The 44260-nt window shown below is 55.0% G+C and carries 50 protein-coding genes and 1 riboswitch; of the genes, 37 read left to right on the forward strand and 13 right to left on the reverse strand.

All coding sequences use genetic code 11. From position 1 onward, the window contains the following. Window positions 1-932 (reverse strand): hypothetical protein (locus tag GXX34_01195; protein HHW06142.1); only part of this gene is annotated, 932 nt, incomplete at its 3' end. Window positions 933-1279: 347 nt separating this feature from the next. Next, window positions 1280-2248, reverse strand: coding sequence for a split soret cytochrome c precursor (locus tag GXX34_01200; GenBank protein HHW06143.1), 969 nt, complete (start codon window positions 2246-2248; stop codon window positions 1280-1282). A 476-nt stretch (window positions 2249-2724) separates the two neighbouring features. Between GXX34_01200 and GXX34_01205 the strand changes: the two genes are divergently transcribed. The 3 genes from GXX34_01205 (at window position 2725) to GXX34_01215 (ending at window position 5240) form a co-directional block, all read left to right on the forward strand. Next, window positions 2725-3132 carry a CBS domain-containing protein gene (locus GXX34_01205; GenBank protein ID HHW06144.1) on the forward strand — a complete coding sequence of 136 codons (408 nt, stop codon included), beginning with the start codon at window positions 2725-2727 and terminating at the stop codon, window positions 3130-3132. Window positions 3133-3149: 17 nt separating this feature from the next. Further along, window positions 3150-4649 (forward strand): threonine synthase, encoded by a 1500-nt coding sequence (locus GXX34_01210; protein ID HHW06145.1) that lies wholly within the window; start codon window positions 3150-3152, stop codon window positions 4647-4649. A gap of 153 nt (window positions 4650-4802) precedes the next feature. Continuing rightward, window positions 4803-5240: a hypothetical protein gene (locus GXX34_01215; GenBank protein ID HHW06146.1), complete on the forward strand. Its 438-nt coding sequence runs from the start codon at window positions 4803-4805 to the stop codon at window positions 5238-5240. A 34-nt stretch (window positions 5241-5274) separates the two neighbouring features. Here the strand turns inward: GXX34_01215 and GXX34_01220 are convergent, their stop codons facing one another. After that, complete coding sequence (locus GXX34_01220) at window positions 5275-5808, reverse strand: folate family ECF transporter S component (GenBank protein ID HHW06147.1); 534 nt, start codon at window positions 5806-5808, stop codon at window positions 5275-5277. A 386-nt stretch (window positions 5809-6194) separates the two neighbouring features. Here GXX34_01220 and GXX34_01225 point away from each other — a divergent pair, with 386 nt between their 5' ends. The 3 genes from GXX34_01225 to GXX34_01235 are packed head-to-tail and all read left to right on the forward strand — an operon-like array spanning window position 6195 to window position 9376. Then, on the forward strand, window positions 6195-7577 hold the full coding sequence (locus GXX34_01225; GenBank protein HHW06148.1) for an ATP-binding protein: 1383 nt from the start codon (window positions 6195-6197) through the stop codon (window positions 7575-7577). A 19-nt stretch (window positions 7578-7596) separates the two neighbouring features. Next, entirely contained in the window at window positions 7597-8241 is a 645-nt protein-coding gene (locus GXX34_01230; protein HHW06149.1) for an HAD family hydrolase, read from the forward strand. After that, window positions 8234-9376: a D-alanyl-D-alanine carboxypeptidase gene (locus tag GXX34_01235; protein ID HHW06150.1), complete on the forward strand. Its 1143-nt coding sequence runs from the start codon at window positions 8234-8236 to the stop codon at window positions 9374-9376. Before GXX34_01230 ends, GXX34_01235 begins: the two co-directional genes overlap by 8 nt. A gap of 104 nt (window positions 9377-9480) precedes the next feature. Here GXX34_01235 and GXX34_01240 read toward each other — a convergent pair whose 3' ends face one another. Genes GXX34_01240 through GXX34_01250 form a run of 3 tightly spaced genes read right to left on the reverse strand, consistent with a single transcriptional unit; the run spans window position 9481 to window position 11882 of the window. Then, the gene (locus GXX34_01240; GenBank protein HHW06151.1) at window positions 9481-10380 is read right to left on the reverse strand and encodes an amidohydrolase; all 900 of its coding nucleotides are present in this window, start codon (window positions 10378-10380) and stop codon (window positions 9481-9483) included. Then, window positions 10368-11279, reverse strand: a complete 912-nt coding sequence (locus GXX34_01245; protein ID HHW06152.1) for an amidohydrolase family protein — start codon at window positions 11277-11279, stop codon at window positions 10368-10370. Before GXX34_01245 ends, GXX34_01240 begins: the two co-directional genes overlap by 13 nt. Window positions 11280-11300: 21 nt before the next feature. After that, a complete protein-coding gene (locus GXX34_01250) occupies window positions 11301-11882 on the reverse strand; it encodes a DedA family protein (protein HHW06153.1) in 582 nt (193 codons plus the stop codon). A 220-nt stretch (window positions 11883-12102) separates the two neighbouring features. Here GXX34_01250 and dcuS point away from each other — a divergent pair, with 220 nt between their 5' ends. From dcuS to GXX34_01300, 10 genes are all read left to right on the forward strand, one after another. Further along, window positions 12103-13704, forward strand: coding sequence for a two-component system sensor histidine kinase DcuS (gene dcuS / locus GXX34_01255; protein HHW06154.1), 1602 nt, complete (start codon window positions 12103-12105; stop codon window positions 13702-13704). After that, window positions 13701-14369, forward strand: a complete 669-nt coding sequence (locus tag GXX34_01260) for a response regulator (GenBank protein HHW06155.1) — start codon at window positions 13701-13703, stop codon at window positions 14367-14369. Before dcuS ends, GXX34_01260 begins: the two co-directional genes overlap by 4 nt. A 16-nt stretch (window positions 14370-14385) precedes the next feature. Next, window positions 14386-15417: a TRAP transporter substrate-binding protein gene (locus GXX34_01265; GenBank protein HHW06156.1), complete on the forward strand. Its 1032-nt coding sequence runs from the start codon at window positions 14386-14388 to the stop codon at window positions 15415-15417. Between the two features lie 186 nt (window positions 15418-15603). After that, the gene (locus GXX34_01270; GenBank protein HHW06157.1) at window positions 15604-16635 is read left to right on the forward strand and encodes a zinc ABC transporter substrate-binding protein; all 1032 of its coding nucleotides are present in this window, start codon (window positions 15604-15606) and stop codon (window positions 16633-16635) included. Next, window positions 16635-17342 carry a metal ABC transporter ATP-binding protein gene (locus GXX34_01275; GenBank protein HHW06158.1) on the forward strand — a complete coding sequence of 236 codons (708 nt, stop codon included), beginning with the start codon at window positions 16635-16637 and terminating at the stop codon, window positions 17340-17342. The genes GXX34_01270 and GXX34_01275 overlap by 1 nt, the downstream gene beginning before the upstream one ends. A gap of 2 nt (window positions 17343-17344) precedes the next feature. Beyond that, a complete protein-coding gene (locus GXX34_01280; protein ID HHW06159.1) occupies window positions 17345-18199 on the forward strand; it encodes a metal ABC transporter permease in 855 nt (284 codons plus the stop codon). 44 nt (window positions 18200-18243) lie between these two features. Further along, window positions 18244-19638, forward strand: coding sequence for an AmmeMemoRadiSam system protein A (amrA, locus tag GXX34_01285; GenBank protein HHW06160.1), 1395 nt, complete (start codon window positions 18244-18246; stop codon window positions 19636-19638). 15 nt (window positions 19639-19653) lie between these two features. Then, a complete protein-coding gene (amrS, locus tag GXX34_01290; GenBank protein ID HHW06161.1) occupies window positions 19654-20658 on the forward strand; it encodes an AmmeMemoRadiSam system radical SAM enzyme in 1005 nt (334 codons plus the stop codon). 18 nt (window positions 20659-20676) lie between these two features. Continuing rightward, a complete protein-coding gene (locus GXX34_01295; GenBank protein HHW06162.1) occupies window positions 20677-21633 on the forward strand; it encodes an aminopeptidase in 957 nt (318 codons plus the stop codon). Between the two features lie 72 nt (window positions 21634-21705). Beyond that, complete coding sequence (locus GXX34_01300; protein ID HHW06163.1) at window positions 21706-22047, forward strand: hypothetical protein; 342 nt, start codon at window positions 21706-21708, stop codon at window positions 22045-22047. A gap of 40 nt (window positions 22048-22087) precedes the next feature. Here GXX34_01300 and GXX34_01305 read toward each other — a convergent pair whose 3' ends face one another. Further along, window positions 22088-22702 carry a DedA family protein gene (locus GXX34_01305; protein HHW06164.1) on the reverse strand — a complete coding sequence of 205 codons (615 nt, stop codon included), beginning with the start codon at window positions 22700-22702 and terminating at the stop codon, window positions 22088-22090. 353 nt (window positions 22703-23055) lie between these two features. On the opposite strand from GXX34_01305, the gene GXX34_01310 reads away from it, so the two are divergent. The 8 genes from GXX34_01310 (at window position 23056) to argF (ending at window position 31869) form a co-directional block, all read left to right on the forward strand. Next, window positions 23056-24123 carry a TRAP transporter substrate-binding protein gene (locus GXX34_01310; GenBank protein ID HHW06165.1) on the forward strand — a complete coding sequence of 356 codons (1068 nt, stop codon included), beginning with the start codon at window positions 23056-23058 and terminating at the stop codon, window positions 24121-24123. Between the two features lie 21 nt (window positions 24124-24144). After that, window positions 24145-24705, forward strand: a complete 561-nt coding sequence (locus GXX34_01315; protein ID HHW06166.1) for a TRAP transporter small permease — start codon at window positions 24145-24147, stop codon at window positions 24703-24705. After that, complete coding sequence (locus tag GXX34_01320; protein ID HHW06167.1) at window positions 24698-26008, forward strand: TRAP transporter large permease; 1311 nt, start codon at window positions 24698-24700, stop codon at window positions 26006-26008. The genes GXX34_01315 and GXX34_01320 overlap by 8 nt, the downstream gene beginning before the upstream one ends. Before the next feature lie 379 nt (window positions 26009-26387). Next, a complete protein-coding gene (locus tag GXX34_01325) occupies window positions 26388-27428 on the forward strand; it encodes an N-acetyl-gamma-glutamyl-phosphate reductase (GenBank protein ID HHW06168.1) in 1041 nt (346 codons plus the stop codon). A 17-nt stretch (window positions 27429-27445) separates the two neighbouring features. Continuing rightward, window positions 27446-28675, forward strand: coding sequence for a bifunctional glutamate N-acetyltransferase/amino-acid acetyltransferase ArgJ (gene argJ, locus GXX34_01330; protein ID HHW06169.1), 1230 nt, complete (start codon window positions 27446-27448; stop codon window positions 28673-28675). Window positions 28676-28689: 14 nt separating this feature from the next. Then, window positions 28690-29550: an acetylglutamate kinase gene (gene argB / locus GXX34_01335; GenBank protein HHW06170.1), complete on the forward strand. Its 861-nt coding sequence runs from the start codon at window positions 28690-28692 to the stop codon at window positions 29548-29550. Between the two features lie 156 nt (window positions 29551-29706). Continuing rightward, window positions 29707-30909: an acetylornithine transaminase gene (locus tag GXX34_01340; protein ID HHW06171.1), complete on the forward strand. Its 1203-nt coding sequence runs from the start codon at window positions 29707-29709 to the stop codon at window positions 30907-30909. A gap of 6 nt (window positions 30910-30915) precedes the next feature. Continuing rightward, on the forward strand, window positions 30916-31869 hold the full coding sequence (gene argF, locus GXX34_01345; GenBank protein ID HHW06172.1) for an ornithine carbamoyltransferase: 954 nt from the start codon (window positions 30916-30918) through the stop codon (window positions 31867-31869). A 143-nt stretch (window positions 31870-32012) separates the two neighbouring features. Here argF and GXX34_01350 read toward each other — a convergent pair whose 3' ends face one another. The 3 genes from GXX34_01350 to thiT form a co-directional block, all read right to left on the reverse strand. After that, complete coding sequence (locus GXX34_01350) at window positions 32013-32417, reverse strand: HicB family protein (protein HHW06173.1); 405 nt, start codon at window positions 32415-32417, stop codon at window positions 32013-32015. Between the two features lie 57 nt (window positions 32418-32474). After that, window positions 32475-32663, reverse strand: coding sequence for a type II toxin-antitoxin system HicA family toxin (locus GXX34_01355; GenBank protein ID HHW06174.1), 189 nt, complete (start codon window positions 32661-32663; stop codon window positions 32475-32477). 676 nt (window positions 32664-33339) lie between these two features. Then, window positions 33340-34023, reverse strand: coding sequence for an energy-coupled thiamine transporter ThiT (gene thiT / locus GXX34_01360; GenBank protein ID HHW06175.1), 684 nt, complete (start codon window positions 34021-34023; stop codon window positions 33340-33342). Window positions 34024-34078: 55 nt separating this feature from the next. After that, window positions 34079-34183, reverse strand: a riboswitch (TPP riboswitch). 208 nt (window positions 34184-34391) lie between these two features. On the opposite strand from thiT, the gene GXX34_01365 reads away from it, so the two are divergent. The 7 genes from GXX34_01365 (at window position 34392) to GXX34_01395 (ending at window position 37393) form a co-directional block, all read left to right on the forward strand. Further along, window positions 34392-34853 (forward strand): hypothetical protein, encoded by a 462-nt coding sequence (locus GXX34_01365; protein HHW06176.1) that lies wholly within the window; start codon window positions 34392-34394, stop codon window positions 34851-34853. Window positions 34854-35015: 162 nt separating this feature from the next. Then, complete coding sequence (locus GXX34_01370) at window positions 35016-35558, forward strand: isochorismatase family protein (protein HHW06177.1); 543 nt, start codon at window positions 35016-35018, stop codon at window positions 35556-35558. Between the two features lie 115 nt (window positions 35559-35673). Then, the gene (locus GXX34_01375) at window positions 35674-35892 is read left to right on the forward strand and encodes a hypothetical protein (GenBank protein ID HHW06178.1); all 219 of its coding nucleotides are present in this window, start codon (window positions 35674-35676) and stop codon (window positions 35890-35892) included. Next, window positions 35892-36194, forward strand: a complete 303-nt coding sequence (locus GXX34_01380; GenBank protein HHW06179.1) for a spore coat protein — start codon at window positions 35892-35894, stop codon at window positions 36192-36194. Before GXX34_01375 ends, GXX34_01380 begins: the two co-directional genes overlap by 1 nt. 102 nt (window positions 36195-36296) lie before the next feature. Continuing rightward, window positions 36297-36575, forward strand: a complete 279-nt coding sequence (locus tag GXX34_01385; protein ID HHW06180.1) for a hypothetical protein — start codon at window positions 36297-36299, stop codon at window positions 36573-36575. Window positions 36576-36591: 16 nt separating this feature from the next. Further along, the gene (locus GXX34_01390) at window positions 36592-36939 is read left to right on the forward strand and encodes a cupin domain-containing protein (protein ID HHW06181.1); all 348 of its coding nucleotides are present in this window, start codon (window positions 36592-36594) and stop codon (window positions 36937-36939) included. Between the two features lie 124 nt (window positions 36940-37063). Further along, window positions 37064-37393, forward strand: coding sequence for a hypothetical protein (locus tag GXX34_01395; GenBank protein ID HHW06182.1), 330 nt, complete (start codon window positions 37064-37066; stop codon window positions 37391-37393). 240 nt (window positions 37394-37633) lie between these two features. Here GXX34_01395 and GXX34_01400 read toward each other — a convergent pair whose 3' ends face one another. The 3 genes from GXX34_01400 to GXX34_01410 form a co-directional block, all read right to left on the reverse strand. Then, the gene (locus tag GXX34_01400) at window positions 37634-38302 is read right to left on the reverse strand and encodes an SOS response-associated peptidase (protein HHW06183.1); all 669 of its coding nucleotides are present in this window, start codon (window positions 38300-38302) and stop codon (window positions 37634-37636) included. A 5-nt stretch (window positions 38303-38307) separates the two neighbouring features. Further along, window positions 38308-38877, reverse strand: a complete 570-nt coding sequence (locus GXX34_01405; protein ID HHW06184.1) for a hypothetical protein — start codon at window positions 38875-38877, stop codon at window positions 38308-38310. A 111-nt stretch (window positions 38878-38988) separates the two neighbouring features. Next, a complete protein-coding gene (locus GXX34_01410; GenBank protein HHW06185.1) occupies window positions 38989-39195 on the reverse strand; it encodes a hypothetical protein in 207 nt (68 codons plus the stop codon). 272 nt (window positions 39196-39467) lie between these two features. On the opposite strand from GXX34_01410, the gene cysK reads away from it, so the two are divergent. From cysK to GXX34_01440, 6 genes are all read left to right on the forward strand, one after another. Beyond that, window positions 39468-40388, forward strand: coding sequence for a cysteine synthase A (gene cysK / locus GXX34_01415; GenBank protein ID HHW06186.1), 921 nt, complete (start codon window positions 39468-39470; stop codon window positions 40386-40388). Window positions 40389-40546: 158 nt separating this feature from the next. Further along, window positions 40547-40921 (forward strand): GntR family transcriptional regulator, encoded by a 375-nt coding sequence (locus tag GXX34_01420; protein HHW06187.1) that lies wholly within the window; start codon window positions 40547-40549, stop codon window positions 40919-40921. 2 nt (window positions 40922-40923) lie between these two features. Continuing rightward, a complete protein-coding gene (locus tag GXX34_01425; GenBank protein HHW06188.1) occupies window positions 40924-41802 on the forward strand; it encodes an ABC transporter ATP-binding protein in 879 nt (292 codons plus the stop codon). Continuing rightward, on the forward strand, window positions 41783-42436 hold the full coding sequence (locus GXX34_01430) for an ABC-2 transporter permease (protein HHW06189.1): 654 nt from the start codon (window positions 41783-41785) through the stop codon (window positions 42434-42436). Before GXX34_01425 ends, GXX34_01430 begins: the two co-directional genes overlap by 20 nt. Before the next feature lie 150 nt (window positions 42437-42586). Beyond that, window positions 42587-43861, forward strand: a complete 1275-nt coding sequence (locus GXX34_01435; protein HHW06190.1) for a hypothetical protein — start codon at window positions 42587-42589, stop codon at window positions 43859-43861. A gap of 149 nt (window positions 43862-44010) precedes the next feature. Beyond that, on the forward strand, window positions 44011-44260 hold a 250-nt coding region (locus GXX34_01440), incomplete at its 3' end, for an indolepyruvate ferredoxin oxidoreductase subunit alpha (protein ID HHW06191.1).

Below are 44260 nucleotides of genomic sequence, written 5' to 3' on the forward strand. Positions count from 1 at the left end.
CCTTGCTGGGAAGGACCGATATCGACACTGGAAGTGGTATGGCAAGCCGTACAATGCTTGGCTTCTTCGTAGGGTTCCCACTTGCCGGCGAAAGCGGCGCTGCCTTCCTTGACATAGCGGTTGAGGAGTTCCAAGGTATAAACGGCTACGTCGCCGGAAAGCTTGGCGCAGCGGTCCTTCTTCTCATCGCTGGAAGTGGAGACGCCGGCGGCCCGGGCCCACTTGCTCACCGACATGTGGCACAGGGGGGAACCCGCCACCGTGGTGACTTGTTTCGGGAACTTGCAGTAGCTTTCGTAGCGCTCGCTGGGAAACTCAAACTGGCAGTACCAGCTCAGCAGGTTATCCACCAGGGCGGGATAGTCTTTCCCCGCTACCATGTTGATGAGCATGGCGGCCGAGTTCAGGGAGCCGCAAATGGTACCCCAGCTCACCACTCCTCCGGAGCCCTGCAGCCACAGGTTGTCGGGCAGGGTGGTCCAGGGATAGCCCACCTTTTCCCGCAATAGATCCACGATGGCGTAGAAAGTAGCGTTGGCGCAGGCGCCCCGGGAGAAGTAAAACTCGTAGCCCCGTCTGGCCACTTCATCGGGATCCAGTTCCGCCCAGGGCCAGGGGAAGGGAGGAGGAGTACCGGGATCGCCGGCAGGTGCAGGGGCCGCGGCGCCGGTGTTGATATGTACCGTCCTGGTGGCCCCGTCCCAATCGACCTTGGCACCCAGTGCCTCCGAAACAAAGCGGATGGGTACTAAAGTGGTGCCGTCTTTGATCATGGCGCCGGCGGAATTGACCAGCTGGCCATTGACCATGATTTTGACGGCATCAGAAGCCCGCGCCAGCTGCAAACCGCCCAAGCCTAAAACGCTGGTAGCAGCGGCCGTTCCCGCGGCTACGGCCATGAATTTCCGGCGGGACAGTTTTTCTTTCTCCATACCTATGCAACCTCCTTGTTAATTATTCTTAATTAAAGCGTAACAATTGGAGCCGTTTACTCCCCGGTTGTTTCCTTCTTCACCTCCTCTTGGGAAAGTCTCTTTTTTCACAATCTTTATTAGCCCGCAACAACTAGCGATATTGAAATTTATAATTCGCCGCCGGTTTTCGGATTCCTTTAACAATAACGGAAAAATTCTTTCTAATATTATTAAATTTTCCAAAGATGCGCCGAGCTGGGCTGGAGAAACACAAAGCTGCCCGGGTTCTTTTAACCCGGGCAGCGTAAAAGGAGTGTGGAGACCGGAACCAAAAATTAGTGAAGTTTACGGCATTTTGACGCCGCCTATTTAGTGTGGTCGTCGTGGCAGGTGATGCAGTTCATCTTGCCCTGTTGGGTTTTGGGGGAAGCATTGTTAAGGGTGTGGCAGCCGGCGCAGTGGGCAAATTCCGCCTTCGGCTCCCAAACGGTGATAAAATCAAGCTTGCCTCCCCTGGCCCAGTACTCGTTGAGCATCTCTACCACTTTGGCGGCTGTATCCCCGGAAACCTTGGCACAGCGATCCATCTTTTCCGGGCTGGACGCAGAGACCCCGGCCTCGTTGGCCCACACGCTGACTGAAATATGGCACAAAGGAGACCTGGGGACAGTCGTGATTTGGTCGGGGTACTTGCAGTAAGCTTCGTGGGCTTTCGTCGGCAATTCGGTAGAAGAGTACCACTCGTACAGTGCGTTAATCATGGCATTGCCGTCTTGGGGGCCTGCCGCCAACCCCAGCACCATGCCGGCAGAGTTTAATGCACCGCAGAGGGTACCCCATCCGGCGGCGCCTCCCGCGCCGTACCGCCACATGTCATCGGACAGGGTAGTCCAGGGATAACCCACTTTTGTTTTTAATTGGCTGACGATGGCCAGATAAGCTGCGCTGGCACAACCGCCGTGGGAAAAATAAAACTCATAACCCAGTTTGGCCGTTTCAGCAGGGTCCAGTTCCACATATGTCCAGGGCAGGGCCGGCGGAACGCCCGGGGTAGCGGCGGTACCGGCCTCGGTGGTGATTCTCACCGTGTTGGTGGCTCCGTCCCAGTCCACTTTTGCACCCAAGGCTTCGGAAACAAACCGCACCGGTACCAGGGTAGTGCCGTCTTCGATTTTGGCTCCTTTGGAGTTCACCGGTACTCCGTTCACTAGGATGTTGACACTGGTGGCGGCCGAGGCTAATTTGAGGCCGCTGAGCCCAAAAACACTGCCGGCGGCTGCGGCTCCCGCGGCAAGAGCCATAAATTTCCGGCGGGAAAGGTTGTTATTCTGCACGTAAGGACACCTCCGTTTGATGATAAGTAATGTGAACACTATCCCTTAATCGGCCGCTTTTGGAGAGAGATTTCACCTCCAAGCGTGATGTTATGTAATTAAAAACAACCAGATAATATTTCCTCAAATATTCTATATAGCAGCAGGAATATCCTGCTGGTTTACAAAAAAAATCATAAAAACTTTCGTTATACATATAGTCGGCGAAATGATTGTTCTTGCAAAAAAGGCTGAATTGGCTGGAGCGAAAAGGAACAAATCCGCCGCCGGCAGGAGTCAGAGCAGGTGTAAGGGAATTAATACGAAGCGTAGAACCGGTGCCCGGCCGCCGGTTGGAAGTGGTTATGAAAGAGGTTGCCGGGTGTTATAATGAAATAGGTCTTTTTGCAAAGTTGTGTTATAGTGTATTGTAGGCTTGCTGGAGGATCATCGGAAAGGAGAGTTGCGTAGTGGTACGGGCAAACATTTCATTTTTTATGATTCCTAAGCAGGATGTGGTTTACCTGCCCTATGACGCTACCATGAGGCAAGCTCTGGAGAAAATGGAGTACCATCGTTATACCGCAGTCCCCCTCATCGATGAATGCGGTAAGTACGTGGGCACCTTAACCGAGGGAGACTTGCTGTGGAAAATAAAAAATACTTTTGACTTCACTTTTGAAAGTCTAAACCGGATTCCGCTGACGGAAGTACCCTTGAGGTGGCAGAATCATCCCGTGCGCATCAATGCCACCATCGGGGATTTAATTGAGCGAGCCATTGAACAGAATTTTGTGCCGGTGGTGGATGATGACGACGTGTTCATCGGCATCGTGCGCCGGCGGGAAATCATCGAATACTGTGCGAAGCTTCTCTCTTTGCAGCGGGAGGAGAAGACAGAGTAAAGTAAGGAGTGGAACCGATGTACATCAGCACCAGGGGAAATTACCCGGAAATATCGGCCTCGCAAGCCATCAAGGTGGGTATGGTACCCGCCGGGGGATTGTTTGTCCCCACAGCCATTCCCCGGCTTTCCCTTGAGGAAATAGGGAGTTTGGTGGGTACTTCTTATCAAGCACTGGCTGAGACGATCCTAGCCCGTTACCTGGATGATTACACAGGGAGTGAAATCCGGTCTTGCGTAGCCCAAGCGTACAATGAAAGCAGTTTCGGCGCCCCGGAAGTGACGCCCTTGCGCCGGCTGGAGGACGGGCTGCACATCCTGGAATTGTGGCACGGCCCTACGGCGGCCTTTAAGGATGTGGCACTGCAGCTGATGCCGCACTTGTTGTCGAGGGCGGTCCGGAAAGTAGGTTCCCAAGAGGAAACAGTCATTTTGGTGGCTACTTCCGGCGACACCGGCAAAGCCGCCCTGGAGGGTTTCAAAGACGTACCCGGGATCCGGATCATCGTTTTTTACCCCCATGAAGGGGTGAGCAAGATCCAGCAGCTGCAGATGACCACCACCGACGGCGCCAACACTTATGTGGTCGGGGTGAAAGGGAACTTCGACGATTGCCAGACCGGGGTAAAAAACATTTTCGGGGACAAGGCTTACGCCGGTTACCTGGCCGCGCAGGGTTTTGCATTGTCGTCTGCCAACTCCATCAACTGGGGCCGGCTGCTGCCCCAGGTGGTGTATTACTTTTCCGCTTATTTGCAGTTGGTAGCCCGGGGCGTGATCACCCTGGGAGACCGGATCAATTTTGTGGTGCCCACTGGCAACTTCGGCAACATCCTGGCGGGATGGTATGCTTCCGCCATGGGGCTGCCGGTGCACAAGTTGATTTGCGCTTCCAATGAGAACAAAGTACTGGCGGATTTCTTCGCCAGCGGGACTTACGATCGCCGGCGCGAATTCCGCCCGACCATCAGCCCCTCCATGGACATTTTGATTTCCAGCAATTTGGAGCGGTTTCTCTTTGAAATGAACGGGCGGGATGCCGCCGCCATTCAGAGGTGGATGGAGTCCCTGCAGGCGGAAGGATATTTCGCCGTGGATCCCCGGACGAAAGAGGCCATGGATGAGGTGATCTGGGGCGGTTATGCCACCGAGGCGGAAACCCTAGAGGCTATCCGTGAGGTTTACCGGGAATACGGTTATACCCTGGATCCCCATACCGCCGTCGGCATGAAAGTGTACCGGGACTACCGCCGGGCGACCGGGGATACCGGGGTGACGGTACTGGCGGCCACCGCCAGCCCCTTTAAATTCAATGCCAGTGTGCTCATGGCCATTGCCGGGGAGGAGAGCTTGCAGGGTCTGGACGAGTTTGCCATGCTGGAGGAACTGGCACGGCTTACCGGTATGCCGGTGCACCCGGGGTTGGCAGGATTGGACCGGAAAGAGGTGCGCCATCACCGGTTGGCAGCCAAGGATGAGTTTAGAGCCCGGATCGAAGAAATCCTGGGCCTGAAATAGGAGGCAGCCCCGTTGATGCTCTTAAAGAATGGTTGTCTTGGTCCGCGGCAGCTTTTTAGGTAAGCGGGAAACGGGGGAATACATTTTTTGCATAACCGGCGGTGTTGTTTCATAAAGATCACCAAGAGAAAGATTAATGTAGGGGGGACAAAAATGCCGCCGGTATTTGAAAAGTTTCAGTTCCGGGTGATCCCGCTGGTGGTGGGGGCCGTCTTTGTCGTGGCCGGTTATTTCATCGTGCCTTATGATGTAACTTCCTCGGCTGACTACGTGCCTACCCTGGCGGTGACCGCGGAACAAGTGGTGCAGCTGGAAGGTGTGTTGGGCAAAGTACTTATCGGTTCTTTGTTGATGATTCTCGGTTCCGTCCTGGCCCTGGCCTATTCGTATTTTGAAATCTATCATTCCGTCAAGGCCTGGGGCAGGCCCCACCGGATCCGCCATGCGGTTAAGGGCGCTTTGGCGGTGCTGGTGGCGGTGACCGCCTTCGAGGTGGGCGGCCCCAGTTTAATCTGGCTGGCCGTAGGCGCCGTGGTGGTGCTGTTGATCTTTGGTTCTTATCACCTGCTGGCGGGAAAAGGATTTAACTAAAACATAAAATAGGCACCGGTGACGGTGCCTATTGTTATGCTTGACGTTCTCTTAAGCTCAGGACGAAAGAGCGATTGACCACAGTATGGATGACCAGTGTGTAAATAACGATGAGGAGTAACCTGGCCAGGGTTCTGGCCGGAAGCAAAGCCACCATGGGTACTCCCATGGCCAAGGAGAGCCAGAAAGTGTTGAGGCAAATGGAGACCACTACCTCGGTCAGAGCGATAGCCCCCAGCAGCCGCAAGAAAGTCAGCTCTTTATCCACATTCCGCAGCAGCAAGCCGGGAAGGAGACCGGTTAACCCGGCGCTCAGGGTGAGACCGGGGATGTAGGCCCCGCCGAAAGTGTTGATCATGTAGCCCAGCAAATCTGCTGCGATGCCGGTAAGGAATCCGGCCAGGGGGCCGAAGAGAATGCCGGCCAGGATAATCGGGATTTCCCCGAAGCTGAGCCTTAGTGTCATGGCGCCGGCGACGGGCAGCATGACCGCCATGGTCCTGGTCAGGATAATGCTGACGGCAATCAACATGGCCAGTACCGGTAAGACTTTGATATTCAGCTTCACAAACGAACACCTCCTTTCCCTTTGGTAGGCAGACTTGCCACACCAAAGAGAAAAGAGGCGACCTCTTTCGCAATCTTTAATGTGGCAGCGGATGCGAGATCAACACCGCAGAGGCGGTACGCCTCTTTCGTCCGGGAGCAACTTCCCATCTCCCGGCACTTAACGCGTGATCCCTACTCTGCCTTTTCCAATATGAAATTTTCACGACAGTTCCATTCTACTCCTTTTTCTTGAAAAAGACAAGCATAATTTATCAGAATAAACAAAATTCGTAATTGAATGAGTTTTGCGGCAACAAGTTTATGGCCGGTGGTATTACTTTTTGCCCCGGAGTAAAAGTGGTATAATACCCTTATGTGAGACGAGAACCGGTGGGAGGGATGACAGTGACAGGTCACGGCGACATGTTGGTGCAGGCACGCCTCGCCCTGAAAAAGCTGACCCTGTTGCGGGATATTGGACAAAAAGACGGTATTTTCCCCGTGCTGGAGCAATTCTTGGGGGAATTGTCTGGTGCGCAGGGGGCCTGGGACAGGGCGTTAACATATTACCACGAGTTGGTGGGGAGGTTGTTGGAGCATTCTTTCCAAACTCCTTTTCCGCCGGTGGGTAGCCTTTGGCAGGATTATCTCCTGGACAGCCTGCTCCTGCTGGACAACCCCTTTACCCGGCAGGCGGCCCAAAGGGACTGGGAAGGGCTGCCGGAACCGGTGATTCAGGCAGCGGCCAGGGACCTGCTCCACTTGCAGTGTCTCTATAACCTGGACGCTGCCGTGCTGCGGCAGGCCATGGAGGCGGCTTCCTTTGCCGCCGGTGGCGGGGCCGAAGGATGGGATTTTTCCCTCTGGGAGCCCGGAGGGCAATCCTCCTCCGGTGATGCCGGGTTTGCCTTCCAGTTGAAGCAGTCCTTCCAGTCCGGGGTGGCTTGGGATAAGCTCTTGCAGCCTCTGGTGTTTTATTATCATACCGTCGGCACCGGTGCGTTTAGCTATTGTTATGCCTTTCGCTTCCAGGTGAACGAAGCGGGATGCCGGCTGAAACCGGTATTGGAGCCGGATCCCATCCGGCTGGCCAATTTGATCGGTTATGAAAACCAAAGGCAGCAGGTGGTCCGCAACACCGAACAGTTCGTCAGGGGGTTTCCGGCCAACAACCTGCTGTTATACGGCGACCGGGGTACGGGCAAGTCTTCCACCATTAAGGCTTTGGTGCATGAGTATGGTCCCCGGGGGCTCCGGGTGGTGGAAATGGCCAAGCAGGACTTGAACCGGCTGCCCGAGCTGTTGGATATGATCCGGTATCGCCCGCACAGGTTCATTATTTTCATTGATGACTTATCTTTCGAAGAGGGAGAAGTGGATTACAAGTTCTTAAAAGCGGTGCTGGAAGGCAGCTTGGAAGCCCGGCCCGGCAATGTGCTCATTTACGCCACTTCGAATCGGCGCCACCTCATCAGGGAACGGTTCAGTGACCGGGAATTTACCGGTGACGGGGAGGTCAGGGCCCAGGACACCCTGCAGGAAAAACTGTCTTTGGCGGATCGATTTGCCATGACCATTACCTTTACTTCCCCGGATCAGGAACAATACTTGGCCATTGTGGCCGGGTTGGCGGAGCAGGCAGGGCTGGGGATGGAGCCGGAACAACTGCGAGAAGCGGCTTTGAAATGGGCTCTGTGGCATAACGGCTTTTCCGGCCGCACGGCGCGGCAGTTTATCGATGATTTAAGAGGCAAATTGGGAATGGAGGAGAAGAACCATCGCCGGTAAAGGACTGTTAATCTTCGATTTGGATGATACGCTGGTACACTCTAAAATTGATTTTGACACTTTGGGGAAGTGGATGCGAAGGGAACTGGTGGACCGGGGTATTGCCCGGGATGGCCGGGAACTGGCGGCCATGTCCGTCTCCCAGCTGCTGCAGTTGGCCGACTTGTTCGACCGGGAGCACGGGACCGGTCACGGGGCAGAACTCTGGCGCAAAGTCGAGGAGGCGGAAATGGAAGGCATGGCCCGGGCCACGGTGGAGGACGGAGCCCCGGGAGTGTTAGCGGAACTGAAAGCCAGGGGTTTTGTTTTATGTATTCTGACTAACAATACCCGGTTGGTAGCCACCACGGTGCTGCGGAAGTTTTCCCTGGACCAATACATCGATACTCTCATGACCCGGGAAGAGGTGACCAGGCTGAAACCGGATCCGGAAGGGCTCCTGCGCCTCAAGGAAAAATACCGGGAACAGGTGGACCGGGTGTTTTTCGTTGGCGACAGCTGGATTGACGGGTTGGCGGCCAACCGGGCCGGGATACCTTTTATCGGTTTCAATTGTCTTGAGCCCCGGGATGTGGAGATGGTGGACAATGTTTCCAATTTGAGGGAATTGGTTAGGTTATTAAGAGAAATCAGTCCCCTTGAGGAAGGTGGTTGTGATGGCTAGAAAGACCCTGTATCTCTGCTTGGTTGCTGCCCTCATCTTATCCTTTTTTCCCGGCGTACCGGCGGCGGCCGCCGGGCCCCCTCCGCCGGAAGTTACGGCGCCGGTGGCCCTGCTGATGGATGTGACTTCCGGGGACATCATCTATGCCAAAGGAGAAAACGAACGCTGGGAACCGGCCAGTTTGACCAAGATCATGACCCTCTACTTGCTCAATGAGGCCCTGGCAGAGGGCAAGATCAGCTTGGAGGAGGAGGTGCTGATCTCGGAAAACGCCTGGCGCACCACCGGCTCGAAAATGTTTATTGAAGTGGATACCAGGGTGCCGGTGGAAGAGCTGATCAAAGGTATTACCATCGTGTCCGGCAATGATGCTTGCGTGGCCGTTGCGGAGCGGCTGAGCGGTTCCGTGAGTGCCTTTGCGGATCAGATGAACGCGAAAGCCAAGGAATTGGGGATGGAAAATACCCATTTCGTTAATCCCCACGGGTTGGGAGACCCGGATCATTATTCCACCGCTAAAGATTTGGCCACTTTGGCGCGGCATTACCTGCTGCGCTTCCCCGAAATGTTGCAGTATCACTCCACCCCCAGTTACACCTACAACAATATCAAGCAGCAAAACTATAACGGGCTGCTCAAGTACCCGGAAATTGACGGCCTCAAGACAGGCAGGCTGACCGGGACTTATAACTTGATCGCCACCGGGCAGAAAGACGGCTACCGCTTGCTGGCGGTGATTCTGGGCGCCGGCAGCGAAAAAGAAAGAGAAGCCGATGCATATGCCCTCTTAACCTACGGTTTCAACAACTATCAAGCCCTGAAAGTGGGCGATCAGGGACAAGAATACGGTACCGTCCGTGTCTACAAGGGCAAGAAGGGACGGGTGGCCGCGGTGCTGCCTGAAGATTTGCTGGTGACGGTCTTAAAGGGTGAAAACCCGGAAATCAAAGCCGATTTGCCCAAGTACCTGGAGGCCCCTCTCCAAGCCGGGGATCAGATCGGGGAACTGGTGGTGCAAACCCGGGACGGGGAGAAAAGGTACCCCCTGGTGGCAAAGGAGGAAGTCCCCAGAGGGAATTTCTTGAAAGTGTTTTTCCATTCCATCTGGCTTACTTTACGCGGGCTATTTAGCTAAATGAACAGGGACCCGGAGATGCAGCGGGTCCCTTTAGACTGTATGCAAAGGAACAGCCTGTCAACAAGCTGCAGGGACCCGGAAAAGCGCCCGGGTCCCTGTCCTTATGCTTGGGCTCTTAAGCCCGCTTGGGCCATTAGTTTTAGAGCGTTGTCCCGCAGGATCATCTGCTCCTCGGCCGGCGTGAGGCCCCCGTTGGTCTTGATGTCGTCCAGGAACATGGCGAAGTCTGCCTCCTTTTGCCGTTTGGGGTAGAGGAGCAGGGGAAAATCCGAGCCGTACAGGAGTTTCTCCGGTCCCACCAGGCGGCATACGGCACGGAAGACCCGGCTGCCGTACAAGAGGGGGCTGGCGGCCGTGTCGTAATACACGTTTTGCATGGCCGCCTTAATCTCCGGCCAGAGCTCATAGTAGGGAAGTCCGCCGCCCCAGTGGGCCAGGATGAGTTTCAAGTTGGGGAATTCCCTGGCCAGATCATAGAAGCCGGCTAAGGGGGTGGGGTCTTTGCCAGGGTAGATCCTGCCCACCGGCTCACCTACATGGATATTGACCAGCATCCCGCAGGCATCGGCTGCTTCCATGACCTGGCGGAATTGGGGATCCCGGAGTTCCCAGCCCTGAGCGCCGGGGCCCATTTCCCCCACGCCGATAAAGCCGGCCCGGTAGCATCTTTCCACTTCCCAAACCGCCCGCCAACCGGCCTTGGGGTTTACACTGGCGAAGGCTTCGAACCGGTCCGGGTATTTCTTGATGATCTCCATCATGTAATCGTTGTGGTACTGGCACAGGCCGTGATCCCGCCAGTACCAGCCCTGCATGACGATTTTTTCCACCCCGGCGGCATCGGCCAGGGCAACGGCTTCTTCCGCCGTGGCATAACGCTGCAGGGTGCATTTGGGGTCCGCCAGCAGGCCGAAATAGGTGTCCAGGCGGCAGTACTTTTCCTGGTTCTTGATCACGTCCAGGGGAAACATGTGGGTATGAATATCGATTATGCCCGGCATGACTCTTCCTCCCCTCCCTTTTCGAGCCCGAGGAGCCTGGCGGCATTGTGGTAAAAGACGTTGTGTAAAGCCGGCTGGCCGGCAATTGCCCCTTGCAGGCCGGCCAGCCAAGAGCCGTAATCCGGTTCCTCCGGGCCGGCGGTCTTGAACACCAACGGGTAATTGGAGCCAAACAGGATCTTCCGGTCCCCGGTGATGCAGACGGTGTCCGCCAGCATTTTCGGCGAGCCGGGCTTGGTATGGCCGGCGGTGTCGTAATAAACATTGGCTAGGCATTGCGGCAAGCCTTTTAAGAGCTCATAAAAGGGCAGGCCACCGCCCCAGTGGGCCAGCACCATTTTCAAGAGCGGTTTCTTTTGAGCTAGGTCCACATACTGCTGTAAAGGCACGGTAGACCTGCCCTGGTACCGGGGCCCCAGCGGTTCGCCGGCATGCAGGGTAATGGGTACGTCCAGTTCGATGCATAAATCACAGATGCGCAAGAAATCCTCATCATCCAGGCGAAACCCTTGCCCCTCCGGGTCTAATTCGCCGACGCCTTTCATCCCGGCGGCAATGCACCTTTCGATCTCCCGCAGGGCATTAATCCCGTCATTTGGATTCACCGTGCAAAACCCGATAAAAAGGTCCGGGTGAGCCTGCATGGCCGCCAAGGTATACTCATTTTGCCTCCGGCAGCTTTCGTAGGAGATCATGGGCCAGCCCTGGACCACGGCGCGCTGCACCCCGGTTTTAGCCATGTCCCGTGCAGCTTCGTCATAGTTCACCCAGCGGTGCCCGCCGCGGCGGCGCGGTGTATCCACCAACCGGTAACCGAAGTAGGGATCAACGGCGGCGAAGGCCGGCGGGTCTGTTCCTATTTCTTCCGGCAGCAGGTGGATGTGAAAATCGATGATCAAGATGTTTCCCTCCTCCAATGTTCAGCGGCTGGTTCTCGCTAACCGGCGTGTCAGGCAGAAAACCAACACCAGTGACAGAATCAGGCTGAAACCCACCAGCGCATACTGGCTGACAATTTCTACGGCTTGGAGCCAGTGCTTACCCAGGATCATACCCAGGTAAAGGTACGCGAATATCCAGGGCGCAATCCCCAGTCCCGTGCAGATTAGGAACGGGATCAACCTGGTCTTGGCCATACCGGCAATGAAAGAGACATAATTGCCAAACAGGAAAGGCCGGCTGACGGCCACGATAATTAATCCGTAGCGATCAAACCACTCCTGAGCTGTATCGAGATAGACGGCCGGCAGGCGAAAACGGCGAAAAACCTTTTCCACGGCGGGACGCCCTCCGTAGCGACCCAAGAGATAAGGAATGATAGCGCCTGCCATGTAACCGGCCACCCCCAAGCCTGTGGCCGCGGCCAAATCCTGCATATCCCGGCCCAGGATAAAGCCGGACCAGGCCAGCAGCAGTCCGCCCGGCAGGGGAATGGCTATCCCTTCCATCAGGGTGGTGAGCAGGATTAGGGGATAACCTTGGAGCTTAAACAACCATTCCATGGGCAATCCTTCCAAAATATGAAATGTGGGGCAATAATAGCATAATCCAAGGAAAGCCGTTTGGCAACTACCGGCATGATCGGATTCGTTATCCGGGCAGGCCGTGGGGGACGGGGGCCGGAGGCCGGGCCTGTCTAGCAGAAATTGGCTGGCGAATGGCGGAGGAAAACCGGCGATATGAGTCGAACTATTCAATCAATTCTGTATAAGGGGGAAAGAAATGCTCCTCAAGCCCTTGGGCCTTCAGGCCAAGATTACCTGGCTGGCCTTTAGCGTGGTGCTGATATCCCTGGTGCTGGGAGCTGTGGTGCTGGTAGGTCATTACGCCAGGAGCCTGGAGCAGGAAATCGGGTACCGGGCCCTGGCCATCGCGCGAGCCCTGTCGCAAATGGAAGAAATCCAGCAAAACGTAGGCAAGCCCGGCGGCAGTGAAGTCATTCAACCGATTGCCGAGCGGACCAGGTTGGCCACCAATGTGGAGTATATCGTCGTCCTGGATATGAACAAGATCAGGTATTCTCACCCGCTGGAGTCGTACATTGGCACCACCTTCGGCGGTGGGGATGAAGGCCCCGCTTTTGCCAACCACGAGTATTTGTCCCGGGCGGAAGGTGTTCTTGGCCCGTCGATCCGGGCTTTCGTGCCGGTGAAAACCGATGAAGGATTAACCCAAGTCGGCGTGGTAGTGGTGGGAGTGTTAACGCCGACTCTCCGGCAGATCCTGTTTGATATTCGCTGGGAAATCGGTGTTTCTTTACTGGTGGGCATCCTGGCCGGTTTTATCGGTTCTGTTTACCTGGCCAAAGATATTAAGAAAACTCTATTTAACCTGGAGCCCTGGGAGATTGCCCAGTTATTGGAAGAAAGAATCGCGATTTTTCAGGCTTTGGAAGACGGTATTGTGGCTATTGACCGGGAACACAAGATTACCGTGTTTAATGAAGCGGCAAGAAGGCTGACCGGTGTTTCCGGTGATGTCATCGGCAAACCCATCCTGGAAGTGATCCCCGATTCCCGCCTGCCCAAGACGGCGGTTACGGGGGAAGCGGTGTTCAACCAGGAACGCCCCATCGGCAAATCCGTGATTCTGACCAGCCGCTTTCCCATCAAAGTGAAGGGCGAAATTGTCGGAGCTGTTTCCTTGTTCCGCGACAAAACGGAAGTGCGCCGCCTGGCCGAGGAACTGACGGGGGTGAAACAGTTCATCGAGGCCTTGCGGGTCCAGAGCCATGAATATATGAATAAGCTGCATACCATTGCCGGCCTTTTGCAGCTGAAGCGCTATGAAGAAGCCATGGAGTATATTTTCGCCGTCAGCGAGGAACAGCAGGAATTGACTACTTTTCTGGGACGGAATATCAAAGACTACAGCGTGGCCGGGCTGCTGCTAGGCAAGTACAGCCGCGCCAAAGAGCTGCAGATTGAGCTGGTAATAGACCGGCGCAGCCGCATGTCTTCTTGGCCGGAGCAGGGAGAGAGTGCGCCGCTGGTTATCATTCTGGGCAACTTGCTGGAAAATGCCATGGAAGCCGTGGCCGACATGCCTGCCGAAAGGCGAAAAGTCTACTGCTCCCTGCGGGAGGAGCAGGGCATTTTGGAAATTGTGATCCGGGATACAGGTCAGGGCATACCGGCAGCCATCCGGGACCGGATCTTCGTGCAGGGCTTTTCCACCAAAGGTACCCAACGGGGATACGGCCTCGCTTTGGTCCGGCAGGCGGTGCTGAGCTGCCGGGGGGAGATACAAGTGGAGAGTATTGAGAACCAGGGGACTACCTTTACGGTTCGTTTACCTGTTGGCACAGGAGGTCGAGAGCCATGATCGGTATCGTGATCGTCGAAGATGACCCAATGGTGTTAGAAATAAACCAGCAATACATTGAAGCAGTGGGAGGCTTTCGCATTCTCGGCACGGCGACTCATGCCGCCGAGGGATTGGAATTGGTGCGCCAGCTGCGCCCGCAGCTGCTGCTCTTGGATGTGTTTTTGCCGGATCAGAAAGGAATTGAAGTGCTGCAGGAAATCAGGCGTTTGGAGCTGCCCACCGATGTGCTGATGGTGACGGCCGCCCGGGATGTGGAGACCATCCAGCTGGGTTTTCGCTACGGGGTGGTGGATTATATTATCAAGCCCTTCCGTTTTGAAAGGATTAAAAGCTCCCTGGAATCTTACCGGGAGATGTACTACCGCCTGCAGGAAAAAGAGGCATTGAACCAAGCGGACATTGATAACATGGGACTGGGCAAAGTTAAGGCGGTGAAGGAGGAACTGCCGAAAGGCCTGACGGAAACCACTTTGAAACAGGTTTTGCTCCTGCTGGTGAAAGGGAGAAAGAGTTATTCCGCCGAGGAAGTGGCCGCTGAAGTCGGTTTGTCCAGGGTGACGGCCCGCCGCTATCTGGAATACCTGGAGAAGACGGGCCGAGCGGAACTGGAACTGCAGTACGGCTCCGTCGGCAGGCCGGTCAACCGGTATCGCCTCAAATAGCGAAAAGGTGTTAGCCATGATGAACAAGGTGTACGTCTTTTGCCTGATTTGCCTTTTCTTACTGCCGTTGGTGTCCGGATGCCAGACGCGGGCCATGGACTTGGAGCAGGTAAGTTACGAGGAAAGAATAGTGATCAAGTTCTCCCATGTGGTAGCGGAATCCTCACCGAAAGGGCAAGCGGCCAATCGTTTCGCCGCTTTGGTGAAGGAAAGGACCGGCGGGAGGGTGGAAGTGCAGGTTTATCCCAATTCCGTCCTCTATAAGGATGGGGAAGAAATGGAAGCTCTAGTCAAGGGACAGGTGCAGATGATCGCCCCCGCCACGGCGAAAGTGGCGGAGAAGTTCCCCCTGTGGCAGATTTTTGACTTGCCTTTTCTCTTCCTGAATGAGGAAGAAGTACACCGGGTGATGGACGGGGAAGTGGGGCAGCAGTTGTTTCAAATGCTGGAACCTCACCGGATCAAAGCCATCGCCATGTGGGACAACGGGTTTAAACAGATTACCACCACCGTCCCATTGCGAAAACTGGAGGATTTTAGGGGCATCAAGTTCAGGGTGATGCCGGGCAGCCTGGTGCTGGAGCGGCAGTTCCGCTTGCTGGGCGCGGAACCGGTGCCCTATGCTTTCGATGATGTTTATAAAGCCCTGGAAGAAGGAAGAGTCCAGGGAACGGAAAACTCCGCCTCCAACATCTATTCCAAGAAGTTCTATGAACTGCAGCCCTATCTTACGATCAGCAATCACGGGTTCTTAGGCTACGTGGTTCTGGTGAACGGTCCTTTTTGGGATAACTTGCCGGAGGATATCAAGTTGATCATCGAGGAAACCATGGAGGAGGTTACCCAGTGGCAGCGGGAGATGGCGGCGGAGCAAAATGCAGCTGACCTGGAAGCCATCCTGGGCACCGGCCGGGTGGAAGCCTGGTGGTTAACCCCGGAGGAAAAAGAACGCTGGCGTCAAATGATGCAGCCTGTTTACCGGGATTTTGAAAACCTGGGCGGGGCTCAGTTGCTGGCCAGCGCCAGGCGAGATCTGGGCCTCGATTGATGGTTTAAGCAAGGGGTAGGCACAGGCCAGAGGCTGTGCCGTCTTCCCGGGCAGCCGGTATGGACCGGAGGCAGCTCAGGTACGGCTCGCTCCGGTGATACCGGTTGCCTTTTTTGTTAGGTGATCCCGCCGGGCAGGCCGTGTCTTGTCACGTTGACTGTTAAAAGGAGGAGGAGTACAATCTACTTGAATGAAATACACCGGTCCCGGGTGTATCCGGGGTGCTATCCGGTAATACTGGAAGTAGACGCCATGATCCGGTGGTGGTTTTCCATGCGCAAAGCGGTGATTGTTTTTTTATTGGCTATATGTCTGCTGGCCGGCGGTTGTGCTCCCGGCAGCGGTGAAATGAGTACCGGTCCGGGTGCCGGGACGGCAGCCAAGCCCCTGGTGGTGGCCACCATTTTTCCATTGGCTGACCTGGTCCGCCAGATCGGGGGAGACAAGGTGGAGGTGGCGGCTTTACTGCCGGCCGGTGCCAGTCCTCATACTTTTGAGCCTACGCCGAAGGAGATGAAGGCAGTGAGCCGGGCCAGTCTCTTCGTGTCCGTGGGGGCGGGTTTGGATGTCTGGGGACAAAAGCTCCTGGCCGCGGCGGGCACCGGTGTGCCGGCTTTGGCGGTTACGGACGGATTGAGATTGCTTCCTTTAGCGGGGCGGCATGACCGGCACGGTGAAGAACACGAACATGCAGGAGAGGAGGGCGATCCCCACGTCTGGTTGGATCCGGTGCTGGTCCGGGATGAGATCGCGCCTAGGCTGGCCGGGGAAATGTCCCGCTTGTGGCCCGCCTGGGCTGACTATTTTCAGGAGAACCTGCATAAGCTGCAAGGGGAACTGAGCAAGTTGGATGAGGAGTTCCTGTCTTCGACGGCGGGGCCGGAAAAACCGAGGTTTATTTCCTTCCATGCCGCCTGGGGTTACCTGACCCGGCGTTACGGCTGGGAAGAAGTGGCCAGCGTCCTGGCATATCCGGGCCAGGAACCCTCTGCCCGCTGGCTGAAAGAATTGACGGACCTGGCGGTACGGGAAGGGGTAAAAACCGTTATCATCGAGCCCCAGTTTAACCCGCAGCCGGCAGAGCTTTTGGCGGAGGAAATCGGCGGCCGGGTGTTAATCCTGGATCCCATCGGCGGGGAAGGAGTAGAGGGACGTGACAGTTACTTGGCGCTGATGCGGTACAACCTGACCGTGATGAAGGAGGCGCTGGAATTCTAATGCTGGCTTTGGAGGTGGCGGGTCTAAAAGCCTGTATCGGTAATCACGTTATACTGGATCAAGTAAGCTTTCGGGTGCAAGAAGGAGAATTGGCGGCGCTGATTGGTGCCAACGGCGCCGGGAAGACTACCCTCCTGAAGGTGCTGACGGGGATCATGAAGCCGGTAGAAGGAATGGTCAAGGTTTTTGGGGAACCCCTCACCAAGGAAAACCGGAAACTCCTCAGCTACCTGCCGCAGAAGAGCCATTTCGACCCGCATTTTCCCCTGCGGGTTTTTGATGCCGTGCAGCTGGGCCGGACGGCCTGGTCCTTGTTCCGGCGTCCCCGCCGGGAGGACATGGAGCGGGTGGAGTGGTGCCTGGCCCAAGTCGGCCTGCTGGATCTGGCCCACCGGCCCATCGGGGAGCTGTCCGGGGGCCAGCAGCAGCTGGTTTTCCTGGCCAGGGCGCTGTTCGGCCGGCCCCGCTTGTTATTGTTGGATGAACCCACTACCGGTTTGGATGTCACGGCGCGGCAGCGTTTTTACCGGTTGTTAAAGGACTTAAAGCACCAACTGGGCTTGACGGTATTAATCGTCACCCATGACCTGGAGGCCGTCGTAGCCCATGCCGACCGGGTGATCCTGCTGGAAAACCAAAAAGTAGCCTATGAAGGCAGCCCTAACGCCGCGGTTAAGACTCAGGCTTTTCTCCGGGTGGTGGATTAAAAGTGGAAATGTTGTCTTACGGTTTCATGCAAAAAGCCGTCCTGGCCAGTTTGGTGCTGAGCCTGGTGTCAGCGGTAGCCGGGTTTTTTGTGGTGCTGAAAAGATTGTCCTTTATCGGTGCCGGCATTTCCCATTCCGCTTTTGGCGGGGTGGCTTTCGGCTTGGTGCTGGGGCTAAATCCCCTGGGGACGGCAGGTGTCTTTGCCCTGGCGGTGGCCCTGTTCCTCGCCTGGATTAGCCGGCGGGGAGCCCTGCCTGAAGATACGGCCATCGGGATCTTTTTCAGCGGGGCCATGGCCATGGGTATTGCTTTCTTGAGCTTTGGCAAAGGCTATTACGGCGATGCCATGAGCTACCTTTTCGGAAACGTGCTGGCGGTGTCCACGGGGGATCTATGGTTGCTGGCCGGGGCGGGAGCTGTGGTGCTGGTCTTCCTGTTGGCGACCTTCAAGGCCCTGCTCTGCCTGTGCTTTGACGAGGAGCTGGCCTATGCCAGCAACTTGCCGGTGGGTATCCTCTATTACGGTTTGATGGTGGCCCTGGCTTTGACCGTCATGGTGGCGGTGAAGACCGTGGGGATTGTGCTGGCGTCCGCCTTGCTGGTAACGCCGGCGGCCACCGGTTACCAGCTGTCCAAAGACTACAAAGGGATGCTGCTCATCAGTGTGGCCAGCAGCCTGGTCTCTTCCTTTGCCGGCTTGTGGCTGTCTTACCAGTACGGCCTGGCCTCAGGCGCCGCCATTGTGCTTTGCGCCACCGGCATCTTCCTGCTGGCTTTTCTTTTTTCCCCGCGTAAAGCAGTCTTCTGGCGGCCCAAAGCCCGGGGGGACGTGGAAACAAAACAGGAAACGATGTGAATGATATGCTCAGGAAGGAGGTTTTTGCCGTGGGTGAACTGGTGATGGCGGCTATTGTACCTCACCCGCCGGTCATGGTGGAGGAAGTGGGACGGGGTGAAGAGTTGAGAGTGCAGGCAACCCGGGACAGCATGAAGACCTTGGCCGGGAACCTGGCACAGCTGCAGCCGGACACTCTGGTGGTCATTACGCCCCATGGAGCCCTGTTCTCCGACGCTATTACCATGCCGGCTCAAGATACCCTGGCGGGGGATTTGGGGCGGTTTCGCGCCCCTCAGGTCCGGCTGGAGTACGAAAGGGACCGGGAACTGGCGGAGCTTCTTTATCGCTGCGCTTGGGAGCGGAACATACCCACCCATCATTTGGAGCCGGACCTGGCCCGAAGGTACGGGATCAGCCCCCAGCTGGATCACGGCATTGTGGCGCCGCTGTCTTTCTTCCGGCATTTGGAGCCGAAACCGCGGCTGCTGCAGGTGAACATGGGGCTCTTTGGCCGGGAACGGCTGTACGAGTTTGGCATCGCCATGCAAGAGGCCATCAAGCAATCCTCCCGCCGGGTGGCGGTGATTGCCAGCAGCGACCTGTCCCACCGGGTGACGCCGGATGCGCCGGCAGGATACGATCCCCGTGGGCAGGAATTCGACCTGGCCCTCAAGGGGCTGCTGGAAGCCTTTGACGTGCCGGGTATTCTGGCGATACCTGAGGAACTACGGGAAGCGGCGGGAGAATGCGGTTACCGGGCCATTGTCATGGCTTTAGGTGCCCTGGACGGTTACGAAGTGGACCACCGGGTGCTCTCCTACGAGGCTCCTTTTGGCGTGGGTTACCTGGTGGCGCGGTTTATACCCGGCTCCCCTGCTGAGAAGCGTAAGCTGCTGGACTGGCTCTTGCAGGAACGGCAGGCCAGGCGCGCCGCCAGAAAGCAGGCGGAATCGCCGGTGGTGCAGCTGGCGCGGCAAAGCCTGGAGCATTATTACGACACGGGTAAGATGCTCCGGGATACGGAGATTAAGCTGCCCCCTGATTTACCGCCCCGGGCCGGTGTCTTTGTTTCTTTGAAAAAGGACGGGCAGCTGCGGGGGTGTATCGGCACCACCGCCCTGACGACACCGAGTTTAAGAGACGAGATCATCGCCAACGCCCTGAAGGCGGCGTTGGAGGATCCCCGGTTTGAACCGGTGGAAAGGGATGAGCTGGATGAACTGACCATTTCCGTGGACGTACTGGGGCAGCCGGAGCCGGTGGCCGGCCTGGCGGATTTGGACCCCCAGCAATACGGTGTCATCGTCAGCAGCGGCGGCAAGCGGGGGTTGTTACTGCCGGCCCTGGAAGGGGTCAATACCGCTGAGCAGCAGGTGGAGATTTGCCGGCGGAAAGCAGGTATTGGACCCCGGGAGCCGGTGAAACTGGAACGGTTTACGGTCACCCGTTTTACATAGAAAGGAAGGTCCGCCATGCGTGAAGCTCTGTGGTACCGCTCCGTGGGAGACCAAAGAACGGTTTGCTCCCTGTGCCCCCATCACTGCCGGCTGGCCCCGGGGCAAGCGGGCCTGTGCCGGGTGCGGTACAACCGGAACGGGATGCTCTATACCCGCAATTACGGCCTGTGTACCCAGCCGGTGCTGGATCCCATGGAGAAAAAACCTTTGTATCATTTTTATCCCGGCAGCTCCATTTTGTCCGTGGGAACCCTGGGCTGCAATTTCCGGTGCAAGTTTTGTCAAAACTGGCAATTGGCCCACGGCGATCCGGTCCTGTTTCAGGTGAAGCCGGAAGAACTGGCGGAGCTGGCGGTGCGGGCCAAAGAACATGGTTGCGCCGGCATTGCCTACACTTATTCGGAACCCACCGTCTGGTATGAATTTGTGTTGGAAACTGCCAGGTTGATCCATGAGCAAGGTTTAAAGAATGTACTGGTGACCAACGGCTTTATGGCGGCGGAGCCTTTCGAGGAACTGCTCCCCTATATCGATGCCCTCAATATTGATGTCAAAGGGTTCAACCGGGAATTCTATCAAAAGACGGTGGGTGGGGATTACCGGCCGGTACTCGACAGAGCCAAACAAGCTCACCGGGCGGGCAAACATGTGGAGATCACCACCCTGCTGGTGCCGGGCTTGAACGACGGGGAAGAGGAAATTGAGGCGCTGGTGACCTGGTTGGCAACGGAGTTGGGGGCGGAGGTACCCCTGCACTTGTCCCGCTATGTACCTCATTACCGGTTGGAACTCCCGCCCACGCCTGGGGAAACCTTGCTCAAAGCGAAAGAAATTGCCGGGCAAAAACTCCACCATGTATACCTGGGCAACGCCCCTGAACTGGGAGGGTCTCCTACCTACTGTCCCCAGTGTCGCCGGCCCGTCATTGAAAGAAAGGGTTTTTGGGTCGTGAAGACCGTTCTTGAGAAAAATGCTTGCGGGTATTGTGGCTACACCCTGAATATCGTTGTTAAGTCTTGAACACGGGAGGTTTTACATTTGCACGGTTTAGCACAGGCAGCCAGGGTGGTGCTGGCTGATTGTTTAGGCGTCAAAGGAAACGAGAACGTATTGGTTGTCATCGATGAACCCCTGCGCGCCGTTGGGGAGGCCCTGTGGGCGCAAGCCCGGGAACTGGGGGCGGAAGCGGTCCTGATGGAGATGCTCCCCAGGGAGTCCAACGGCCAAGAACCGCCGGCCATGGTGGCCCAGGCGATGCTGGCGGCCGGTGCCGTGGTCCTGGCTACTTCCAAATCCCTCTCCCACACCAAAGCCAGGAAAGAAGCCAATAACCGCGGCGCCAGGGTGGCTTCCATGCCCGGCATCACGGCCGAAGCCATGGCCCGGACCTTGCAAGGGGTAGATGAAGGGTTAAAAGCCAGGGCCCGGCGGTATGCCGCCCTGTTAAGGGACGCCAGGGAGGTGCGCCTTACCACCCCGGCCGGCACGGATTTAACTTTCTCCATTGAGGGACGGCCGGCGACAGCGGATGGAGGAGACTTGTCCTTTCCCGGGGCCTTCGGCAATTTGCCTGCCGGCGAAGCCTTTGTGGCGCCGGTGGAAGGCACCGCTGAGGGCAGGCTGGTTATAGACGGGTCCATGGCCGGGATTGGGTTGCTCACCCAGCCCATCCGCATCCAAGTGGAGCAGGGGACGGCGGTGCGCATCACCGGGGGGCAGGAAGCGGCCCGGCTGGAAGCACTGCTGGCTCCCCACGGGGAAAAGGCGAGGAATATTGCGGAACTGGGCATCGGCTTAAATGAGTTTGCCCGGATCACCGGCCTGGTGCTGGAGGACGAAAAAGCCATGGGTACGGTGCACATTGCCCTGGGCGACAACAGCACCTTTGGGGGGCAGGTGGAAGTGCCCAGTCATTTGGACGGCGTCATCCTCAAACCCACCCTCTGGCTGGATGGGCAAAAGGTCATCGAAAACGGGAAACTCCTGGTGGAATAGAGTGTTGTGTTCTGCTGTTTCCTTCGCTAAAATAATGGGTGGTAAAGTATCAGGAGAAATGGAGGTTGCAAGTTGGAACAGCAGTTTGAGAAGCTCAAGGAGTACCTGAACATGGATACGGAGATTTCCTTTGAAGAGTTCGAATCTTACTATAATGACGTGATCGGGTACCTGCAGCAAAACTACCAGGAGATGGATCACGCCTCTTTAATCAAAGCCCGGTATATTACTTCCATCGTGGCGGCCAACGCCTTTGACCGGGCGCGCCGGAAAGGGCCCCAGCACAAGAAATACCGCAAGATGGCGGAAAAATGCGAGTTCTGGGCTGAGGCCATCAAGTATCGCTTGTTAAAAGAAGGGCTGACGGAAGCACAGCTGGAGGAAGCGGAGCAGAAATTAAGCGAAGCCGTATAAAATGGAAAATCCTCCTGCCGGGAACGGCAAGGAGGATTTCCTATTGGTCTAGGAACCGCTTCTTAATGAATACGGCCACCACCGCCAGGGTCAGGATAACCAGCAGTACCAGGGCAACGGTGGAATAGGTGTCAAAATACCCGGCGATTTTTTCCCAGGCCTGGCCTGCGGCCCGGCCGAGATAAACCAGGACTAAGTTCCAAATAGAGGTACCTATTGTTGTCAAAACCAGGAAGAAGGTGAATTTCATCCGGGCCATCCCGGCCGGTACGGAAATCAAGCTGCGCACGATGGGAATAAAGCGGCAGAAAAAAACGGCGGCGCTGCCGTGCCGGTGAAACCATCTTTCCGCCAGACGCACGTCTTCCCTCTTCAGGCGCAGGGTTCTGCCGACGGGACCGCCAAACAGCGCTTCCAGGCGGTCTACATGGAGCAGGCGTCCCAAGCTGTAGAGGATAATAGCCCCGGCAACAGATCCCAGGGTAGCCGCCACGACAACCCCCCAGACCTTTAGAGGCGTCATGGTGGTCATAAAGCCGGCGAAGGTAAGGATCACTTCCGACGGGATCGGCGGGAAAATGTTTTCCAGGGCGATCAAGAGGAATACGCCCAGGTAACCGTATTGACTGATGACTGCCAAAACTGTCTCCTGCAAACTGTGCCCCCCTAATGACTAAAGATGATTTACGCATACAGTTAACACCGGTTGCCCGGTGGTGTCTTGCCAAGCGGCCGCTTCTACTAGCATACCAGATTCCGGCGCGAAAAAAAACCACCAACCTGTTGACGAAACTCCCGCCATTGTCTATTATATTAAGCAAGAAAGCGGCCATAATTCCATACTGGGTAGTACGGTGAGGACGGTAGGATTTCGCAACGGAAAGGGTGGGTACACCCTTGTCCATGTATTCATGATGCATGGGTGTTTTTGTGCCGTTGGTTGATTAGCTCCCTATCGGGAGCTTTTTTATTAAGTTCAGCTTGAGAGTGTTAAGGAGGCATGAATTGATGGTAAAGAGAAGGTTGTACGGTAGGATGGCAGGTTTTTTATTGCTCATCGGTTTATTGGTACTGGCAGGAGTGGCGGCGGGCTGCTCCTCCGGGGGAGGACAGCAGGGCAGTGAGGTAGTGGAGCTGAAGCTGGCTCATTTCTTCCCCAGCGTGCACCCGGTAGAAACGGAACTGCTGCAGCCCTGGGCCAAGGCCATTGAAGAGGCCACCGGGGGACGGGTGCGGATCACCACTTATCCCGGGGAAACCCTGGCCAAAGCCACGGATATTTATGCCGGCGTGGTAGACGGTATTGCCGATATCGGTTTATCTTGCTTTTCCTATACCAGGGGACGGTTCCCGGTGTTGGAAGCTTTTGAATTGCCCGGAATCATCTACAAGAATTCCAAAGTAGCCAGCCAAGTGGCCTGGGAAGGGATTCAGGAACTGAACCCCCAGGAAGTGCAGGATACCAAACTGTTCATGGTGTTTGCCACCGGTTCCGGGGATTTGTTCACCAAGAAGCCGGTGCGGAATTTGGATGACCTGCAGGGCATGTTGATTAGAGCCACCGGGCTGAGCGCCAAGACACTGCAGGCGTTAGGGGCGGTGCCGGAAGCCATGGCCCAGTCGGAAGCTTACGAGGCGTTGGCAAAAGGGGTTGTCCACGGTAACATGGGGCCCATGGAAATCCTGCAAGGATGGAAAATTGCTGAAGTGACCGATTATATTACGAAAACTCCTTTTCTTTACAATACTCTGTTCTTCATCACCATGAATTTAGACAAATGGAACTCCCTCCCGCAGGATGTGCAGGAAGCAATCCTGAAAGTGAATGAGGAGTATTTCAATAATGTCGCCGTAGGATTGTGGGATTGGCAAAACGAGCAAGCTTTTGAATACGCCGTCGGTGAGATGGGGATGGAAGTCATTGAGCTCAGTGCTGAGGAAACGGAGCGCTGGATTAAACAAGTGGAAGGGATTCAGAACGAGTATCTGGCCAATACGCGGGAGCAGGGATTGCCGGGCGACAAAGCTTTAGAGCTAGTCAAGACTTTGGCAGCAAAATACAACCAGGAATTTTAAGTTGCATAAGGTGGGACTGATATGAAACAAGCATCGGAAAGAACCGTTCGTTATGATACTTCCGTCAGTTGGCCAAAATGGTTAACGGGAACTCCTTTGGCAAGCTTGGTCATGAGTACCAGCAAACTGCTGGACCGGATTGCCGGGCTGGCGGTCACCGCGGCCATGCTGCTGGTGGTGGCCAATGTGATCATGCGTACCTTGTTCAATAAGCCGATTCTAGGTGCTTTGGAGTACGTCAGCATGTTGTTTGCCGTGGCCGTTGGATTCTCCCTGGCCTTGTGTGCCGCCCACAACGGCCACATTGCCATTGACCTGTTGGTGGAACGGCTGCACCCAAGGGTCAGGTTACTGGTTGATGCTGTCATCCGCCTGGTGACCATCATCTTCTTGGGCGCCTGTACCTGGGGCCTGGTCCTGTATGCCAGGACCACCGCCGCCAGCGGTTTGGTTTCGCCTACCACCCAGACCCCTGTTCATCCCTTTATCGGTCTGGTGGCCTTGGGCTTCTTCCTTTTTTCCCTGGTGCAGGTGCTAAAGCTGGTGCAGGGCCTGGGCAAAGGCGGTCGTGGGGATGAGTGAGTTTGCCATCGGTTGTATGGGCATCATTGCTTTGCTGGTTCTCATGGGTTTGCGCATGCCCATCGCCCTGGCCATGGCGCTGGTGGGTTTTGCCGGTTTCAGCATCTTGACCAGCCCGCAAGCCGCCCTGCGCATGCTGGCGACGGAGATCTATGCCAATTTCTCGTCCGCCACTCTAAGCGTCATCGTCATGTTTATTTGGATGGGTTTTCTCGCCTATTATTCCGGCATCGGCACCCAGCTGTATCAATTTGCCTATAAGCTCATGGGCCATTTGCCGGGTGGGCTGGCCATGGCCACCCAAGGGGCCTGTGCCATTTTCGGGGCCATTTGCGGGTCCAATACGGCGACGGCGGCTACCATTGGCGCCATTGCCCTGCCGGAAATGAAAAAATATAACTATGATGCTTCCTTGGCCACGGCCGGCGTGGCGGCGGGCGGTGTCTTAGGGGTTCTCATTCCCCCCAGCGTCATCTTGCTGATATACGGCACTGCCACGGAGCAATCCATCGGCAAGCTGTTCATGGCAGGAGTGCTCCCGGGCTTGCTGCTGGCGCTGCTGTACATGCTGGTGGTCTACATCCTGGCTCTGCGCAATCCCGGCATTGCCCCGCCCGGGCCCAAGGCTAGCTGGCAAGAGAGACTGTCCTCATTAAAGGGCGGTCTATGGGAAGTAGTCTGTGTCTTTTGCTTATCCATCGGCGGGCTGTTTGCCGGTTGGTTCAGTCCTACGGAAGCAGGTGCGGTGGGAGCCGGCGGAGTACTGTTGGTGTCTTTGGTCGGCAGGAAGCTCGATTGGAAAGGTTTTGAAAAATCCCTGCTGGATACCACCAGGACGACAGCCATGATCATGCTTCTAGTGGCCGGAGCCGTTGTTTTCGGGCGCTTCATGGCCGTAAGCCGGGTGCCTTTCGAGTTTGCTAACTGGGCCAGTTCCCTGTCCTGGCCGCCCTTTGCCATCATGGGGATTGTGCTGGTGATTTACTTTATCCTTGGCTGCTTTATTGATTCCCTGGCCCTGGTGCTGTTGACCATCCCCATTTTTTACCCGGTGGTGGTCGATACCCTTGGCTATGACCCGATTTGGTTTGGGGTCATGATCGTGATGGTAGTGGCCATGGGAGTAATTACACCTCCGGTGGGCATGAATGTTTACGTGATCAAAGGAGTAGCGCCGGAGGTCAGCCTGGAAACGATTTTTAGAGGCATTTGGCCGTTCCTCTTGGCAATTGTGGCCTGTATTGTGATCTTGATGATTTTCCCTCCTTTGGCTACCTATCTACCAAGCCTGATGGGATCATAACGCAAGCCGGTATTAATGGCATTCCATTGATACCGGCTTTCTTAGTGGGTATAGGCCGGCTTAAGCCCATGATTCGGAGAGTTAATTATATGTCCGGGTGCACCGCCAGAGAGTTGTTGTTTCTTTGATGCCTTCTATAACAGGCACAACCGTTTACCGGCCCGGCGCCGGTTACGGTCCCCATATCACATGTTCCGTCTCCGAATAAAGGGCAGTAGCCGTCGCACACGGCGTCTTTCAAAGACATCACCTCGCTTTTATCCCTAGTTTGCCCGGGGAAATTTTTTTTAGACCGGGGCGGGAAAAACAAAAGTTCTTGTTGCATTAATATACAGCAGAATGTATAATTATAAACAATATTAATGGTGGTGATGTGATTATGATTAAAGCGAGCATTATCGGCGCCACGGGCTATACCGGGGTGGAACTGGTCAGGATCCTGTCCTGCCATCCGGAAGTGCAGCTTACGGTGCTGACTTCCCAAAGCTACGTTGGGGAAAACATGGCTGACATCTATCCCAGCCTGAAGGGTAAAGTGGATTTAGCCTGCGCGGAGCAGGATATCCCGCAGGTCATCTCCGCCAGCGACGTGGTTTTTGTGGCTTTGCCCCATGGGCATTCAGTGCCGGTGGTGCAGGAAGCGGTCCGGCAGGGTAAGAAGGTAATTGATTTAGGGGCGGATTTCCGTTTCCGCCGGGCGGAGGTCTATGAACAGTGGTATCAAGTCCGGCACGAAGCACCGGAACTGGCGGCTGCTGCCGTCTACGGGCTGCCGGAACTATACCGCAGGGACATCAAGGAAGCTGCCCTGGTAGCCAATCCGGGCTGTTACCCTACCTGCAGCATTTTAGCTCTGGCTCCGGCGCTGACAGGGGGATTCATTGAACCTGAAACCATTATTATCGACGCTAAATCGGGCCTGTCCGGAGCGGGCCGGAAAGCCACTTTGACCACCCATTTTGGGGAGGTCAACGAGAATGTGAATCCTTATGGAGTGGCCGGCCACCGTCACACTCCGGAAATCGAGCAGGAATTGGCGGTCCTGGCCGGGGTTGATGTCCGGGTGTCCTTCACGCCCCATTTGATGCCTATGACGCGGGGTATTCTGGCTACTTGTTACGCCGCCGTCAAACCCGGTGTCACGGAAAAAGAGGTGCGGGAGGCATATGAGCAGTTCTACGAGGGGGAAGCTTTTGTCCATGTGCTGCCGCCGGGGGCCTGGCCTCATACTAAATGGGTATACGGGTCCAACCGCTGCCTGGTGAACCTGACCGTAGACAAAAGGACTAATCGTTTAATCGCCTGCGCCGTGATCGATAACCTGGTCAAGGGTGCCTCCGGGCAAGCGGTGCAGAATATGAACTTGCTTTTTGGTTTACCTGAAACCATGGCCTTGGACTTCAATGGAATATATCCGTAAAGGTGGGAATAGGTAAAATGTGCGCTTGGCAAGTGATTGAAGGAGGGGTGACGGAACCCCAAGGCTTTACCGCTGCGGGCGTCAGTGCCGGTATTAAGGAAAGCGGCAAGAAAGACATGGCTTTGATCTATGCCGGAAAACCCTGCAGCGCCGCCGGGGTGTTCACCCAAAACCTGGTGAAAGCAGCGCCGGTGCTGCTGGATATGGAACACTTGAAGAAAACCAAGGGGATAGCCCAGGCGATCATTGTCAACAGCGGCAATGCCAATGCCTGCACCGGGGGACAAGGCATGCAGGATGCCCGGGCCATGGCCCAGCTGACCGCGGCAAAGTTGGGGATTGAGCCGGAGACAGTGCTGGTGTCCTCCACCGGGGTCATCGGACAGCTTCTGCCCATGGAGAAGGTCGAGGCGGGTGTTGCGCTGGCAGCGGCCTCCCTTTCCAAGGCCGGCAGCCGCGATGCGGCGGAGGCTATTATGACCACCGACACCAAGCCGAAGGAAATAGCCGTCAAATTTACCCTGCAGGGCAAGGAAGTGACCATCGGGGCGATGGCCAAAGGGGCCGGGATGATTCATCCCAATATGGCTACCATGCTCTGCTTTATTACCACCGATGCGGTGATTGAACCGGCAGCTTTAAAGCAAGCCTTGCAAACTGCGGTCGATGCCACCTTTAATATGCTGACGGTGGACGGGGATACCAGTACCAACGACACGGTGCTGATCCTGGCCAGCGGGCTGGCCGGCCACGAGGAATTGACGGAGGGCAGTGACGGCTACGCTGATTTTGTGGATGCCCTGACCTATGCTTGCGGGGATTTGGCCAGGAAGATTGCCGCCGACGGGGAGGGAGCGACGAAGCTGCTTGAGGTGGAAGTCAGGAACGCTCCCAGCCTCCGGGACGCCCGGCTGGTGGCCAAGGCAGTGGCTTCTTCCAATCTAGTGAAGACCGCCCTTTTTGGGGAAGATGCCAACTGGGGCCGGATTCTCTGTGCTGCCGGCTATTCGGGGGCCCAGTTTGACCCGTATAAAGTGGATATCTATTTAAAGAGCCGGGCCGGACAACTGCAAACAGCGGCTCAGGGAGCAGGCATTCCCTTTGATGAGGAGCAGGCGGCTCTGATTCTCAAGGAAAAGGAAATCACCTTTATCCTGGACCTGCACGGGGGAGAGGCCGGAGCCACGGCTTATACCTGTGATTTCTCCTACGATTACGTGAGGATCAATGCGGATTACCGGACTTAAGGGAGGGATTGGCGCTGGTACTGACAGCTCTGGAAAAGGCGGGCATTTTGGTGGAAGCCCTGCCCTATATTAAGAAATTCCACGGGAAGACCATCGTCATCAAATACGGCGGCCATGCCATGTTGAACAATGAATTAAAAGAAGCGGTCATACAAGATGTAATTTTGATGAAGCTGGTAGGGATGCACCCCGTACTGGTGCACGGCGGGGGCCCGGAAATCAACGACATGCTGAAGCGGCTGGGTATAAAATCTTCCTTTGTGCAGGGACTGCGGGTAACCGATGAGGAAACCATGGCCATTGTGGAGATGGTTCTCGTGGGCAAGGTCAACAAGGAGATTGTGGCCCTCATTAACCACCTGGGCGGTAAGGCCGTCGGTTTCAGCGGGCAGGACGGCAACCTCATTCAAGCCGTCAAGCGGAGCGGCGAAATAGACCTGGGCTATGTAGGCGATGTGAAGGCCATCAACCCGGAAGTTGTCCACACGGTGATTGCCCAGGGATACATCCCGGTCATCGCCCCCACGGGTATCGGGGAGGACGGGAAACCCTATAACATCAACGCCGATTACGTGGCCGGTGAACTGGCCGCCGCTTTGAAGGCGGATAAACTGATCCTGCTTACCGATGTGGAAGGCATCTTTGCCGATTACGAGGATAAGTCCACCCTGATTTCCTCCCTCCACATTGATGAAGTGGAAGAACTTATCACCCGGGGCATCATCGCCGGGGGCATGATCCCGAAAGTGGAGTGCTGCGTGAAAGCGCTGAAAGCGGGGGTGGCGAAAACCCACATTATTGACGGCCGTTTGCCCCATTCCATCCTGTTGGAGATCTTTACTGATGAGGGGATTGGCACGGAAGTGGTGCAATAAAAGGTGGTTGTTGCCGGCGGTAGGTCCGGGAGCCTCAATGAAGAGCGGTTTGCCCCTATCTGGCGGCTGTCTTGGCCAGCCGGGAGAAGCGAAATGAAAACTGCCGTACCCGGCCACCAGCGCCGGACGACCGTTGACCGGTAATGGAGGTGTATCATGAACAACGAGAGTATTATCGCAGCCGGAAAGCAATACGTGATGAACACATACGGGCGGCTGCCGTTAGCCCTGGTCAAGGGGGAAGGGGCCAGGGTTTGGGATGCGGACGGGAAGGTATATTTGGATTTTGTCTCCGGGTTGGCCGTCAACTCCCTGGGACATGGCCACCCGGCCCTGGTGCAAGCCATTCAGGAGCAGGCAGCCCAGCTTATTCACGTGTCTAATTTGTACTGGATTAAACCCCAGGTAGAGCTTGCTAAACTGCTGGTGGAAAACTCCTGCTTCGACAAAGTGTTTTTCTGCAACAGCGGGGCCGAAGCCAACGAAGGTGCCATAAAACTGGCCCGCAAGTATGCCAAAAAGCACCTGGGCGAAGACAAGTTTGAAATCATCACCATGAAGAAGTCATTCCACGGCCGGACCCTGGCCACCTTGACGGCCACGGGCCAGGAAAAATTCCATCAAGGCTACAGCCCGCTGCCGCCTGGTTTTAAATATGTGCCCTTCAATGACCTGCAAGCTTTGGCGGAGGCCATAAGTCCCAACACCTGTGCCGTGATGCTGGAGCCCATTCAAGGGGAGGGCGGGGTCTACCCGGCGGAGCAGGAGTACTTGCAAGCCGTGCGCCGGTGGTGTGATGAGAAAGGATTGCTTCTGATTTTTGATGAAGTCCAGACCGGCGTGGGCAGGAGCGGTGAACTGTTTGCCTATCAGACCTACGGGGTAGAACCAGACATCATGACCCTGGCGAAGGGATTGGCCGGCGGTGTCCCCATCGGGGCTTTGCTGGCTAAGGAGCAAGTGGCGGCGGCTTTCCAGCCGGGAGATCATGCTTCCACCTTTGGCGGCAATCCCTTGGCGACGGCTTCCGGCGTGGCCGTCTTGAAGACAATCCTGGCGGACGGCTTTTTGCCCGGCGTTAAAGAAATGAGCAGTTATTTTTTCAGTAAACTCAACGAACTGCAAACCAAATATCCCGTCGTGAAAGAAGTCCGGGGTAAGGGCCTGTTAATCGGGGTGGAGCTGCACATTCCCGCCGCCGGTGTAGTCAGCGCCTGCCGTGAAAAGGGGCTGCTGGTCAACGGCGTAGGCGAGAAAACCTTACGCTTCTTGCCGCCGCTCATTATAACCAAGGCGGATGTGGATGAGGCCGTCGCTATCCTGGATGAAGCCCTGTGCCAGGCATGCCTAGAAGATTAAGGAGGGATGACTATGTTGGTGGAAATGAACAAGAAATTCAAGGGACGGGATTTCCTGTCGCTGAAGGATTACACACCGGAGGAAATCAATTATCTCCTGGATGTGGCCGGGGACTTGAAATACAAGCAGAAAAACGGTATTCCCCACCGGTACCTGGCGGGAAAAACCCTGGGTATGATTTTCCAGAAAAACTCCACCCGGACGAGGGTTTCTTTTGAAGTAGGGATGTACCAGTTGGGCGGCATGGCTCTGTTCCTTTCCGCCAATGACCTGCAGCTGGGCCGGGGGGAAACCATCAAGGATACAGCCTTGACTCTGTCCCGCTACCTGGACGGCATCATGATCCGGACTTACAGCCATGACGAGGTGGTGGAACTGGCCCAGCATGCCACCATCCCGGTCATTAACGGTTTGACGGACCTGCTGCACCCGTGTCAAGTCCTGGCGGATTTGATGACCATCCAGGAGCATAAGGGCCGTTTGGCCGGTTTGAAGATGACCTATATCGGCGACGGTAACAACATGGCCCATTCCCTCATGTACGGCGGGGCCAAGATGGGCATGCATGTGGTGATTGCTTGCCCGGCCGGTTACACACCCAAGGAGGAAATAGTCCAAGAAGCCACCCAGATAGCGGCCGCCACCGGCGGGAGTATCACCGTCACCCATGACATCCAAGGTGCGGCCCAAGATGCGGACGTGTTCTACACCGACGTCTGGGCCAGTATGGGCCATGAAAAACAAGTAGAAGAGAGAAAAAGGGCCTTTGCTTCCTTTCAGGTGAACACCGAATTGCTGAAACTGGCCAAACCCGATGTGATCGTGCTGCACTGCCTGCCGGCCCACCGCGGGGAAGAGATCACCGATGAAGTCATCGACGGGCCCCATTCCGTGGTCTTTGACGAAGCGGAAAACCGGCTCCATGCCCAGAAAGCCATCATGGCCCTGTTGATGGCCTAAAAGAAAAGGATACCGGGATTATCCCTGGTATCCTCCGGAACGCTGACAAACTGTCGTTGGGCGTTTGGTTTTCAGCGCCGGCTGCAGTCCGAGAGCCCTAGGGCTCTTTTTTTTGCAGAAAAGACGGCCTTGCCGGCATTAGTCTAATATTTAGGTTCACGGATGCCTAAGTAAGCCTTTAAAGCGTCCTGCAGTATGGCCGAGAAGTTGACGTTGGCGGCTTCAGCTTCTTCGTTTAACCAGGCAGGAATTGACAGAGTCTTTTTGACTGCCTTGGAGTTCTTACGACGCCGGTAAGCCTGCATATCTACATCAATTATCGTGACGAATTCGCCATCCTTTAGACTGATTTCATTAGGTTTTGAAGGAGTTGGAATAGGCTGTTTTTCGTCCAGAAGATAATCGAGCCAAGTTGCTAAAGCATCACGGGCCATATAGATTGCTTCGGCCATATCCCTACCCTGGCTATTGGTTCCAGGCAAATCAGGAAAACGGATTGCATATCCGTAATCACACGGCGTAAAAACAGCAGGAAAGACATATACCATGGTTTGATACCTCCTCGCTTACATATTGCTTTTATGTTGTATCCCCAAGACCGGGGCTTATTTCAGCCCCGCGTCTTTTAGAATCTGCTTGGCAGTGACTTCGTTTATTTCTCTGTGTCTTGGGACTTGGACCAAAATCCTTTCGCCGGGTGGGTTGTCGTGCCTGTAGATATCGTGATCGTGCCCGTGTCTGACCAGGTACCATCCGGCAGCCCTGAGTTTCTTTATTAAGTCCCGTCTCTTCATCTATCTATCACCATCTTGGGTAACCTGCTGAATTCATTATAATACGTAAAATACGTAACATCAAGACATGTCGAGAAAAAAGTATTTATTAGTGCACGGTTCTTTTTACTTTTCAGGGGAGTTATTCCTTTTACAGGATTGCGGAAGGTGAAATGGGGGTTTTTGTGGTTAAGGACAAGAAATGTACAAAATGCCAGGGAGAAATGAAGGAAATCTGTAACAAAGGATGTTCTTCTGGTGTAGGAAACGATGGAGCCTAGGGCGGGACAGCTACATTAAGATATATGTGTGAGAACTGTGGTCACATGGAAGAGCACCCGGTCAATCCCAGATTTCACAAGTCAGTAAGGCAAGATCCACCGGGCTCTCTGTCGCTTGTTGACGGACTGTTCCTTAATCGTTCGTTGTAATCGCCGGCTGCGAGGAGCCCTGGTTAGGGATGAGTCCAACAACGGTGGTCGGACTTCGGTCGCCGGTCGTTAAGTGGGCATGTTATCCCTTGGGGTCTTAGTAGCTCTAACGGTTCAACCGAAGGACGACGGAAACACAGCCAGGCCACTGGAGGCTGACGGCCGACCACCGTTAAAGGCTCTTTTACTCTCTTGCTTCTTTCTCCCGGGGAGCCTTGCGATTAACACCGATTACCCTTTTGTCAACAGTCTAAAGGATACCGGGATCATCCCTGGTATCCTTTTGCTACGGTCTCCGATTTCATGGCCCTGATCATATGCCTGATCTGGGGCAGTAAAGACACGGCTAAACAGACCAGGGTTTCCGTGCCGATAATCAATCCGTTGACCAGCAGGGAGTAAATGATCGGGCTCATCCCTTCCGGGGCGTATGACCCGAAGAAGATCACCCCGGATAAAAAACTGGAGAAGAACCGGCCGAAACCTCCCAGCAGGATGCCCCAGCTCGGGTTGCGCGGCGCGAAACCGGCCAGGCCTAAAGCGGCAAAAGCGATGATGTAATCCAGCATCACTTGTACGGGATGGAGAATGTACGGGTCTTGAATGAGCTGCAGCAAGCCGTAAGCGGCACCGGCGGTAATCCCGGCCCGGGGACCGAAAACATAAGCATAGACAAAGATGGGCAGCATGCTGGCCGGGGTGATGGAGCCCCCTTGGGGCCACCGGTACAACCTGATATAGGACAGCACAAAGGCCATGGAGATCAAAAGGCCCCCGTAAACCAGGGCTTTGACGTTGACCTTGGCTTGGGGTTTGGCGGCCAAGCCGAGGACGGACAAGGTCACCAGGCCACCAAGGAGGTACCAAGTGGTGGCGGAGATTTCGGACAAGTCTTGAAAGATGCTGATGACCGTTTCCAAACTACTCACCTCCTCTCCTGCACTTTCCATACCTGTGTCCGGAGAGCAAGGGAGTCAAAAAGCCGTCATGTACATGACGGCCACAGAGCGAGCGGACCCACTTCCCTTCGCTAGTATTACCTAGGTCAGGTTCCAAGGGTCGGCAAGCCGTTGCTTACCCTCTCAGCACGAAGCTCCCCTAGTGGACATCAAGGTAATCTTATGGACTTTTACCAAATTCTAAGACCACTATACTACTGTACCGCGACCTTGTCAACTGAAGGAGAGCCGGGTCTTGTCCAGTCCAGGGTGGCAGAAATGCTTTTGCCGGGATCTCCCGGAACTAATTAATGCCTAATTGCGTCTAAAAAACTGCGCTGTGCAGCAAAAATGTGGTATATTAGGGCAAGGGGTGTATTATGATTGCTTCAATTTCCGTGTTGGTTTTAGTGTTCATTGTCGGGACGGCGTTAGTCCTGGTCATTGCGGCGGCAGTCCGGGCCAGCGCCGCGGAAGGAGGAGATGGCATGATAAAAAGCGTGTATGTCTATCTGGTTTTATTTGCTACCCTGATGATGATTATCGGGGGCAGCGTCAGCGCCTTTATGGCCGTAGCCGATATTGTGGCGCCCACACCTTACTACCAGACTTTTGAAGACTTCCGGCGCTACTCCGTCGATGTGGAGTACAGGGAAGGCTCGGGAGAGGGAACGACGCAGGTTTCCGAGGAAGAGCTGCGGGCCAGGTACGATGCCATGGTGCAGGCTGAAAAAGAGCGCCGTATCAATCAAGCAAAAAACAGCCTCATCAAGAGCTTGGGCTGGATTGTCATTCCCCTGCCTGTGTTCATGTATTTCCAAAGGATGAGGAAAGAAGCCTAGCCGCTAACCGGAGCCCAGCTCCGGTTTTTCATTTCCCGCAAAAGGGACAAGTGGCATCTTGCCATTTAATGGTCAAGAAATATAATTAAACATACAGAAATAACCATATTTCTAGGAGTATTCAAGCTCATCTTCATGGGCTGGTTAAAGGAGGGACAGCTGGTGGAAAAGTTTACATTAAACGCGGCGGAATCCCTGCTGCTGGTAATTGACATCCAGGATCGGTTGGTGGCGGCCATGAGTCACGGTGCACAGGTCATTGAGAAAACCGGTATCTTGCTGCAAGTGGCCAAGAAACTGAACATCCCGGCCATCGTGACGGAGCAATATCCCAAAGGCTTGGGCCGTACCGTAGCTGAACTGCCCATTCAGGAGGCCAAGGTTTTCGAGAAGATTACCTTTACCGGTTACACCCCGGAAGTGGCGGAAGCTTTGCGGGAAGCCAACCGGAAAAAGATCATCGTCACCGGCATGGAAACCCACGTTTGCGTTTTCCAGACGGTGCGGGACCTGCTGCAGCACGGCTACCAGGTCTTTGTGGTGGAAGATGCCGTGTGTTCCCGTTGGAAAATGAACTTCAAAAGCGGCATTTCTTTAATGGCCGCCATGGGTGCCGTTATTACCAACACGGAAACCGTATTCTTTGATCTAATGAAAAAAGCCGGCACGCCTGAGTTTAAAGAGCTTTCCAAGTTAATTAAATAAAGAAGGGCGGCTGTACCTTTACTTGTGCGGTCTTGGGAAGAGTTGCCGGGATAGGGCCGGAGATTATGGGCAAAATAACGAAAAACACCATCATTTGATAAGGGAGGTATTCTGCTTGCGGAAAATCACTCCGGCGGAAATGCTGCAGCTGCGGGAACTCCTGCAGATGGAGATCAATGCCTTAGCGAAGGCCAAGACCGTACATCCCCTAGTGGAAGATGAAGAATTGAAAACACAAATTGCTTCCGGCATTCAAGCCAGTGAAGCGAGGATCAAAGGCATCCAGCAATTCTTAACGGAACATCAACTGGTGGAAGTGGAGGTACAGCACTAATGGTATCGTTGCTGCAAAGTATGATGGGTGGTGCCGGTTTCAAAATGAACGACCAGGTCATCGCCAACGATGCCCTGATGGGATTAAAAGGAGGGGCAGTGGCGTACTTAGGCGCCATTCTGGAATCGGCTACTCCGGAAGTAAGACGGTTGTACTCGGAATACCTGACCCAGATGATCATGGCCCACGAGGCGATGACCACCTTGGCGGTGAAGAAAGGCTGGTACCAGCCGTATCTTTCCGCCGGTGAACAACTGAAAGTCACTTACCAGCAGGCGGAATGGGTCCTCAATACCCAGTAGAAAACGGCTTTCCGGCCGTTTTTTTTATGGAGGGCTTTTGCTCTGTCAAGCAAAACTGGTACAATAAATACGGGTAATACTTAACGGAAAGGGCTGAAGGTTTTGACTAATCCGTGTGGTACCACTAAGGCTAATATCTTTGAAAAAGAAGAGGTCAACGGTCTTACCGTTTACTTCGGGTCCGGAGTAAACCCGGTCAATTCCCCGGCCCAGTTTTTTGTCGCGTGGGGCAGCCAGGTGCTGGCCCACGGCTTAATCCCTACGTATAACAAGGACACGCAAGCAGAAGGCCACCTGTGGTTTGTGGATGAAGATGAGGCGGAAGCTAAATACCGGGCCCTGGTGGCGGCCGCCGGAGGAAGCTCATCCACTAATAAATAGGGGAGGAGTATGGACGATGATTGTTGGGCGCAGCAAGGATGTTACTGGGATGACACTGCAAGGGGAAGGCATCCACAAAGTGGTGAAAAAGGTGCTGGTATCCCCTAAGGAAGGCTGGGAGGGCTGGGTGATGCGGCTCTTTGAGTTGGGCGCCGGCGGGTATACTCCCAAGCATGCCCATCCCTGGCCTCATATCAACTGGATTGCCGGGGGCAGGGGCACCCTTTACCTGGAAGGTAAAGAATACGAGATCCGTGCCGGGGATTATGCTTATGTTCCCAGCAACGCCCTGCATAGATTTAAAGCGGCGGAAGACAGCGAGTTGAGTTTTGTCTGCATTGTACCGGAAGAAGGAGACGTGTAAAGCAGATGTCCCGCGAGTGGTCGCGGGATTTTTTGTGCCTTGTTGGTTTTCGCCGGGAGCAATCGAGAATCGAGCAGGAAATAACCTGTATGGATAGAAAAATAATCCATGAGCAGAACAAAGTATGATGGCGGCCACTTGGGCCGCAACGGCGCCGGCCCTGTGGAGCGCGGCGAAAAGGGGATTGAGGAGAATGGATCTGTTTCCTTACGTAATATGGGCTATGGTGGGTTTGGGATTCATCTATTACTTCAGGCAGGTGAAGACCGCCTCGCCAGAACGGCGCGACCGGATCCGGGACTTGCTGGTGGTAGGAGCCATGACGGCCGTTACCCCTTTCTTTACGGAGGCTAAAGGATGGGCATTTAACATGAAAGTCACCGGGGGCCTAATCTTTGCCTACGGCTGGGTTCTGCTTGTCATTGACCGGTTTAAAGCCGGGTATAAAGAATAATGCGCCCCAGGATGTAAGGAGAAAAAACTTATTTGGCAAAGAGGAGGTCAAAACATGGCGGTGGGGCCCTTTGAACTCGTATTCACCCTTGTGTTTTGCGGGGCGATAATTTATGGGCACAAGGGGGTGTTCAGGCGCAGCGAGAATTAGGCCGCCAACCTGGGCTGTGGCGGTCTTGCTGAACCTGCCGCGGGTGCCCGGTGCATACTTTGGCATGGACAGGGAAATGGTGAGTGGGAATTATCCGGTCTCAACGGCCTGAATACACTCCGGTATATCATTCGCCGGGCTATTTACCAGCCTTGATACCGGGTACATGGTCATTTCCCCTGCCGGGTAGGGGACAAGCAGCGACTTCAATACCAAGGGTTCAGTGACGCTGTTATCCAGCCAGAGCTGTTCCGCCTCCCGGGTCAGGATGACGGGCATTCTATTGTGTACTTGCCGGGTCAGCTCATTGGGCGTAGTAGTAATGATGGTGCAGCTTCTAATGGCATCTCCCTCCGGAGAAAGCCACTCATCCCATAAACCGGCTAAGGAAAAGATGCCGTGGTCTTTCTTAATGAATCTCACAGGCACCTTTTGACCGTTGGCCTTCCATTCGTAGAAGCCGTCCGCGGGGATCAAGCACCGTCTTCTTCTCAGCAAGCGGGCAAAGGACGGCTTGACATCCACCGTTTCCGCCCGGGCATTGATCAGCTTATTGCCGATGGACTTATCCTTGGCCCAGGATGGGATTAAACCCCATTTCAACATCGCCGGCTCCTTTCGTCCTTGTTTATTGACGATGGCTAAGATGTCCTGGGACGGGGCGATGTTGTAACGCGGTTGATGGTCAAATCCCTTGTCCAGCCCGTAATGCTCCACGATTAACTTCATGTCTTTGGTCAGGGTAAAACGCCCGCACATGGTGGTTACCTCCCCTTGACTTTGATGATAGGAGCTTCTCGCCATACAGGTCTTTCCGGTGTATACTCCAACTGCCCAAAGCGCCCTTCAGGGATGTTTTGTCCCAGGAATTCGTACAGTTCTTGCACGGCCAAGGAGTATTTTGCCTGCCGGTTGGTGCGCCCGGCATCGAAAATGTTGGAGTACAAAGGGGCTAATGTGTCGCAGTTCTCTTTCACAAAAGCTTGCCTGTCCTTAGTTTGCATGTCACCTAAGAGCATAATACAGGCATGATCCAGCATAAATTCAACGTCTGAGGTATAACCGGCCGATCGTTCCATATCCATGGTGAATTTGGTGAGCAACATGATGTTTTGGGCCAAGGGATCTATGCCTTCCGGCTCGGTGGCATCCTTGCGGAAATTTCCCGCGATCTGGTTGAGAATATCATAATCTACTTTGGCGGAAGGGATCTGGGATGGAGAAGAATCGGCGGACAGCAGCAGGTATAAATTGGCAATCAAGAGCAGCCCACAGCATACAGACAAAATAAATGTGGCCTTCCGGTAATGGCTAACCCTTTTATCACCCGCCATTGCCTTCCATCCAACCTCCTGTCCCCAAGAAGCTCTCAGTTTGGTTCATTCAATAATTCTAACAATTTCAGGCAATTCCTCCTCTGGATACGGACCACCAACAGCATAACCCTAGGCCCACCTGGCGTCATGGGCCGGCATGATGCACTCCCGGGGCAGGTTGAGAGATATTTCCGGGTAAGGGCACAGGAGACGGGAGGCCTGGTTCCCGGTGCTTTCCGTTTCTAGGACCAGCTTCTGCCTGCATGCCAGAGGATGTTCCCCCGGGGAGACGCTGTGGGAAGGGGTGAGAGCCGGAAGGCCGGTCACGGCGGACACGGTGATGATTGCCGGGAAAAGATTTCCTTTCCATGAGGTTGCCGCCTTTGGCCACTGGCGCTATATTCCCAACCGGCGGTACCTGCCGCCAGGGTTAGGGTTTGCCGCGGGGCCGGCCGGCGGCCGGAGGGTAGGGGCGGCGTTTGAGGTGATGGCGGGAGGGAAAAATAGAAATATGACAAAAAAACGATCCGGTTGGTGTTGACAACACCGGCGGGAGATATTATAATGCAACTAAACATAGTAAATTGATATGAATTGGAGGGTTTTATATGGGTCGGATTTTAAATCATATTGCGGAAGCGATAGGAAAAACTCCTCTAGTCCGGTTGAACCGCATCAATACCACCGAAGCGGAAATCCTGGCCAAGATGGAATATTTCAACCCCGGCGGCAGCGTCAAGGACCGGATTGCCCTGAACATGATTGAGGCGGCGGAACGGGAAGGGAAGATTAACAAGGATACGGTGATTGTGGAGCCGACCAGCGGCAATACCGGCATCGGTTTGGCTTTGGTGGCCGCCGCGAAAGGATATAGACTGGTGATCACCATGCCGGAAACCATGAGCATCGAGCGCCGCAACCTGTTGAAAGCATTTGGCGCGGAAGTAGTCTTAACGCCCGGTTCTGAGGGTATGAGGGGCGCTATCAAGAAAGCGGAGGAACTGCTCCAAGAATACGATAACGCTTTCATGCCCCAGCAGTTTATGAACCCGGCCAACCCGGAAATCCACCGCCTGACCACCGCCGAGGAAATCTGGGAGGACACCGGCGGCCAGGTGGACATCATCGTCGGCGGTGTGGGCACCGGCGGTACCATTACCGGCGTGGGGCAAGTGCTAAAACCGAGGCTGCCGCACCTCAAGATCGTCGCCGTGGAACCGAAAGCTTCCCCGGTGCTGTCCGGCGGCGAACCGGGGCCCCACAAAATCCAAGGTATTGGCGCCGGGTTTGTGCCTCAGGTTTTTGACCGGGAAGTGGTGGATGAGATTATTCAGGTAGCCGACCAGGATGCTTTCGAGACCTCCAGACAGCTGGCACGATTAGAAGGGCTGCTGGTGGGCATTTCCTCCGGGGCCGCCGCTTGGGCCGCTTTGGAAGTGGCCAAACGGGAAGAAAACGCCGGCAAGCGCATTGTGGTGGTCTTGCCGGATACCGGCGAGCGGTACCTGTCTACCCCCCTCTTTCAATAGATGTTCCTAGCGTCACCGGATCCCCGTCAGGCGAGGATGAGCCGGAACAGGCCTCCTCGCCGGCGGGGATTCTTTTATGTCCTATTGACAACAGTGTTCATACTGCATATAATCAATATATACAGTATGAACACACCTAAACATTAAGGGATGGTTCTATGGATTTGGTGATTGTCAATTCCAGTACGGAACCCATTTATGAGCAGATTGCCCGCCAGGTCAAGGCCATGATCATCCAGGGCAAGCTAAAACCGGGGGATCCCCTGCCTTCCATCAGAGGTCTGGCCAAGGAACTGCAGATCAGCGTGATCACCACCAAAAGAGCCTATGATGAACTGGAGAAGGAAGGGCTGATCGTTTCCGTTGGGGGCAAGGGCTCTTTCGTGGCGGAACAAAATGCCGAGTGGCTGCGGGAAAAACGGTTGAAGCTAATTGAAGAGAAATTAGCCGCCGTGGTCCGGGAGGCCAGGCTGGTGGGTCTAAACCTGGCGGAATTGCAGCAAATGCTGGAACTCTTGTATGAGGAGGTTTGAGGGTGGAGCCGATTTTGGAAGTGAAGGGATTGCGGAAGACTTTTCCGGGTTTTGTCTTGCAAGACATTAGCTTTTCCCTGCCCCGGGGTTTCATCATGGGTCTGATCGGCCCTAACGGGTCCGGCAAAAGTACCACCATGAAGTTGATTATGAACCTGCTGAAAAAAGAGGCCGGGGAAGTCAGGATCGGTGGGCGGGACGCGGACCGCCATGCACTGGCCGTCAAGCAAAAAATAGGTTTTGTCTATGACGAGAGCTGTTTTTATGGCGAATTGACCGTAGTGGAGATGAAGAAGATCATCGCCCCTCTTTATCAGGAATGGGATGAAGCCGCCTTTCAAGACTACGCCGGTAGATTTCAACTGCCGACCCGCAAAAAGATTAAGGACCTGTCCAAAGGCACGAAAATGAAATTGGCGCTGGCCCTGGCCCTGTCCCACCGGGCGGAATTGATTATCATGGATGAACCCACCGCCGGCCTGGATCCGGTGATGCGCTCCGAATTGCTGGACGTCTTGCGGGAATTGCTGCAGGATGAGCGCAAAGGTGTCCTGTTCTCTACCCATATCGTGACGGATTTGGACCGGGTGGCGGATTACATCACAATGATTAACAACGGGAAACTGGTCTTCAGTGCCGACAAAGATGCGCTGATGGAAACCTTCGGCCTGGTGAAAGGAGGCCGGGGCCTGTTGACGCCGGAGCTGCGAGAGAAACTCTTGGGTCTCCGGGAAAGCAGTTTCGGCTTTGAAGGTTTGACTATCGATAAAGTTCAGGTGGCAAAGCTGCTCGGGGGACAGGGGGTTATTGAAAAACCTTCCCTTGAGGACATCATGGTTCACCTGGTGAGGGGGCAAGTAGATGCTTACATTAGTGTATAAAGATCTCGTCTGTCAAAAAAGGAATCTTTGGCTGGTCTTCGCTTATGCTGTGCTGATGCATCTTGCCTTCTTCAGCCTGTCCGATTACGGTGCGTATTTAGCCGGGGCCGTGGCCATCACCTATAACTTGGTGACAGGCCAGTGTGCTCAGGAAGAGAACAGTAAAGCGGATATTTTAATCAACAGTCTACCGGTGGGGCGGGACACCGTGGTCAAAGCCAAGTATCTGGCCGCCTGTGCGTTTACATTGCTGGGCTTGTTCGCTTCCGCACTGGTGGGGAGTCTGATCCACTATTTAGGGTTTGACAAGAGCCCCGCCGACCTCCATATTCTGGTGCTCATGGGGGCCGTTTCCGTTTTCTTGTGGTCCGTGTTTTATCCCGTGTATTTCAAATTCGGATATATCAAGGCCCGGTACTACAATCTTATTCTCTTCCTGCTGGTCATGTTCGGTTCCTTCCAATTGGTGGAACGGTTTAGCAATTCTTGGAGCGACGGTTGGGCAGGTTTGGCCACCTCGGCGGCTTCGTCTGACTTCATTCCGGCCGTTCTTTTACTGGGGGTGAGCTTCTTGCTTGGCTCAGTTTCCATGGGTGTTTCTCTTTGGATTTACCGGGGAAGGGAATTCTCTTAATACGGGGGGATGGCAAAATGCTCTTTCATTAGTGTTGCCGGTAATGTATACTGGAAATAGCATGGGCAGGGAGGAGGATTCCAGCGATAAGTCAGGTTTGCAACAGCATGTTTTGACGGTTTAAATGCTACTAACAAAAGGAGGAGAACCATGAGGAAGAGACTGCAACGCGCACTAAGTACAATTCTGGCTGTAGTATTTGTCATGTCTTTAGTTGGAGCTGCCGGAGCCGCCGGGGAATTGAAACTGACGGTGAACGGCGCGGCAGCTGAAGCCGATCTGCTCCTGCAAGATGGTACTACTTTGATTGAATTAGGAAACCTGGAAGCGATCAACGGGGCTGAAGTGCCGGACGCAGCAGCGAAAGCCGTCATCGTAAACGGTAAGAAATATGTACCGCTGCGTGCCGTGGCGGAGTCTCTCGGTTTCACCGTCCACTGGACTCCGGAATCGATTGCCCTGGAGCGGGTGGCACCGGAAACCATCGACGGTATGACCGCCATGGATGTGCTGGTGAAATCCACTCAAGCATCCCAACAGGTGAATACTTACAGCATGGCCGGCACCGTCGATCAGGAAATGGCGATGGAAATGGACGGTGAGGCAGAGGCCGTCAAGATGACCCATGAAATCGTTGGCCAATTCCAGAACGAACCCTTGAAAATGTACATGAAGCAAATCGTTGCCCTGCCGGAAGTCACCCCTGAAGATCTGGATGAGGAAGCGGCAGCCATGCTGGACGGTATGGAAATGGAAATATACCTGGATGAAGAATTCATGTATACCAGGATGCCGGGCCAAGAAGGCTGGTTGAAACAGCCCCACTTCCTGCCGGTGGAACTCCTGAAAGAACAACAGCAGCTTTCCACCGATCCCCTCAAGGCCGCTGAAGAAATGCTGACCATGGGCTATGCACCTAGCTTTGGCAAAAATGTAGTCATGGACGGGCGCGAGTGCTATACCGTCCACGCCACCATTGACATGGCCAAAGCCTTTGAAAGCCAACAAGAAACTCTCCGGCAAGTGATCGGCAGTATCGGCCAAGCGACAGTAAATGAGCTGGGCGGAGAAATGGATCCGGCGATGGCGGAACGTGTAACACAGGCCATCGAGGCGATCACCCAAAAGATCTTAACCGAAGGGATCATGGATTACCGGCTGACCATGTATGTGGATAAAGAAACCTTCCTGCCGGCCGGGATGGATCTCTACCTGGTGATGAAGCTGGACCTGAATGTACAGGAATTGCTCCAATCCCTCGGGGATATCATCGGTGAAGACGTGCCGGAAGAACTGGCCGATATCCAAGGGAACTTCAGACTGGAAACTGTCCAGCAAGGCGAGATACGGGTCTTTGATTACGGGAAAGAGTTCGTCACCCCGGATCTGAGCAATGTCATTGATTTGAATGCTGCGGTAGAATAAGCGATTTTCACGGAGCACCGCCTACGGCGGTGTTCTTTTTTGCCCGGCGAAGGCTTGTCCCCTTGCCAAGACTAGTGTTAGAATGAATGAAGTAGTGTGAAGGCGCAGGTGAAAGGGCCGGAAGAGTATTGATGCGGGGAGGGAAAACCTTGAAAGCATTGTTAACAGGAAACCAGGCAATTGCCCGGGGAGCCTATGAAGCAGGAGTGACGGTCGCCTCTGCCTATCCGGGCACCCCGAGCACGGAAATCATAGAAACGATGGCTGCTTATCCGGAAATCAAGGCCCAGTGGTCCACTAATGAAAAAGTGGCCATGGAAGTGGGAATTGGGGCTTCCATTGGCGGGGCCAGGGCCTTAGTGGCTATGAAGCATGTCGGTGTCAATGTGGCCGCCGACC

The organism is Clostridia bacterium (genome assembly GCA_012840125.1).
Classification (GTDB): Bacteria; Bacillota; DULZ01; order DULZ01; family DULZ01; genus DULZ01.

What these genes read in the sequence shown, in the direction of transcription:
- GXX34_01265 (HHW06156.1), top strand. Translation starts at nt 14,386, where the DNA reads ATGATGAACAAGGTGTACGTCTTTTGCCTGATTTGCCTTTTCTTACTG.
- GXX34_01435 (HHW06190.1), top strand. Translation starts at nt 42,587, where the DNA reads ATGAGGAAGAGACTGCAACGCGCACTAAGTACAATTCTGGCTGTAGTA.
- amrA (HHW06160.1), top strand. Translation starts at nt 18,244, where the DNA reads ATGGCGGCTATTGTACCTCACCCGCCGGTCATGGTGGAGGAAGTGGGA.
- GXX34_01430 (HHW06189.1), top strand. Translation starts at nt 41,783, where the DNA reads ATGCTTACATTAGTGTATAAAGATCTCGTCTGTCAAAAAAGGAATCTT.
- GXX34_01250 (HHW06153.1), bottom strand. Translation starts at nt 11,882, where the DNA reads ATGGAATGGTTGTTTAAGCTCCAAGGTTATCCCCTAATCCTGCTCACC.
- GXX34_01420 (HHW06187.1), top strand. Translation starts at nt 40,547, where the DNA reads ATGGATTTGGTGATTGTCAATTCCAGTACGGAACCCATTTATGAGCAG.
- GXX34_01395 (HHW06182.1), top strand. Translation starts at nt 37,064, where the DNA reads ATGATGGCGGCCACTTGGGCCGCAACGGCGCCGGCCCTGTGGAGCGCG.
- GXX34_01210 (HHW06145.1), top strand. Translation starts at nt 3,150, where the DNA reads ATGTACATCAGCACCAGGGGAAATTACCCGGAAATATCGGCCTCGCAA.
- argF (HHW06172.1), top strand. Translation starts at nt 30,916, where the DNA reads ATGACTATGTTGGTGGAAATGAACAAGAAATTCAAGGGACGGGATTTC.
- GXX34_01405 (HHW06184.1), bottom strand. Translation starts at nt 38,877, where the DNA reads ATGGCGGGTGATAAAAGGGTTAGCCATTACCGGAAGGCCACATTTATT.
- argJ (HHW06169.1), top strand. Translation starts at nt 27,446, where the DNA reads ATGTGCGCTTGGCAAGTGATTGAAGGAGGGGTGACGGAACCCCAAGGC.
- GXX34_01310 (HHW06165.1), top strand. Translation starts at nt 23,056, where the DNA reads ATGGTAAAGAGAAGGTTGTACGGTAGGATGGCAGGTTTTTTATTGCTC.
- GXX34_01390 (HHW06181.1), top strand. Translation starts at nt 36,592, where the DNA reads ATGATTGTTGGGCGCAGCAAGGATGTTACTGGGATGACACTGCAAGGG.
- GXX34_01365 (HHW06176.1), top strand. Translation starts at nt 34,392, where the DNA reads ATGATTGCTTCAATTTCCGTGTTGGTTTTAGTGTTCATTGTCGGGACG.
- GXX34_01400 (HHW06183.1), bottom strand. Translation starts at nt 38,302, where the DNA reads ATGTGCGGGCGTTTTACCCTGACCAAAGACATGAAGTTAATCGTGGAG.
- cysK (HHW06186.1), top strand. Translation starts at nt 39,468, where the DNA reads ATGGGTCGGATTTTAAATCATATTGCGGAAGCGATAGGAAAAACTCCT.
- GXX34_01320 (HHW06167.1), top strand. Translation starts at nt 24,698, where the DNA reads ATGAGTGAGTTTGCCATCGGTTGTATGGGCATCATTGCTTTGCTGGTT.
- GXX34_01315 (HHW06166.1), top strand. Translation starts at nt 24,145, where the DNA reads ATGAAACAAGCATCGGAAAGAACCGTTCGTTATGATACTTCCGTCAGT.
- GXX34_01355 (HHW06174.1), bottom strand. Translation starts at nt 32,663, where the DNA reads ATGAAGAGACGGGACTTAATAAAGAAACTCAGGGCTGCCGGATGGTAC.
- dcuS (HHW06154.1), top strand. Translation starts at nt 12,103, where the DNA reads ATGCTCCTCAAGCCCTTGGGCCTTCAGGCCAAGATTACCTGGCTGGCC.
- thiT (HHW06175.1), bottom strand. Translation starts at nt 34,023, where the DNA reads ATGGAAAGTGCAGGAGAGGAGGTGAGTAGTTTGGAAACGGTCATCAGC.
- GXX34_01275 (HHW06158.1), top strand. Translation starts at nt 16,635, where the DNA reads ATGCTGGCTTTGGAGGTGGCGGGTCTAAAAGCCTGTATCGGTAATCAC.
- GXX34_01215 (HHW06146.1), top strand. Translation starts at nt 4,803, where the DNA reads ATGCCGCCGGTATTTGAAAAGTTTCAGTTCCGGGTGATCCCGCTGGTG.
- GXX34_01325 (HHW06168.1), top strand. Translation starts at nt 26,388, where the DNA reads ATGATTAAAGCGAGCATTATCGGCGCCACGGGCTATACCGGGGTGGAA.
- GXX34_01205 (HHW06144.1), top strand. Translation starts at nt 2,725, where the DNA reads ATGATTCCTAAGCAGGATGTGGTTTACCTGCCCTATGACGCTACCATG.
- GXX34_01340 (HHW06171.1), top strand. Translation starts at nt 29,707, where the DNA reads ATGAACAACGAGAGTATTATCGCAGCCGGAAAGCAATACGTGATGAAC.
- GXX34_01380 (HHW06179.1), top strand. Translation starts at nt 35,892, where the DNA reads ATGGTATCGTTGCTGCAAAGTATGATGGGTGGTGCCGGTTTCAAAATG.
- GXX34_01240 (HHW06151.1), bottom strand. Translation starts at nt 10,380, where the DNA reads ATGCCGGGCATAATCGATATTCATACCCACATGTTTCCCCTGGACGTG.
- GXX34_01260 (HHW06155.1), top strand. Translation starts at nt 13,701, where the DNA reads ATGATCGGTATCGTGATCGTCGAAGATGACCCAATGGTGTTAGAAATA.
- amrS (HHW06161.1), top strand. Translation starts at nt 19,654, where the DNA reads ATGCGTGAAGCTCTGTGGTACCGCTCCGTGGGAGACCAAAGAACGGTT.
- GXX34_01235 (HHW06150.1), top strand. Translation starts at nt 8,234, where the DNA reads ATGGCTAGAAAGACCCTGTATCTCTGCTTGGTTGCTGCCCTCATCTTA.
- GXX34_01350 (HHW06173.1), bottom strand. Translation starts at nt 32,417, where the DNA reads ATGGTATATGTCTTTCCTGCTGTTTTTACGCCGTGTGATTACGGATAT.